This is a genomic window from Streptomyces sp. NPDC048415 (assembly GCF_040651675.1).
Lineage (GTDB): Bacteria > Actinomycetota > Actinomycetes > Streptomycetales > Streptomycetaceae > Streptomyces.
In genome coordinates, this window is the sequence record NZ_JBEZKJ010000018.1 from 56,674 (window position 1) to 111,334 (window position 54,661).

General features: G+C 69.9%; 53 protein-coding genes, 11 pseudogenes and 1 riboswitch (2 of these 65 running past the window's edge). Of the genes and pseudogenes, 26 read left to right on the plus strand and 38 right to left on the minus strand.

What is annotated here, in order from left to right; translation table 11 throughout:
- Both AB0D27_RS15070 and AB0D27_RS15075 read left to right on the plus strand, forming a co-directional pair.
- Positions 1–1,431, plus strand: the 3' portion of a protein-coding gene (locus AB0D27_RS15070) for an AAA family ATPase (protein WP_362507506.1). The gene continues 1,380 nt to the left of window position 1, outside the view; the window shows 1,431 of its 2,811 coding nt (coding positions 1,381–2,811); its start codon lies beyond the left edge, outside the window; the stop codon is at positions 1,429–1,431.
- A gap of 307 nt (positions 1,432–1,738) precedes the next feature.
- Positions 1,739–2,530, plus strand: a complete 792-nt coding sequence (locus tag AB0D27_RS15075) for a serine protease (RefSeq protein WP_362507509.1) — start codon at positions 1,739–1,741, stop codon at positions 2,528–2,530.
- Positions 2,531–2,625: 95 nt separating this feature from the next.
- Here AB0D27_RS15075 and dmpI read toward each other — a convergent pair whose 3' ends face one another.
- Together dmpI and AB0D27_RS15085 are read right to left on the minus strand one after the other, a co-directional pair.
- Positions 2,626–2,808, minus strand: a complete 183-nt coding sequence (gene dmpI, locus AB0D27_RS15080; protein WP_362507512.1) for a 4-oxalocrotonate tautomerase DmpI — start codon at positions 2,806–2,808, stop codon at positions 2,626–2,628.
- Positions 2,809–2,912: 104 nt separating this feature from the next.
- Positions 2,913–3,788 (minus strand): LysR family transcriptional regulator, encoded by an 876-nt coding sequence (locus tag AB0D27_RS15085; RefSeq protein ID WP_362507515.1) that lies wholly within the window; start codon positions 3,786–3,788, stop codon positions 2,913–2,915.
- Positions 3,789–3,853: 65 nt separating this feature from the next.
- Between AB0D27_RS15085 and AB0D27_RS15090 the strand changes: the two genes are divergently transcribed.
- A complete protein-coding gene (locus AB0D27_RS15090) occupies positions 3,854–4,501 on the plus strand; it encodes a LysE family translocator (RefSeq protein ID WP_362507518.1) in 648 nt (215 codons plus the stop codon).
- Between the two features lie 30 nt (positions 4,502–4,531).
- Here the strand turns inward: AB0D27_RS15090 and AB0D27_RS15095 are convergent, their stop codons facing one another.
- Positions 4,532–5,653, minus strand: a complete 1,122-nt coding sequence (locus AB0D27_RS15095) for a winged helix DNA-binding domain-containing protein (protein ID WP_362507521.1) — start codon at positions 5,651–5,653, stop codon at positions 4,532–4,534.
- 146 nt (positions 5,654–5,799) lie between these two features.
- On the opposite strand from AB0D27_RS15095, the gene AB0D27_RS15100 reads away from it, so the two are divergent.
- The gene (locus AB0D27_RS15100; protein WP_362507524.1) at positions 5,800–7,041 is read left to right on the plus strand and encodes a magnesium and cobalt transport protein CorA; all 1,242 of its coding nucleotides are present in this window, start codon (positions 5,800–5,802) and stop codon (positions 7,039–7,041) included.
- A gap of 280 nt (positions 7,042–7,321) precedes the next feature.
- On the opposite strand, the gene AB0D27_RS15105 is transcribed toward AB0D27_RS15100, so the two are convergent.
- Positions 7,322–7,549, minus strand: coding sequence for an integrase (locus tag AB0D27_RS15105; RefSeq protein ID WP_362507527.1), 228 nt, complete (start codon positions 7,547–7,549; stop codon positions 7,322–7,324).
- Positions 7,550–7,839: 290 nt separating this feature from the next.
- Between AB0D27_RS15105 and AB0D27_RS15110 the strand changes: the two genes are divergently transcribed.
- From AB0D27_RS15110 to AB0D27_RS15130, 5 genes and pseudogenes are all read left to right on the plus strand, one after another.
- Positions 7,840–8,418 carry a hypothetical protein gene (locus tag AB0D27_RS15110; protein WP_362507530.1) on the plus strand — a complete coding sequence of 193 codons (579 nt, stop codon included), beginning with the start codon at positions 7,840–7,842 and terminating at the stop codon, positions 8,416–8,418.
- An 11-nt stretch (positions 8,419–8,429) separates the two neighbouring features.
- Positions 8,430–8,579 carry a hypothetical protein gene (locus AB0D27_RS15115; protein WP_362507533.1) on the plus strand — a complete coding sequence of 50 codons (150 nt, stop codon included), beginning with the start codon at positions 8,430–8,432 and terminating at the stop codon, positions 8,577–8,579.
- Positions 8,580–8,628: 49 nt separating this feature from the next.
- Positions 8,629–9,294 carry an rRNA adenine N-6-methyltransferase family protein gene (locus AB0D27_RS15120; protein ID WP_362507536.1) on the plus strand — a complete coding sequence of 222 codons (666 nt, stop codon included), beginning with the start codon at positions 8,629–8,631 and terminating at the stop codon, positions 9,292–9,294.
- Between the two features lie 25 nt (positions 9,295–9,319).
- The gene (locus AB0D27_RS15125) at positions 9,320–11,173 is read left to right on the plus strand and encodes an ABC transporter ATP-binding protein (protein WP_362507672.1); all 1,854 of its coding nucleotides are present in this window, start codon (positions 9,320–9,322) and stop codon (positions 11,171–11,173) included.
- A 240-nt stretch (positions 11,174–11,413) separates the two neighbouring features.
- Positions 11,414–11,666 (plus strand): annotated as a pseudogene (locus AB0D27_RS15130) (transposase); the annotation flags it as partial.
- Between the two features lie 15 nt (positions 11,667–11,681).
- Here the strand turns inward: AB0D27_RS15130 and AB0D27_RS15135 are convergent.
- Positions 11,682–11,954 carry a histidine phosphatase family protein gene (locus tag AB0D27_RS15135; protein ID WP_362507539.1) on the minus strand — a complete coding sequence of 91 codons (273 nt, stop codon included), beginning with the start codon at positions 11,952–11,954 and terminating at the stop codon, positions 11,682–11,684.
- Positions 11,955–11,964: 10 nt separating this feature from the next.
- Positions 11,965–12,864: a sterol desaturase family protein gene (locus AB0D27_RS15140; protein WP_362507542.1), complete on the minus strand. Its 900-nt coding sequence runs from the start codon at positions 12,862–12,864 to the stop codon at positions 11,965–11,967.
- Positions 12,865–12,976: 112 nt separating this feature from the next.
- Between AB0D27_RS15140 and AB0D27_RS15145 the strand changes: the two genes are divergently transcribed.
- A complete protein-coding gene (locus AB0D27_RS15145; RefSeq protein ID WP_362507545.1) occupies positions 12,977–13,996 on the plus strand; it encodes a helix-turn-helix domain-containing protein in 1,020 nt (339 codons plus the stop codon).
- 567 nt (positions 13,997–14,563) lie between these two features.
- On the opposite strand, the pseudogene AB0D27_RS15150 reads toward AB0D27_RS15145, so the two are convergent.
- Both AB0D27_RS15150 and AB0D27_RS15155 read right to left on the minus strand, forming a co-directional pair.
- Positions 14,564–14,999, minus strand: a pseudogene (locus AB0D27_RS15150) (MFS transporter); the annotation flags it as partial.
- Positions 15,000–15,014: 15 nt separating this feature from the next.
- Positions 15,015–16,388, minus strand: a complete 1,374-nt coding sequence (locus AB0D27_RS15155; protein ID WP_362507548.1) for an NAD(P)-binding domain-containing protein — start codon at positions 16,386–16,388, stop codon at positions 15,015–15,017.
- A 341-nt stretch (positions 16,389–16,729) separates the two neighbouring features.
- On the opposite strand from AB0D27_RS15155, the pseudogene AB0D27_RS15160 reads away from it, so the two are divergent.
- A pseudogene (locus AB0D27_RS15160) lies at positions 16,730–17,038 on the plus strand (FAD-dependent oxidoreductase); the annotation flags it as partial.
- A gap of 540 nt (positions 17,039–17,578) precedes the next feature.
- Positions 17,579–17,938, plus strand: a complete 360-nt coding sequence (locus AB0D27_RS15165) for a metalloregulator ArsR/SmtB family transcription factor (protein ID WP_362507674.1) — start codon at positions 17,579–17,581, stop codon at positions 17,936–17,938.
- Positions 17,939–18,002: 64 nt separating this feature from the next.
- Here AB0D27_RS15165 and AB0D27_RS15170 read toward each other — a convergent pair.
- From AB0D27_RS15170 to AB0D27_RS15180, 3 genes and pseudogenes are all read right to left on the minus strand, one after another.
- Positions 18,003–18,583: pseudogene (locus AB0D27_RS15170) on the minus strand (FAD-dependent oxidoreductase); the annotation flags it as partial.
- Entirely contained in the window at positions 18,580–19,359 is a 780-nt protein-coding gene (locus AB0D27_RS15175) for an MIP/aquaporin family protein (RefSeq protein WP_362507551.1), read from the minus strand. The gene AB0D27_RS15175 and the pseudogene AB0D27_RS15170, both read right to left, overlap by 4 nt.
- Before the next feature lie 37 nt (positions 19,360–19,396).
- Positions 19,397–19,711: a metalloregulator ArsR/SmtB family transcription factor gene (locus AB0D27_RS15180; protein ID WP_362507554.1), complete on the minus strand. Its 315-nt coding sequence runs from the start codon at positions 19,709–19,711 to the stop codon at positions 19,397–19,399.
- Between the two features lie 82 nt (positions 19,712–19,793).
- Here AB0D27_RS15180 and AB0D27_RS15185 point away from each other — a divergent pair, with 82 nt between their 5' ends.
- Both AB0D27_RS15185 and AB0D27_RS15190 read left to right on the plus strand, forming a co-directional pair.
- Positions 19,794–19,925, plus strand: a complete 132-nt coding sequence (locus AB0D27_RS15185; protein ID WP_362507557.1) for a hypothetical protein — start codon at positions 19,794–19,796, stop codon at positions 19,923–19,925.
- 58 nt (positions 19,926–19,983) lie between these two features.
- The gene (locus tag AB0D27_RS15190) at positions 19,984–20,400 is read left to right on the plus strand and encodes an arsenate reductase ArsC (protein WP_362507560.1); all 417 of its coding nucleotides are present in this window, start codon (positions 19,984–19,986) and stop codon (positions 20,398–20,400) included.
- Positions 20,401–20,563: 163 nt separating this feature from the next.
- Here AB0D27_RS15190 and AB0D27_RS15195 read toward each other — a convergent pair.
- The 4 genes and pseudogenes from AB0D27_RS15195 to AB0D27_RS15210 all read right to left on the minus strand — a co-directional run.
- Positions 20,564–20,931, minus strand: a pseudogene (locus AB0D27_RS15195) (arsenite S-adenosylmethyltransferase); the annotation flags it as partial.
- Positions 20,932–20,974: 43 nt separating this feature from the next.
- Positions 20,975–22,492: an FAD-dependent monooxygenase gene (locus AB0D27_RS15200; protein ID WP_362507563.1), complete on the minus strand. Its 1,518-nt coding sequence runs from the start codon at positions 22,490–22,492 to the stop codon at positions 20,975–20,977.
- A 129-nt stretch (positions 22,493–22,621) separates the two neighbouring features.
- Positions 22,622–23,521, minus strand: coding sequence for a Clp protease N-terminal domain-containing protein (locus AB0D27_RS15205; RefSeq protein ID WP_362507566.1), 900 nt, complete (start codon positions 23,519–23,521; stop codon positions 22,622–22,624).
- Positions 23,522–23,567: 46 nt separating this feature from the next.
- On the minus strand, positions 23,568–23,693 hold the full coding sequence (locus tag AB0D27_RS15210; protein ID WP_362507569.1) for a hypothetical protein: 126 nt from the start codon (positions 23,691–23,693) through the stop codon (positions 23,568–23,570).
- Positions 23,694–23,899: 206 nt separating this feature from the next.
- On the opposite strand from AB0D27_RS15210, the gene AB0D27_RS15215 reads away from it, so the two are divergent.
- Complete coding sequence (locus AB0D27_RS15215; protein ID WP_362507676.1) at positions 23,900–24,442, plus strand: ankyrin repeat domain-containing protein; 543 nt, start codon at positions 23,900–23,902, stop codon at positions 24,440–24,442.
- 129 nt (positions 24,443–24,571) lie between these two features.
- On the opposite strand, the gene AB0D27_RS15220 is transcribed toward AB0D27_RS15215, so the two are convergent.
- Entirely contained in the window at positions 24,572–24,700 is a 129-nt protein-coding gene (locus tag AB0D27_RS15220) for a hypothetical protein (RefSeq protein WP_362507572.1), read from the minus strand.
- A gap of 264 nt (positions 24,701–24,964) precedes the next feature.
- Positions 24,965–25,555, minus strand: coding sequence for a histidine phosphatase family protein (locus AB0D27_RS15225; protein WP_362507574.1), 591 nt, complete (start codon positions 25,553–25,555; stop codon positions 24,965–24,967).
- A 120-nt stretch (positions 25,556–25,675) separates the two neighbouring features.
- A riboswitch (cobalamin riboswitch) is annotated at positions 25,676–25,819 on the plus strand.
- A gap of 36 nt (positions 25,820–25,855) precedes the next feature.
- Here AB0D27_RS15225 and AB0D27_RS15230 point away from each other — a divergent pair.
- From AB0D27_RS15230 to AB0D27_RS15250, 5 genes and pseudogenes are all read left to right on the plus strand, one after another.
- Positions 25,856–26,077 (plus strand): CbtB-domain containing protein, encoded by a 222-nt coding sequence (locus tag AB0D27_RS15230; RefSeq protein WP_362507577.1) that lies wholly within the window; start codon positions 25,856–25,858, stop codon positions 26,075–26,077.
- A 17-nt stretch (positions 26,078–26,094) separates the two neighbouring features.
- On the plus strand, positions 26,095–26,859 hold the full coding sequence (locus AB0D27_RS15235) for a CbtA family protein (RefSeq protein WP_362507580.1): 765 nt from the start codon (positions 26,095–26,097) through the stop codon (positions 26,857–26,859).
- An 82-nt stretch (positions 26,860–26,941) separates the two neighbouring features.
- Positions 26,942–27,133 (plus strand): annotated as a pseudogene (locus AB0D27_RS15240) (hypothetical protein); the annotation flags it as partial.
- A 107-nt stretch (positions 27,134–27,240) separates the two neighbouring features.
- Positions 27,241–27,594 carry a MerR family DNA-binding protein gene (locus AB0D27_RS15245; protein ID WP_362507679.1) on the plus strand — a complete coding sequence of 118 codons (354 nt, stop codon included), beginning with the start codon at positions 27,241–27,243 and terminating at the stop codon, positions 27,592–27,594.
- Positions 27,595–27,602: 8 nt separating this feature from the next.
- Positions 27,603–27,764, plus strand: a pseudogene (locus AB0D27_RS15250) (multicopper oxidase domain-containing protein); the annotation flags it as partial.
- A 268-nt stretch (positions 27,765–28,032) separates the two neighbouring features.
- Here AB0D27_RS15250 and AB0D27_RS15255 read toward each other — a convergent pair.
- From AB0D27_RS15255 to AB0D27_RS15265, 3 genes are all read right to left on the minus strand, one after another.
- Entirely contained in the window at positions 28,033–29,283 is a 1,251-nt protein-coding gene (locus tag AB0D27_RS15255; protein WP_362507582.1) for an MFS transporter, read from the minus strand.
- Positions 29,280–30,434 (minus strand): PLP-dependent cysteine synthase family protein, encoded by a 1,155-nt coding sequence (locus tag AB0D27_RS15260; RefSeq protein WP_362507585.1) that lies wholly within the window; start codon positions 30,432–30,434, stop codon positions 29,280–29,282. The genes AB0D27_RS15255 and AB0D27_RS15260 overlap by 4 nt, the downstream gene beginning before the upstream one ends.
- A gap of 708 nt (positions 30,435–31,142) precedes the next feature.
- Positions 31,143–31,346 carry a hypothetical protein gene (locus AB0D27_RS15265; RefSeq protein WP_362507685.1) on the minus strand — a complete coding sequence of 68 codons (204 nt, stop codon included), beginning with the start codon at positions 31,344–31,346 and terminating at the stop codon, positions 31,143–31,145.
- Between AB0D27_RS15265 and AB0D27_RS15270 the strand changes: the two are divergent.
- Positions 31,278–31,447, plus strand: a pseudogene (locus AB0D27_RS15270) (SMI1/KNR4 family protein); the annotation flags it as partial. The gene AB0D27_RS15265 and the pseudogene AB0D27_RS15270 overlap by 69 nt on opposite strands.
- Positions 31,448–31,796: 349 nt before the next feature.
- Positions 31,797–32,630: a PIG-L family deacetylase gene (locus AB0D27_RS15275; RefSeq protein WP_362507588.1), complete on the plus strand. Its 834-nt coding sequence runs from the start codon at positions 31,797–31,799 to the stop codon at positions 32,628–32,630.
- Positions 32,631–32,889: 259 nt separating this feature from the next.
- On the opposite strand, the gene AB0D27_RS15280 is transcribed toward AB0D27_RS15275, so the two are convergent.
- Together AB0D27_RS15280 and AB0D27_RS15285 are read right to left on the minus strand one after the other, a co-directional pair.
- Positions 32,890–33,192 carry a hypothetical protein gene (locus AB0D27_RS15280; RefSeq protein ID WP_362507591.1) on the minus strand — a complete coding sequence of 101 codons (303 nt, stop codon included), beginning with the start codon at positions 33,190–33,192 and terminating at the stop codon, positions 32,890–32,892.
- Between the two features lie 280 nt (positions 33,193–33,472).
- On the minus strand, positions 33,473–33,838 hold the full coding sequence (locus tag AB0D27_RS15285; RefSeq protein ID WP_362507594.1) for a hypothetical protein: 366 nt from the start codon (positions 33,836–33,838) through the stop codon (positions 33,473–33,475).
- Between the two features lie 315 nt (positions 33,839–34,153).
- Between AB0D27_RS15285 and AB0D27_RS15290 the strand changes: the two genes are divergently transcribed.
- Complete coding sequence (locus AB0D27_RS15290) at positions 34,154–35,074, plus strand: XRE family transcriptional regulator (RefSeq protein ID WP_362507597.1); 921 nt, start codon at positions 34,154–34,156, stop codon at positions 35,072–35,074.
- 1,678 nt (positions 35,075–36,752) lie between these two features.
- Here AB0D27_RS15290 and AB0D27_RS15295 read toward each other — a convergent pair.
- The 11 genes and pseudogenes from AB0D27_RS15295 to AB0D27_RS15345 form a co-directional block, all read right to left on the minus strand.
- Positions 36,753–37,430: a response regulator transcription factor gene (locus AB0D27_RS15295; protein WP_362507600.1), complete on the minus strand. Its 678-nt coding sequence runs from the start codon at positions 37,428–37,430 to the stop codon at positions 36,753–36,755.
- Entirely contained in the window at positions 37,427–38,755 is a 1,329-nt protein-coding gene (locus AB0D27_RS15300; protein WP_362507603.1) for a sensor histidine kinase, read from the minus strand. Before AB0D27_RS15300 ends, AB0D27_RS15295 begins: the two co-directional genes overlap by 4 nt.
- A gap of 145 nt (positions 38,756–38,900) precedes the next feature.
- Positions 38,901–39,749, minus strand: coding sequence for an ABC transporter permease (locus AB0D27_RS15305; protein ID WP_362507606.1), 849 nt, complete (start codon positions 39,747–39,749; stop codon positions 38,901–38,903).
- The gene (locus AB0D27_RS15310; RefSeq protein WP_362507609.1) at positions 39,746–40,675 is read right to left on the minus strand and encodes an ATP-binding cassette domain-containing protein; all 930 of its coding nucleotides are present in this window, start codon (positions 40,673–40,675) and stop codon (positions 39,746–39,748) included. The genes AB0D27_RS15305 and AB0D27_RS15310 overlap by 4 nt, the downstream gene beginning before the upstream one ends.
- 172 nt (positions 40,676–40,847) lie before the next feature.
- The gene (locus AB0D27_RS15315) at positions 40,848–41,009 is read right to left on the minus strand and encodes a hypothetical protein (RefSeq protein WP_362507682.1); all 162 of its coding nucleotides are present in this window, start codon (positions 41,007–41,009) and stop codon (positions 40,848–40,850) included.
- A 56-nt stretch (positions 41,010–41,065) separates the two neighbouring features.
- Positions 41,066–41,269, minus strand: a pseudogene (locus tag AB0D27_RS15320) (sensor histidine kinase); the annotation flags it as partial.
- Positions 41,266–41,388 (minus strand): annotated as a pseudogene (locus tag AB0D27_RS15325) (winged helix-turn-helix domain-containing protein); the annotation flags it as partial. The pseudogenes AB0D27_RS15325 and AB0D27_RS15320, both read right to left, overlap by 4 nt.
- A 134-nt stretch (positions 41,389–41,522) precedes the next feature.
- Entirely contained in the window at positions 41,523–42,479 is a 957-nt protein-coding gene (locus tag AB0D27_RS15330) for an AEC family transporter (protein WP_362507612.1), read from the minus strand.
- A complete protein-coding gene (locus AB0D27_RS15335; RefSeq protein WP_362507615.1) occupies positions 42,467–42,805 on the minus strand; it encodes a hypothetical protein in 339 nt (112 codons plus the stop codon). The genes AB0D27_RS15330 and AB0D27_RS15335 overlap by 13 nt, the downstream gene beginning before the upstream one ends.
- A 128-nt stretch (positions 42,806–42,933) precedes the next feature.
- Positions 42,934–44,610, minus strand: a complete 1,677-nt coding sequence (locus tag AB0D27_RS15340) for a tryptophan 7-halogenase (protein WP_362507618.1) — start codon at positions 44,608–44,610, stop codon at positions 42,934–42,936.
- Positions 44,611–44,763: 153 nt separating this feature from the next.
- Positions 44,764–46,437 carry a tryptophan 7-halogenase gene (locus AB0D27_RS15345; protein ID WP_362507621.1) on the minus strand — a complete coding sequence of 558 codons (1,674 nt, stop codon included), beginning with the start codon at positions 46,435–46,437 and terminating at the stop codon, positions 44,764–44,766.
- Between the two features lie 143 nt (positions 46,438–46,580).
- On the opposite strand from AB0D27_RS15345, the pseudogene AB0D27_RS15350 reads away from it, so the two are divergent.
- Positions 46,581–46,682, plus strand: a pseudogene (locus AB0D27_RS15350) (polysaccharide deacetylase family protein); the annotation flags it as partial.
- A gap of 150 nt (positions 46,683–46,832) precedes the next feature.
- Positions 46,833–47,273: an SRPBCC family protein gene (locus AB0D27_RS15355; RefSeq protein ID WP_362507624.1), complete on the plus strand. Its 441-nt coding sequence runs from the start codon at positions 46,833–46,835 to the stop codon at positions 47,271–47,273.
- Positions 47,274–47,367: 94 nt separating this feature from the next.
- On the opposite strand, the gene AB0D27_RS15360 is transcribed toward AB0D27_RS15355, so the two are convergent.
- The 5 genes from AB0D27_RS15360 to AB0D27_RS15380 all read right to left on the minus strand — a co-directional run bounded on the left by AB0D27_RS15360 (position 47,368) and on the right by AB0D27_RS15380 (position 54,167).
- Positions 47,368–48,519, minus strand: coding sequence for an XdhC/CoxI family protein (locus tag AB0D27_RS15360; RefSeq protein ID WP_362507627.1), 1,152 nt, complete (start codon positions 48,517–48,519; stop codon positions 47,368–47,370).
- Positions 48,520–48,584: 65 nt separating this feature from the next.
- Positions 48,585–50,042 (minus strand): NCS2 family permease, encoded by a 1,458-nt coding sequence (locus AB0D27_RS15365; RefSeq protein WP_362507630.1) that lies wholly within the window; start codon positions 50,040–50,042, stop codon positions 48,585–48,587.
- 242 nt (positions 50,043–50,284) lie between these two features.
- Positions 50,285–52,672, minus strand: coding sequence for a molybdopterin cofactor-binding domain-containing protein (locus AB0D27_RS15370; RefSeq protein ID WP_362507633.1), 2,388 nt, complete (start codon positions 52,670–52,672; stop codon positions 50,285–50,287).
- A 2-nt stretch (positions 52,673–52,674) separates the two neighbouring features.
- On the minus strand, positions 52,675–53,277 hold the full coding sequence (locus AB0D27_RS15375; RefSeq protein ID WP_362507636.1) for a (2Fe-2S)-binding protein: 603 nt from the start codon (positions 53,275–53,277) through the stop codon (positions 52,675–52,677).
- Positions 53,277–54,167 (minus strand): xanthine dehydrogenase family protein subunit M, encoded by an 891-nt coding sequence (locus tag AB0D27_RS15380; RefSeq protein ID WP_362507639.1) that lies wholly within the window; start codon positions 54,165–54,167, stop codon positions 53,277–53,279. The genes AB0D27_RS15375 and AB0D27_RS15380 overlap by 1 nt, the downstream gene beginning before the upstream one ends.
- Positions 54,168–54,546: 379 nt before the next feature.
- Here AB0D27_RS15380 and AB0D27_RS15385 point away from each other — a divergent pair, with 379 nt between their 5' ends.
- Positions 54,547–54,661, plus strand: the beginning of a protein-coding gene (locus AB0D27_RS15385) for a PucR family transcriptional regulator ligand-binding domain-containing protein (protein WP_362507642.1). Its footprint extends 1,559 nt past the window's final position; only the first 115 of its 1,674 coding nucleotides appear in the window; its start codon is at positions 54,547–54,549; the stop codon falls past the right edge of the window.

The following is a 54,661-nucleotide window of genomic DNA, read 5'->3' on the forward strand; positions in this document are numbered from 1 at the left end:
CGGGTGCGGGCCTGGATGGTCGTCGTCGACGCCGCCGGGCAGGCCATGGCCGAGATCGACGCGGTCTTCCCGCAGGCGCTCGAGGACGCCGGCGACGACCCCGGGCTGCTCGCCCTCGTCCGTTACCAACTCGCCTGGCGGGCCCTGCTCATGGAGGGCGAGATGGCCAAGGCCCGCGAGGAGGCGGCCAGTGCCGCGCGGCTCGCGGCCCGCGCCGGGGACCGGCCCACCGAACTCCTCGCGCTGGGCTTCCAGGCACAGATGGAGACCCTGATGGGGCACCCGGACGCGCCGGCGACCATCCAGCGGGCGATGCGCGAGCCGCAGGATCCCCGGGTGGCCTGCGACCACAACGGCGCCGGCGCCGCCCGTTTCCGCTGGCTCATCATGGGCGACCAGCTCACCGAGGCCCGCACCACCATCACCGCGCTGCTGCGCGAGGTGCAGCGGCGCGGAATGGTGGAGAGCGAGATGCACTTCCTGCGCGGGCTCGCCGAGACGGAGCTGCGATCCGGGCACTGCGGGCGGGCTCTGGACCTGGCCCGGGAGAGCCTGCGGCTGGCGCGCGACACGGGGATCGGCGAGGCGGCCACCGCCATGTTCACCTCGCTCGCCGAGGCGGCGGGCGGCGACGTGGACCGCGCGCTCGCGCTCGCCCGCGAGGCCGTCGACCGCGCCGAGGAGGACGGCGACCTGGTCTACCTCTCCCGCGCCCTGGGCGCCCTCGGCCACGCCCAGCTGGTCGCCGGGGACGCGGCGGCGGCCGTCCGCTCGCTGCGGCAGGTACGGGAACTGGAGGAGGGGCTCGGCGTCGTCGATCCCGCCCGCGGCCGCTGGCACGGCGACCTAGCCGAGGCGCTGGTGCGGATCGGCGAGCCGGTGGAGGCGCAGGACGTCATCGACGTCACCCGGGCGCGGGCGCTGCGACTCGAACGCGAGAGCGTGCTCGCCGTCCTTGACCGCGCCGAGGCCCTGGTACGCGCCGCACGCGGCGAACAGGGCCCCGCCGAAAGGCAATTGGCCTCCGCGCAGGATCGCCTCGGCAAGCTGGGCTACGGCCTCGAGGAAGCCCGCGCCGCGTACGCCCTCGCCGGTCTGCGCACCCACCGCCCCGGCCCCACCTCGTACGACGAGGCGGCCCGCCTCTTCCGCCGCTGCCGCGCCCTGCCCTGGCTCCGCCAGGTCGAGACCGCCGCCACCGCCCACGCGGCCGCCCCGCCCCTTGCCTCCACCGCCCTGGACACCCTCGCCGCGACCGAACGCCAGGTCGCCGCCCTCGTCATGGAGGGCGCCACCAACCGAGAGATCGCCGCGCGCCTCTTCATCAGCGTGAAGACGGTGGAGGCGACACTCACACGGGTGTACCGCAAGCTGGGCATTCGCTCGCGGGTGGACATCGTGCGGTTGGCGGCGGACCGCAGGACGAGTTGAGCCCGAACGAGGGAAAACAGCCCGTCCGGCGTTTGAGGACGAGCGCGGAGCGCGATACGGGGGTCCGGAGGCGGAGCCCCCAGGACGGGACCAACCGGGCGGCACGATAAGCCAAACCACGTCCCCCGCAGCCAAGGGTTTTCCCTCCCCGTCACCCGGTAGGGGGTTCCCTCATTGGGAAGAGAGGCCACACGCCATAACGTGTGGATGTGCCGCTCGCTCGGGCACACGGCGCCTCATCCACAGGCGTCGTGCCTCACCCCCCACACCCGCGCGTCCCCCCACCGGCAAACCTCTGAGGAGACCCATGTTCGGGCTCAACCGCGCCAAGAAGTCCGCCGCCGTCTGTATGGCGACCGCTGCCGCCGCCGCGACCGCACTGCTCGGCGCCCCCTCCGCCGTAGCCGCGCCGGAGCCGATCGTCGGCGGTACGACGACCACGACGACCGCGTACCCGTTCATGATGCAGATCACGGACGCCTCCCAGAACCAGTTCTGCGGTGGCACGCTGGTCGCCGCCAACAAGGTCGTCACCGCCGCCCACTGCATGGCCGGCGAGACCACCAGCAGCGTCCGAGTGGTCGGCGGCAGAACGTACCTGAACGGCACGAACGGCACCGTCAGCAAGGTCAGCAAGATCTGGGTCAACCCCGACTACACGGACGCCAGCAAAGGCGACGACGTGGCCGTACTGACGCTGTCGACGTCGATGCCGTACACCACGGCGAAGTACGTCTCCTCCTCGGACACCAGCGTGTACGCGACCGGCACCACCGCCCGCATCGTCGGCTGGGGCACCACCTCCGAGAGCGGCAGCTCCTCCAACCAGCTGCGTACCGCGACCGTCCCGATCGTCTCCGACTCCAGCTGCAAGAGCTCCTACGGCCCCGACTACGTGGCCAGCGACATGGTGTGCGCCGGCTACACCTCCGGCGGCGTCGACACCTGCCAGGGCGACAGCGGCGGCCCGCTGCTCATCGGCGGCGTCCTGGCGGGCATCACCTCCTGGGGCGAGGGCTGCGCGGAAGCCGGCTACCCGGGCGTCTACTCCCGTCTGACGACCTTCTCCAGCCTGGTGACCGCGCAGGTCAACTCGTAGGCCTCCATGAACTCCTGAGTATCCCTCAGGTGAATACCAGGGGGCGTTGCGGGCCACCACGAGCGGCCCGCAGCGCCCCCTATCCACCCCCACCCCTACTTGTCGGCGGTCAGCTTCCCCGCGCTGCCCCAACTGTCCGCCGGCACCTCGTGGATCCACACCTGGACGCTCTCGGCCGGGATCTGGTACGCGTCGACGAAGGCGTCGGTGACGCGCTTGACGAGGTCCCGCTTGAGCTCGACATCGCGCGGACCCTGCTGGACGGTGACGATGGGCATGACTGAACTCCCTTGTCCGTAGCGGCTCTTGCCGCTCCTCGAGTACGGGAACAGTTCATCGTGCGGGGCGTCACCGACCAAGAAGCATCCCGCGATCGCGGCGATCAGCCTTCGTGATCGCCGCAAGCCGTACGCAGGGCGTCCAGGTGAGCCGTCGGCGACAGGTCATGCACGGCGAGGCCCGTGGTGAGCGCGAGGCCGGGCGCCCGGAACGGCACGAAGGCGACCAGGGGTGTACGCAGGATGCGCGCGTGGGAGGCGTAGACGACCGTCCACAGTGGCCGGGCGCCGATGGTCGCCAGAGTGTCCTGCAGGGAGCCGCTCACCGGCCCGGGCAGCGGCTCGAACCCCGCCTCGTGGCACGCCCCGATGACCAGGTCGACCAGCGCGGGGTTGGTACGGCGGGCGGTGATGCTCAGCGGCAGCCCGGCCAGCTCGTCGAGGGCGACCTCGTCCCGCGCGGCCAGCGGGTGCCCGGCTGGCAGGGCGGCCACCAGGGGGTCGGGCCACAGCGGCAGCACACGTACACCCCGTACCCGCTCTTCGGCCGTCGCGCCGCGCACGAACGCCGCGTCGAGCCGCCCGTCCGCGACGCGGGCGAGCCTCTCTTTTGCCGGCAGCGAGACCAGCTCGACCTGGACGCCCGGTTCGCGCTCGGCGAAGGCGGCGAGCACCCGGTCGAGATGTTCTCCGAGACCGGTACTGGTGCCGAGCCGCAGCACCGGGGCGGGCGCGACGGCCGCGCGTGCCCGGTCCGCCGCCGCCAGCACCGCCCGCGCCTCGGGCAGCAGCCGCTCCCCCGCGCCGGTGAGCCTCACATGACGCGGCGAACGGTCGAACAGCTCGGCACCCAACTCCCGCTCCAGACGCTGGATTTGCTGACTGACCGCGGATTGCACGATGTGCAGCCGCTCCGCCGCCCGCCCGAAGTGCAGCTCCTCGGCGACCGTGACGAAATAGCTGAGCTGCCGCAGTTCCATGTCGTGGACCCTAGAGCGCCCTGAGGGCCGCCTGTTTGAATGGGCCCTCGTGGGAGGTGATGGGCATGGTGTCCACGGACCGCTTCCTGGCCTTCGCCGCGATGTCGGTGCTGGTGATCGTGATCCCGGGGCCCAGCGTGCTGTTCGTCATCGGGCGGGCGCTTGCGCACGGCCGGCGCACCGCGGTGGCCACGGCTTTGGGCAATGTCGTCGGCTCGTACGTGCTGGTCGTGGCGGTCGCCTTCGGGATCGGTTCCCTGGTCGAGCGTTCGGTGACGGTCTACCTGGCGGTGAAGCTGGCGGGGGCGGCGTACCTCGTCCACCTGGGTATACGGGCGTTCCGGCACCGCAAGGAGCTGAAGGCGTCGGCGATCGGGGCGGCGCCTGCGGGGCCGGCCCGCGACGATCTCCGCACGGTCCTGGACGGCGCCCTCGTCGGCGTCACCAACCCGAAGGGGGTCGTGTTCTTCGCGGCCGTGCTGCCCCAGTTCGTGGATCACTCGGCGGGGCGACTCCCCCTGCAGATGCTCCTGTTGGGCTTGGTCCCGATCTCCATCGGCCTGGTCACGGACACCCTGTGGGGTCTGACCGCGTCCGCGGCGCGCACCTGGTTCGCCCGCTCGGACCGCCGCCTTTCGCTGATCGGCGGCGCGGGCGGGTTCACGATGATCGGACTGGGACTGACGGTGGCCGTGACGGGAAGCGCGGACTAGCTTTCTCTGCCTCCTACGCTCTTGCGCCTCCTACGCCTCCTGTGCCTCCTGTGTGACGACAGTCCCGAAGCGAATGTCGTACGACGAGGAGCCCGCCATCACCGTGAGCATCCGTTCGGCCTCGCGCACCACCTCGTCCCGTCGGCCCTTCGTGAGCTTGCCGAAGAGCTCGATGGTCAGGACCTCGCCCTGCTGCCGCCAGACGCCCGCGAGGAAACCGTCGACGAGCAGCGTGCGGTAGGGCTGGTTGCCCTGCCAGCTTCGTCCCTTGAGTTCGGCGGGCACCACCCGGGAGCGGTCGGCGTGGGACAGCAGCAGGTTGTCGAACTCGGGCAGGAAACGCGGCGGGGCCGGGGTGTCCGCGTCCGGGCGGGGCGCGTCGGGGAGGTCGAAGAGCTCGACACCGCTCTCGTCGCGGAACGTGACCAGCTGGGGCCGCAGCCGTTCGAAGGCAACGCGCAGCCGGGTCAGGCCCGCCCAGATCTGCATGTCCTTGACGGAGGCGGGCCCGAAGGCGGCGAGGTAGCGCAGCACGGTCGCGTCCGGTGACGGCGTGTGCCCCGAGGGGCGGCCCAGCCAGTGCTCGGCGGTGGTCAGGGCGACCTGGCCGCTGCGGCCCCACAGCCCGCGCGGGGTGACCTGGACGAGCGGCAGCTTGCAGCGGGCGGCGACCGAGAGCGCGGACGGGTCGGCGTCCGGCCACTCGGCGAGCAGCGCCTCGCCCAGCTGCTTCATGGTGCGCGGCTCGGCCTCCACCAGCTCACGGCTGATCGCGGCGAGCCGGTCCAGGTCGACGCCTGTGAGCCCCTTGCGGAAGATGCCCAACTCGCGGTCGCGCGCGGCCTGGACGAGCGGACGCAGCGTGAGGGCGTCGTCGGCGGTGTGGGTGTGGATGGTGGACCGCATGGTGACGATGCGGACGACGTCGCGCGCCTGCATGGCTGCCGACAGCTCCTCGGGCCGGAACCCTTCCAGCCGGGCGGCGAGGGCGTAGTACGGCGGCTTCACGTTCTGCGCCTGCAGACCGAGGAGGTGCTCGACGGCGGCCGTCGCGGACAGCGGCGAGCGGCGCAGCAGGAGCTGACGGTCGAGGGTCGCGCGGTTGAGGGCGCGGGTGCCGAGCAGGGGGGCCGTCGTGGTCGTCTTCGTCATGGTTCGCACGCTAGCGCCGCTTGCGGACATCTTCTGTCCGCAACTCTCACCGAATCCCGAGGCCACCGGTCGCTCTCATGTCGTTTGCCCCGTATATCCTGCTCCGTGATCACACAGACGTACGTTCGACACTGGAGGCAGCCGCGATGTCCGAGCGACGCGCCCGCTCAGCCTCGAAGGACACGAGGGCCACGAGGGCCACGAGGGCCACGAGGGCCACGAGGAACCAGGAAGACGGGAAGGACGCGAAGGAGGCGAAGGAGGCCAGGAAGTCGGTATGGCGGCGCGCCCTGGCCCCGCAGGCCACGCCGTCCGCGCGGCCCCCCGCGCCCCGCCCGGACCCGCCCGCGCCGGAACCCGCCGATGTCGGCAGTGTCGTACAGGCCGCGCTGTACCGCGACGGCGTACGCGTCTCGACCCCCGCATCGCTGGCCGACACCTTCCGTGAGCTGCGTGAGCAGCCGGACGGTATGGCATGGATCGGTCTGGCCCGTCCGACCGAGGCCGAACTCCATTCGCTGGCCGCGGAGTTCGACCTGCACCCGCTGGCCGTCGAGGACGCGATGGAGGCACATCAGCGGCCCAAGCTGGAACGGTACGGCGACACCCTCTTCGTCGTCCTGCGCGCCGCGCGCTACCTGGACGCGCCCGAGGAGGTCGACTTCGGCGAGCTGCATGTGTTCGTGGGACCCGACTTCGTGATCACGGTCCGGCACGGCGCGGCACCGGACCTCTCCGCGGTGCGCCGCCGCATGGAGGACACCCCGGAGCTGCTGAAGCTCGGCGCGGAGGCGGTCCTGTACGCGATCCTCGACTCCGTCGTCGACGGTTACGTCCCCGTCGTCTCCGGCGTCCAGAACGACATCGACGAGATCGAGACCGAGGTGTTCCGCGGCGACCCCGAGGTCTCCCGCCGTATCTACGAACTCTCCCGCGAAATGGTCGAGTTCCAGCGCGCCACCCGTCCGCTGGTCGGCATGCTGCACGGCCTGATGGCCGGCTTCGCCAAGTACGGCACGGACGAGGAACTCCAGCGCTACCTCCGCGACGTCGCCGACCACGTCACCCACACCAGCGAACGCGTCGACGGCTTCCGCCAGGCCCTCACCGACATCCTCACCGTCAACGCGACCCTGGTCACCCAACAACAGAACGCCGAGATGCGCGCGCTGGCGGAGGCGGGCTTCGAACAGAACGAGGAGATCAAGAAGATCTCGTCGTGGGCGGCTATTTTGTTCGCGCCGACGTTGGTCGGGACGATCTACGGGATGAACTTCGACCGCATGCCGGAGTTGCACTGGGTGCTCGGGTATCCCTTCGCGATCCTCCTGATGGCGGTTGTATGCACCAGTTTGTACGTCATCTTCAAGCGGAAAGACTGGCTCTGAGTAATCGCCGCGAGAGGCGTCGCCATGAGGAGTTGCAGCCTCGATCGCACGCTCCGACGGAGCGTCTGAGGCCGCTGGGGAGAATCTGGGGAGAATCAGCCGCGGTCCGATGGGGCGGACCCTTGCGGTCGCGGCCGGTGGCCTGCGAGAGCCTTGCCGCTGTGGCGCCATCTGCGAGCTCTGATCAGCACGGAGAGTAGCGGGCTTCCGAGACACCAAAACGGATGGACACAGCAGGTTGCTGTGCCCATCCGTTTCGTGGGTTGTGGAGAGTCGCCGGTTACGCAGCCGTGGCGACGGCGGCAGGTTGGGCGAGCAAGGCATCGATGGCCCCGCGTCCCTTGCCGCCGGCCTCAGGCATGAAGTGGGCGTAGTAGTCCAAGGTGATGGTCGGGCTTGAGTGCCCGAGCCAGCGGGCCAAGGTGACGACGGACTCGCCCGCTTCGAGGATGACCGAGGCGTACGTGTGCGGAGCACGTGGAAGCCGTCCTTGCGAGACGCCTTCCATCGCTCGTCCTTCTTCCGCATGGGGATGACGCCGGCGGCGGCCAGGGCCGGCTTCCAGACCTCGACATCGAAGATGTTCGCGCGAAGGGCGTTGTCGTACGTCGTGGTGATGACGAGCGGGAATTTCTTCGCCTCCAGATCGGGTTCCGGACCGCCCCACGGCAGTTCCACCTCGACCGCGGGGTACTCCATGAAGTACTGGGCCAGGGCCGCTGCGACCGACGGAGGCATGCCAACGACGCGGGTCGTGCCGCCCTTCGGCAGGGTGAAGTACAGCCGCCCGCCCAGTAGTTGTACCTGCCGACGGATGCGCAGAACTCCACGGGCGAAGTCGACGTCCTCCGGCGACAGCCCGAAGACCTCACCCTGCCGCAGCCCGCAGCCCAGCGCGAGCACGACTGCGATGCGGTACCGCGCCTTGATGGCGTCCCGTACGCGCTGCGCGGTCTCCAGCGGCCAGGCTTCCCTCTGGTCCTCCGGCACCTTGGGCCAGCGCACGGACTTGGCCCGCATCGGGTTGCGCGCAGGGCGCTTGTCGTCGATGGCGGTCTCGAAGATGTTCGAGAGCGAGGTGAGGATCTGGCGGGCGTATCGCGGCGAACATTCGTGCATCCGGGATGCACGGTCTGCCACGGCTGGGCTGGGCTGCTGCTGGCGGCCGAGCGGATCGCGGCCGACGCCTCCAACGACGCCATCAAGCTGAAGCTCCCCCGCCTGTACAGCCGCCTTTCCGACTGCATGGTGCGGCAGGAGATACCCGTCGGCACCGGGCTTCTCACCGGTGCCGACGGTGTCCTTCTCGCGCTGCACACGCTCAACCCTTCCCATCCGGTGGACGTGGTGTGGGAGACCTGCCTCCTCCTCAACTGAGGGAGATCGTTGTGACCGACATCCGCACATCTGACGAACTGCGTAATCACCTCGTGGACGAGATCATCGCCGAAAGGCCCCTTCCGCAGAAGGTGGAACGCGTCATGCGGTCCGTCCGCCGCGAGGCATATCTCCCCGGATTCGACCTGCCGGCCGCGTAACAGCGACCAAGCCGTCAGCATCAAGGACAATCCCAGCGGCCCACTCCCGTTGTCCTGCGCGTCGGTTCCCTCGGTCGTGGCGATGATGCTCCACCAACTCGAGGTCCAGCCTGGCGACCACATCCTGGAGATCGGCTCCGGCACCGGCTACAACGCCGCGCTGCTCGCCGAACTCACAGGCTGCGACGGCCAGGTCACCAGCATCGACATCGACGCTGACGTTGCCCTGCACACGCGCACCACCCTGAACCGAGCCGGGTACGAGCGCGTCCGCGTGTACCAGCGGGACGGCCTCCAGGGAGCCCCCGAGCACGCTCCGTACACACGGATGATCGCCACCGTCGGCGTCTGGGACATCCCCGGCACCTGCGGCACGGGTCTGTCCACGCCAGCGCAGCGGCAGGACGAGGCGGCCGCCGTCGGCGAGCTGCTCCCACCAAACCGGCGAGGCGGCTTGGGGCCTCACCCTGATCCACCCCGGCAGGGGCAATCCTCAGCCGTCACACCTGTATCGAGCTCGGCGTTTCAGCCAGTTCGAGTCGTAGCGCCAGGCCCGTACCGACTGCGCTCGTGCGTTCGGAGCCCGGCAGTTCCGGGGGCGACGGACGTCTGGAATCGAGCGCGTTCGAGTCCTGCGGCACGTCGTTATGCCGTGCACTGCCGAGCCACCCGGGTGCGGCATCGACCCCAAGGAGCGATGCAGGTTGACTGTTAGTGACGCCTCGACTGCAAACGCGGAGATGCCGCCCCCTCCGCCCCCTGCCCACCTCAGCTTCGAGGGGAAGCACGCCAAGAACCCGCTGGCAGAGGCAAGTTTCTCGAAGCTGTGCGGGTGCCTCCCCTCAGTGCTGCGGCACACCGCACGCATGGCCTGGGGAGTGGACCGGACCGCCGTCGTGCTGCTGCTCGCCTGCCAGATCCTCACCGGAGCCGCGGCCGCCCTCGGCCTCGCGTTCACCGCGAAGGCCATGACGCACATCCTGGGAGCCGGCGAAGTCTCCGAACGACTGCACGCCGCGTTGCCCGCACTCATCGTCGTCACGGCAGCCGCCGCGGTTGGCCGCATCAGCAGCGCCCTGTCCTCCTACGCCAACGGGCGGATCACACCACTCCTGATGACCGAAGCTGACGTTGCCCTCGTGTCCGCAGTGTGCCGCGTTGAAGCCTCCGCGTACGGCGAAGACGGATTCTCCGACCGCCAGGAGGCCGCCGCGGTCGGCGTCACGCGGACACAAATGATGGTCCAGGACGCCCAGCGGTTCATGGCCGCCCTCGTGCGCATGACCGCTGCGAGTGGCGTCATTACAGCGCTGCACTGGATGATGTTGCCCTTGCTGCTGCTCGCCGTGCTCCCGGCCGGCATGGGGGCCGTGCTGTCCGCGCGCGTCGACTACGAAACTCACTACGCCAACGTCGGTGACCGCAACGTCCGCCACCAGGTGCGCTGGTGGGCCACCTACTCCCGCTACGGTGACGAGGTCCGCGCCAACGGCATGACCGGCTACCTCATCTACTGGTACCGCGCCCTGTCCGAGCGCATCGACGAGCGCACCCTGACTGCCGCACCTCGCATGCTGCGCATCGTCCTGGCGACCAGCTCCCTCGGCGGGGTCTTCCTCCTCGGCACCTGGGCCACCCTTGCGTGGCTGGCCACCACCGGCCGCGTCGCCCTCCCGATCGCGGCCACCGCGGTGGTCGCCGTCCAGACCACCCTGGCCGCGCTGTCGCAATTCGTCGTCTACGGTGCCGCACTGTTCCACACCTCGCTGTACCTCGCCGACATGCGTTCCTTCCTCGACACGGCCGTCGAACGGGCGCCCAGGCGCGGAGAGTTGACCATTCCCGAGCAGGTGGAGGAGATCCGTCTCGACGAAGTCGTGTACAAGTACCCCGGCAAGGACGAACCCGCCGTCGCCGGTGTCTCGCTCACCCTGCGCCGCGGCGAGATCCTGGCCATCGTGGGAGAAAACGGATCAGGCAAGTCCACCCTGGCAAAACTCATCACGGGAATCCTGCTCGCCGACAAGGGCCACGTCCTGTGGGACGGAACCGACCTGGCGAACACCCGGCCCGACTCCCTGTGGTCGCGGACCTCGCTCGTCCCGCAGAACTTCGCCTGTTGGCCGCTGCGTGCCCGCGAGAACATCACTCTCGGGCAGCCCAAGACCTTCGATGACCAACTGGTGTGGGAAGCCGTCGACGCGGTCGGGATGCGGGAAGCAGTCGAGAAGCTGCCCAAGGAGCTCGACACCCTGCTCGCCCGTGAGCTTTACGGCGGCGCCGAGTTGTCCGGAGGACAGTGGCAACGCCTCGCGTGCGCCAGGGCCCTGTACCGCAAGACCCCGCTGCTGATCTTGGATGAGCCGACGTCACAAATGGACCCTCGGGGTGAGCACCAGATTTTCCTGGAGATCAAACGGATCGCCGCCGAGCGCATGACGATCGTGGTGACGCATCAACTCGAGAACACCCGTCTCGCCGACAGAATCCTTGTGATGCACGAAGGGCGCATCATCGAACAGGGCGGATACGCCGAGCTGACCCACGCCGGCGGCTTGTTTGCGGAGCTCGTCGCCCTCGCCAAGGACCGGTGACGCCCCATCCGCGCCAGCCAACCCAACAACACGGTATCGGGAGGCCAGAGTTGAACGAGCAAGCAGCAGTCAAGGAGAGCTGGGGCCGTTATGGGCAAGTGCAGCTGGAGCGGGGATACATGCCACCCGTCCCGGACCAGATCCGATGGTGTTTCTGGGAGGGAGTCGGCCCCGGTGAAGAAGTCCTCGGGCCGCTTGAAGGACAGCGGGTTCTCGACGTCGGGTCTGGACCGGGTCACCAAGGGCTACGACTATGACCACCTGCGCCGATGGCTCCGGTCCCGGGACATCACCCCGCGCATCGCCCGCAAGGGCATCGAGTCCTCCCAGCGGCTGGGCCGCCACCGTTGGACCGTGGAGGGGACGGTGGCATGGCTGGCGGGGATGCCGACGCCTGCACCGTCGATACGAGCGCAAGGCGGAACACTTCCTGGCCTTCGCCGGCATCGCCGCGGCGCTCATTTGCTTCCGGCGCCTCACGCGGCAGGCGTGACGCAGCGGGCGGCCGCTACGGGACGTTCCAGGCGGCGATGAAAGGCTGCTCGTCCTCGGTGGCCAGGAAGCTGAGAGTGCCTGGATGTGGGTGGCCGAGCAGACGGCTGGCGGACGCGTCGAGGCCGAGCCAGCGCACGGTGAGCACGCGCGCCGGATGACCGTGCGCGACGACGGCGACGTCGCCATCGACCAACAGCGGCCGGATCCGGTCCAGCACCGCGTGCGTGCGCGGCGCGGCGGCGAGTGGCCAGCGGCCCGCCTGGCGCGTGCCAGGGCGGGACGTCAAAGCAGTGAGGTCATTCCACGGGTGCCGGGATTGTGGTGCGGGCTCGGCGGAATGGCCAGGCGAGGGTGGCGTGGAATCGGCGGGGGTCAGGGTAGGCAGCCGGGTCATCGAGGCCGAGTCGCCCGGGCACGCGGGTGGGCTGATACACGAAGGTACGGAAGACGATGTCCCAGATCGCCAGCGCTGAACTGTAGTTGACCCGCTCGCCCGCGCCGTGGTGCCAGCGGTGTGTCTCGGCGCCGATCAGGAGGTAGTTCAGCGGCCCGGTGCGGATGTCGGAGTTGACGTGGCTGATCGTCTGCTGGAGGTTCAGCACCACCAGAGCCAGGAATGCGGCGTCGGGGCCGGCGCCGCTGAAGCGGAACACCAGCAGAGAGATCACGAACCGGGAGACCAGCAGGTCGATCGGGTGGAAGACCGGGTGCATGAGAACGTACAACTGGGATGGCGCGTGGTGGACGCCGTGGGCCCGCCACAGTCGGGGGAGGGTGTGCGCGGCCCGGTGGTAGACGTACCAGAGCAGGTCGAGGGCGAGCAGCACGACCAGGGCCTGGACGAGGAGCGGAAGGCGGGCGACTGGTCCGAAGCCGCCGTCTGGGACGAAGCGGGCCGCGACGAGCGAAACACCCATCGTCGCGACCTGCTCGACCACGAAGGCCAGTCCGATGAACGGCAGGTCGCGGCCGACAAGACTGTCCCGGGTCATCCGCCAGCGGTCCAGCAGCGGATTGACCCGCTCCACGGTGAAGGCGACAGCGACGGTGGCGATGGTCAGCAGAGCGAGGACGGCTTCCCGCGAGATAGCGAGGCGGTGGGTGACGGCCGCCCAGGCCACGGCGGCCGTGACAGTCGCGAGCAGTGGGTAGGTACCGTAGGTCAGGCCCGGTCGTGCCGGGGTGTCGAGTTCCATGCGGCCAACTTCGCAGCCGGACCGAGAGGCGGGCTTTCCCGTGGGCGTACCCCTTTTGCCTTCTCGCGCATCCGCGACGGGCGGCACCGGCGGCCCGGTCGGCATCGCTCTGATGGAGGCGCAACTGCGGGCATACGCACTCACCAGGGGAGTCGATACGGACTTTCCACCGGCGGGCGACGAAGGGCGAGTGGACTGGCTCGCACCGTGGTGGGACGCTCTGGGGCAGAAAGGTGTGGAGCACCCAGGTCTGGCGTTCGGCGCGTCGTCCGATACAACTGCGCTCGGCGGAGTGTTGGCGCCGATCCTCGCCAACAGCCCCGATGTCGGCGCGATGCTGGACAGCCTTGGGCGCTTCCATCCCCTCATCGGCCGCAATGAGCTGGTCGTGCGACAGCGCCCGGTCGGCGATGGGGCGACTACCGTTTCGGTGAGTCTGCGGGGCCTCGATGGTGGTACGGCGCACCCGGATACCGTGGATGCCTGTTTCGCGATGCTGTGCGCCATCGCTCGCCGGCTCGCCGGAGAAGGCGTGTGGCCGGACCGGGTGCTGCTGAAGCGGTCCAAGCCCGAGCGGCTCGAGGCATACCACCGTGCACTGGGCCCGGTGGCGTTCGGACAGCCGGCGGATGCCTGCGTGTTCGGCGTGGGCGCACTGCGCGCGCAGGTGCGGCATGCCGATCCAGTGGTGCTGGCGATGCTCGCTCCCTATGCACAGCGGCAGCTCGGGTCGAACCGCACACCGTGGTCGACGAAGGTGCGGGCGGTTCTGCATGAGAGCTCGGGGGCAGCCGGTCCGCCTCGGCTGGCGGACGTGGCGCGGGCGATGGCGGTCGGCAGCCGCACACTCCAACTGCGGCTGCAGGAGGAGGGGTGCTCCTTCTCTGCCCTGGTCGAGGCCGGGCAGCGGGAACGCGCGCTGGCCCTGCTGGCGGAACCGGAACCAGCCGGGCTCCCGGTGACCGCCATCGCAGCACACGTGGGTTTCGCCACCCCGGCCGCGCTCACCCGCGCCGTACGACGGTGGACGGGCATGCCCCCCTCGGCGTACCGGCGAGCCACGAACGAGAGTGACGAGCGCACCATGACCGAGATCTCTCCGAAGGAAACGACCGCGCACACACCCGTTTGACCTGGAACTCATGCAACTCCGGTCGGAGCCACTCTCCCAGAACCCCCCGCGAAGTCCCAGCCGCACCACTTCCGCATCTGCCAGGGCCGTATCCCGGGGGCCACAGGGGGCAGCAGCCCGCACATGTGACGTACCAACTCGCCGACCGGCCGGTGCCACCAACACGGCTCTCGTCAACCTCGGCGCGTCGAGCCCACGCAGGAGGTCCCACAGATCCATGGTGACCCCACCGTCGCCGAACGAGTCGCTCGAGTACACGGACGATGCCCTCCGCGCGGGGCGTCGCGCTCGCGCTCGATGACCGGGGCGCCGAAGCGCTCCAAGGGTGTCCGCGCGCCGAGCTCGTAGGCGATCGATGAGATGTAGACCCGGGGCGTGGCGCCATCCCGCTGTTGACTGGTCACACGTCTTCCTCGGCACGTCGGGCCGGGCCACCTCCTAGGCTGCCCGGACGGTCCTGCAGGCGGTGCGCCGGCCGACCGGCGCACCGGTTCACGCCTTGACCGCCTTCACCACAAAGTTGCTGTGGATGTGTGGGTGGGGGCGGAACTCGCCCGTGCGGCGGGTCGCGAGGGTGACGATGGTGAGGGCGCGGACGCGGTCCTCCCCGCCACCAGCGGGTCAGGGCGGCGAAGGCCGGCTGGTAGAACGTGGCCGCCGTGGCCACGCCGGCGAGCAGCCAGGCGGTGGTGAACACGGCGAGGTTGGGCGCGTACGCGATGGCCAGTACGGCGGCGACGCCGGGGAGGGAGCCGGCGGTCATCACGGCGCGCGGGCCGCGGTGGTCGAGGACGCGGCCGACGGGTATGCCCGCGAGAGCGGAGACGACCAGGGCGGCGGAGAAGGCGCCTGTCGTGGCGGCCGCCGCGCCGCCCGCGGCCGAGGGGGTGCAGGCGTAGTAGACGATTCCCCAGCTGGTGATCTGGGTGGCGCACAGCGCGGGCAGAACGGCGCGAGGCCGCGACCGGTCCCCTGTTCCGGTCGCGGCCTCGCGGGCGTCGATGGTCGGGCACGGCGATCAGCAGCCGCCGGACGAAGCTGGGGCGCCGATGCCGATCTGAAGGGTGGCGGGGGCCGCGCAGCATCCGCCGCCGCTCTGTGCGGATGCGGGCTCGTCGAACAGGCCCGCTCCGCCGCAGACTCCGGTCTCCGGCAGGGTCAACTCCACGCGCCCGGCAGCCTCCTGGTCACCGGCGAGGGCGGCGGCGATGGAACGGACCTGCTCGTAGCCGGTCATCGCCAGGAACGTCGGAGCGCGGCCGTAGGACTTCATGCCGACCAGGTAGACGTCCTTCTCCGGGTGGGAGAGCTCATTGACGCCGTGGGGGTAGACGGTGCCGCAGGAGTGCACGTTGGGGTCGATCAGCGGGGCCAGCTCCACCGGCGCCTGCAAACGCTCGTCCAGGCCGAGACGGAGCTCGGAGAGGAAGGACAGGTCCGGGCGGAAGCCGGTCAGGACGATGACCTCGTCGACCGGGTCGAGGCGGCGGCCGTCATCGGCCGCGAGCACCAGCTGGTCGCCGCTACGGTCTACGGCAGCCGTGCGGAATCCGGTGACCGCGTCGGCGTGACCGCCGTCCACGGCGGCCTTGGCAGCGAGGCCCAGCGCGCCTCGGGCCGGAAGCTGATCGGCGTCACCGCCGCCGAAGGTGGAGCCGCTGATGCCGCGCCGCAGGATCCACACCGCGTGAGTGCCAGGAGCCTCCTTCGCGAGGTCGGCCAGCGAGGCGAGGGCCGTGAAGGCAGAGGCTCCGGAACCGACCACGGCGGTGCGCTTGCCTGCATAACGGGCGCGTACGGCCGGGTCCTTGAGGTCCGGGACGCGGTAGGAGATGTGCGGGGCCGCCGTCTTCTCGCCGCGGGCGGGCAGGCCGTCCGCGCTGATCGGGCTGGGTACGGACCAGGTGCCGGAGGCGTCGATGACGGCGCGGGCGGTGATCCGGCCCTCGGTTCCGTCCGCATCCAGGACGTGGAGGGTGAAGGGCTGCTGCTCGCGTTCTGCGTCCACGATCCTGTCGCGGCCGAGGCGGGAGACGCCGGTGACGCGGGCGCCGTAGCGGACCTTGTTGCCGAGTGCGTCGGCGAGCGGCTGGAGGTACTGCTCGGCCCAGTCGCCGCCGGTCGGGTAGGTCGCGCCGTCGGGGCGGACCCAGCCGGTGGGAGCCAGCAGCTTCTCGGCCGCGGGGGCGACGACCTCGGCCCACGTGGAGAACAACCGCACATGCGACCAGTCACGCACGGCGGTGCCCGCCGACGGTCCGGCTTCCAGCACCAGGGGTTCGATGCCGCGCTCGACGAGATGGGCGGCGGCGGCCAGGCCGATCGGACCGGCTCCGATGACCACGACGGGCAGCTGGTCGTTAGTGGGCACGTCGTTAACAAGCACAGCCACAGGGTTCCCCTTTGCTTCGACATTCGTCGATCTCTTGCGCGGCCAGCATGGCACCTGATTTGATGAGAGTCAATATAGGCAGTTGTCAAAGTAGATGGGATGAGTGATAGAGCAGCTCGACATTGCGATGATCGGCGGCGGTCAGTCCGGCCTGGCCGCCGCGCGTTCTCTGCGGATACAGGGTCTGGAGCCAGTGGCCCCGGAGGCTTCTACACAGGCCGCCGGCTCCTGGCCGCACTACTACGACAGGCTCACCCCCATTCTCTCCGGCGAGGTACAGCTTCCTGCCCGGTCTGCCGTTCGGGGGCGATCCGGAGCGATACCCGCATCGGGACGAGGTGGTGGCTTACCCGCTGCGGTACGCCGACCGGCTGGACGCGGAGATCCGCACCGGCCATCGCGTGCGCGACGTCCGCACCCGCGCGGACGGGTTCCTGCTGACGACGGAGGATGGCACGGAGCAGGCGGCGCGTGCCGTGGTTGCCGCCACCGGGGGCTACAGCAATCCCCACCGTCCCGCTCTGCCCGGCCTGGATTCCTTCACCAGAACCCTCCATGTCACGGACTACCAGGCGCCCGAGCCCTTCGCCGGGCAGCGCGTCGTGGTGGTCGGCGCCGGGAACTCGGCCGTGCAGGTCGCGGCCGAACTCGCCGCCCATGCCCGGGTCACCCTCGCCAGCCGGGCTCCGGTGAAGTGGTTAAAACAGCGCCCGGTGAGCGGCAAGGACCTGCACTTCTGGCTGACGGTCGCTGGGCTGGACGTGGCCCCGCTTGGTCGTTTCCAGCGCGTTCCGGCCACCATGGCCGTCATCGACGACGGCCGCTACAAAGCTGCGCTGGCCGCCGGTGCGCCCGATCGCCGCCCGATGTTTACCGGCGTAGCTGGGTCCCAGGACGGCGCGATCGAGGACGTCGACACGAACGTGCTGGGCACCGGCTACCGGTCCGATCTCGGTTACCTCGCACCGCTTGGCGCGATCGATGACCGTGGCCGGCCGCATCACCGCGATGGGATCTCGCCCGCGCACCCTGGCCTCGCCTACGTCGGAGTGGAGTGGCAGCGCAGCCTGTCCGCGGCCTCGCTATGCGGTGTGGGCCGGGACGGCCGCCGCGTCGCGCGCCGGTCGCGCATATGGGTCGGCGATTGGCGGTCCCTGGGCGCTTGGTTCGACATGTGTCAACATAGACGTATGTCGAATACGAAGGTGCTGCCACTGCTCGAACCCGAAGCCGTGGCGCCGTGCTGCCCGCCGCTGACCGAGCGCCCGCTGACGGCCGACGAAGCCGAGCGGACCGCAGCGATGTTCAAGGCGCTGGGCGACCCGGTGCGCCTGAGGCTCTTCTCGCTGGTCGCCTCGCACGAGGGCGGCGAGGCATGCGTGTGCGACATCTCCGACGTCGGCGTCTCCCAGCCGACCGTCTCGCACCACCTCAAGAAGCTCAAGGAGGCCGGGCTGCTCAGTTCCGAGCGGCGCGGCACCTGGGTCTACTACCGGGTCGAGCCGAGCGTGTTGGCGGCGATGGGACAGATGTTGAAGACGTTCGGCTGAGCGCTCCCCGATTTTCCCGCATGTGCCAGGAGTGTCAGTGGGGCGCGGCACGATTACCTCATGACCGAGTGACCCAGGTCAGATCGGTGTCGTAGGCGAGATCGGCGGCGATCTGCGCGCCGGAGTCGCCGCCGCCGACCACGATCACGCGGCGGCCCGCGAACTCCTCGGGCGTGCGATATCCGACGGTGTGCAGCTGCGCGCCGCCGAAGTCCCCGCGGCCGGGTACCGTGGGCAGGAAGGGCCGCCACCAGGTGCCGGTCGCGCTGATGACCGCCCGCGCGTGCCAGGACCCGGAGTCAGTTTCCACGCGCAGGAGTTCACCATCCCGGTGTACGCCCGTGACGCGCACCGGCCGCTGGAGGGGCAGGTCGTAGCGCTGCTCGTAGTCCGGCAGATAGACACCACGCGCGCCGCGTCCGGATACTCCTCGCCCGCCTGTGCCGGTATGAGCCGGCCCGGCAGCGAGGAGAACGCGGCCGGGGAGAACCGGTGGAGCGAGTCCCAGGCGTTCTGCCAGGCGCCACCCGGCACCGCTTGGGCGTCGATGATGACGAACTCGATGCCCCGGCGGCGGAGGTGGTACCCGGCGGCGAGTCCGGCCTGACCGCCGCCGATCACCACGACCTGCGTCGCTGGTGTCATGCGGCGGGCTGCTCGGCGGCGCCCCGCCCGGGCATGAAGATGAGCGACACCAGCGCCAGCCCCACCACGGCACCAACGAACTGCATGCCGATGAAGCCCGCGACCGAGCCCGGCGCGATGCCCGCGAAGGTGTCGGTGAAGGCGCGGCCGATCGTCACCGCCGGATTGGCGAAGGACGTGGACGAGGTAAACCAGTACGCGGCGCCGATGTATGAGGCGACGGCCACGGGCGCGAAGCGCAGGCGGTCGGTGCGAGCAAGGCCGAAGATCAGCAGGATCAGTCCGGCGGTGGCCACGACCTCGCCCAGCAACAGGTGCCCGGCGGAGCGGTCGTGCGTGGACCACTTGACCAGCGGCTCGCCGAACATCGCGTCCGCGAGGACGGCGCCCGCGATCGCGCCGACGATCTGCGCGGGGACGTACACGGCCGCTTCCCGAAGAGTGACTCCGGCGCCGCCCCGCCGGGCTGTCCACCATTCGGCCAGCGTGACGGCGGGGTTGAAGTGCGCGCCGGAGACGGGGCCGAGCAAGGTGATCAGGACGCCGAGTCCGAAGACGGTGGCCAGGGAGTTGGCGAGCAGCTGGAGGCCGACGTCGTGGGTCAGTTCAGTCGCCTGGATGCCGGAGCCGACCACAACCGCCACCAGGGCCGCCGTGCCGACCAGTTCGGCGGCGGCCTTGGCGACCAGCGGGGTACGGGGCGGGGTGGCACCCGGCGCAGGCTGCGGCTCGGCGGCTATGGCGGACCCCGTGACGGACTCGTGGGTGGCGGTCAACAAAAACTCCTCGGTGCTGTCGCCTCGGCGACGGGGATCAGGGGCAGGACCGCTTGACGTTGTTCTCGGCGGTGGCGCGCGCGGTCTCCGCGAGATCGGCGAACTGGCCGGCGAGGGAGGCGATGACGTCGGGCTTGAGCCGGTAGTAGGTGAACCGGCCGCACGGCTCCGTCTCGACCACGCCCGCCTCCCGCAGCACCTTCAGATGGTTGGAGAGGTTGGTCTGCTTGGCACCCGTCTCCTCGATCAGGTGCGTGCTGCAGAGCGTCTCCCGGGCGAGAAGGGTGACGATCCGAAGCCTGAGCGGGTCGGCCAGAACCCGGATCAGATCAGTGTCGACTGACGTCATCATGGGCTGATACTCTCACATCACTCCCAGCTGATACCAGCCTGGCCTGAACCCTGGAGCCCGCACCCCATCAGCCTGCCCGGTGGTGCCCGGCCGCCGCTACCCGGACTGGCCCGTCGCCGACCCCGACGGCTCCCCGATCGCCGTCGTCCGCAGCATCCGCGACGAGATCGACGCCCACATCACCGAACTGCTCGACTCTCTGCAGAGCCACTGAACCCCCTGTCCCGCACCACCGGTCGCACCACCCGATCCACACCGTGAAGGAAGAACCGATGTCCTCCAGCCCGCTCGCCTCCGTGCTGTTCGTCTGCGTCCACAACGCCGGGCGTTCACAGATGGCCGCAGGATTCCTCAACCACCTCGCGGGCGACCGGATCGAGGTCCGCTCCGCCGGCTCCATCCCGGGCGACCAGGTCAACCCGGCCGCCGTCGAGGCCATGAAGGAAGTCGGCGTCGACATCGCCGACGCCAAGCCGAAGATCCTCACCACCGAGGCCGTCCAGGCGTCCGACTACGTCATCACCATGGGCTGCGGCGACGCCTGCCCGATCTTCCCGGGCAAGAAGTACCTCGACTGGGCGCTGGAGGACCCGGCGGGCAAGGGCGTCGAGTCTGTCCGCCCTATCCGCGACGAGATCAAGACCCGCATCGAGTCCCTGATCGCGGAGATCGACACCAAGCAGGCGTGACCCCCTGACCGACCGGGCGAGCCCGCACGACCGGTCAGCAGCAGGAAGAGCGACCGCCCGCGGCACCCGCGCCGACGGCCGGCGACAACCCCACGGTCACCGGCTTCACGGCGCGCACGATCGCCGAGTGCATCCCGTCGGCGACCTGGTGCGTCGCAGTGACCTCGGTCATGTCCAGGCCGTACGCCTTCCCGCCCGGCCCGACCCGGCGCGCGGGCAGCAGGAGGTCGATACCGCCGGCGGAGCCCAGGTCCCACACCCGCTCGCCCTCGCGGAGTTCGGCGACCGCCAGGGGTTGCCGCAGCCGAGCGAGGCCGCGACCGCCTCGGCGGGCACCGACTCGTGCTCGCTCGCCGCGTAGAGCCCGGAGCCGAAGCTCCCGTCGGCCTCGACAGCGCCGTCGCCACAGCAAGCGGCATCGCCCTGGGCGGAACAACAGGCTGCTTCGCCACCACGGGCCACCTTCACGGCGGCAGCGGCATAGCCGGCACGCACAGCCTCACGCACGTCCCCAGGTGTCTGCTCGGTCATGCCCACGCTGATTCGAAGGACGTCAACATAGAGACGTGTCGAATCAGCTGGGTAGCCAGCGGTCGAGGTAAGCGCCCAGACCCTCCAACTGAGCACCGCGCGCGACGTAGCCGAGGTAGCCGTCAGGACGTACGAGGCCCTGTGTCACGCCTGGCCAAGGGCTCTCCGCGCCGAGCCGGTGGATGCTGATGAGATCACCCCTGCCGCCTATGGCCGGCGCGAGCCGCTGGTCCGGCCAGAGGTGGGGCGGCCCGGTCAGCAGCAGGTGATAGCCCACCCCAGCAGTCCGCGCTTGAAGCCCGCGCGGCAGATCGGGCAGCCGGTCACCCGCCCGAGGCCCGCTCCCGAGCGCGCGCGAACCCACACTGACGGAGCTACTGCGGTAGTGAATGTCGAGCTCGGAGACCATACGGAAAACGCGCCTGCGCAGGCCAGTCGCACGCAGAGCCAACGGGGCGATCCGCGGCGCGAGTTGAGTGCGGGCCAGGCGGATGGCCGGGTTGCGGCTGGTGGCGATGGTGAAGGCGCGGTCGGTGAAGCGCAGGACGCTACGGCCAACGGGGACGCGCTCGGTCTCGTACGTCTCCAGAAGTTCCTCGGGCGCGGTGCCCCGGCAGACGAGGGCGAGCTTCCAGCCGAGGTTGAGTGCGTCCTGGATACCGGTGTTCATGCCCTGCGCACCGGCTGGGCTGTGGATGTGGGCCGCGTCCCCGGCCAGGAAGAAGGGTCCGGCCCGGTAGTGGGCGGCGCCACGGTTGTGGAGCCGGAAGTCGGTCATCCAGACCGGGTCCCGCAGGCGCAGGCCCTCGCCGGTGTACCGGTCAACGATCTCCTGCATCAGCCCCAAGGTCACCTCGGCGTCCGGCGCGCCTCGTGGCCGCATCGCGAGCATCCGCCAGGTGGCAGGCGCGCCGAGCGGGAAGAAGAACAGCATCCCGGCGGCGGTCATGAAGGTGTGCGCGGTGCCCGGTTCCAGCCCGTCGACCTCCAGGTCGGCGAGGAGGAAGGTCTGCGGATAGGCGTAGCCCTGGAAGCCGATACCCGCCTCGCTTCGTACGGTGCTGTGGGCGCCGTCGCAGCCGACGACGTACCGGGCACTCACGGTCTCTTCCGTGCCGCGCTGCCGCCGCAGTCGGCAGCTGACGTACGCGCCCTGCGCCTCCAGCCGCACCAGCTCCGTGCCGCGCTCCACCGTCACACCGCCCACGCCGAGCCGCTCCGAGAGGACGCTCTCGGTCTCGGCCTGCGAGAGGAACAGGAGGAAGGGGTACGGGGTGTCCATGAGCTCGCCGGAGAAGAGCGGCATCTGCACGACGCGCCCTGGCAGATGCATCCGCAGCTGCACCGCGGGATTGCCACGCTTGACCAGCTCGTCGGTTACTCCGAACCCGGCCAGTGCCTCCAGCGTGCGCGGCTGGATGGCCAGCGCCCGCGACTCGCGCACCCGGTCGAGGGAGCGGTCGACGATACGGAAGTCGACTCCGTAGGCGCGGAGTTGTGCGGCGAGAGCGAGCCCCGTCGGCCCCGCACCGGCCACCAGCACGTCCAGCTGTGCCGTCATCTCTCCCACGGTAGTACCGGGAGGTCTCAGCCGTCAGGATCATCGCCACCACGAACGCATTGGCGATCGCCACGGCCGACGGCGCGACGTCGTCCTCGTCGAGCGCCGCAGCCCGTACGTCACCAGGCCCTACTTGCTGCGCGCACCTGAAGGTTGGGCGAGGATCTCGCCGCACAGCGCGACGCAGTCCGCGCAGATCCACACGTCGGGGCCAGCCACGAGTCGGCGTTCCTCGGTGCGCGAGTGGCCGCAGAAGGAGCAGCGCGCGGACCGTTCGTCGGGGCGGCGGCTGCGTCGGCGTGAGCGGGGGCCGAAGGGGGTGCGAGGGATGTTGATGTAGCAGTGGAGTTGGCGCTTGATGTCCGCCGGGTCGATGCCGATGTCGTTGAGGACGCGGCGGGCGCGTGAACCCGGGTTGGTGGCGATGACAGCGAGCAGCTGCGGCGTATTGACGACGACAGGCGCGCAGGTGGGGGTGCGCTCGGTGGCCAACTGCTCGGCGACCGCGAGGGCGCCCTTAGCCTGGGCGGAGAACACGGTGTGCTGCGGTGGTGTCGAACCGGCCGGAGGGGCGAAGAGGCGGTGGCTCGCGTCGCGGATCTTGTCGCGGGTGGCGCCGAGCCGTTCCAGGGTCGCGGCGGCCACGCCGTCGGTGAGCAGGCCGAGCAGGAGGTGTTCGGTGCCCGCCTCGGCCAGGCCGTCGGCGGCTGCGGCGGCGAGTGCCGCGGACAGGCTGCTTTCCAGGTCGCGGCCGCGGATGAGGTCGACCGGCGGAGGGGCTTCCTCGACGCGATTGGTGTAGCGCTGGCGGGCGCCCTGGCGGGAGATTCCAAGGTGTTCGCCGATTACGGTCCAGGAGTGTCCGGCGTCGCGTACCTGTCGTACGACGTGGTCGACGGCCGCGTCCGTGTGGATGGACACGTCGTGGGCGAGCGCGATGACGGCGTCCAGCAGGGCGAGTTCGTCGTCGTTTCCGGCACGGGCGTGGGCCGCTTGGATGAGCTGCTCCACGGTGGGTTCTTCGCTCATGCTGACAACCGTAGATTGTCACTCACCGAGTGACAATCCCTCATTGTCACTTCTCTGTCGGACCGCCGATGATGCTGCAGATGTCCGCCTCGGCACAGGTACTCGGGTCCGTGGCGGTGGCACGTTCGGCCAGGCCCCGCAGAGCGGTGCGGGCCGTCCGCAGCTCGGCCATGCGGCACTCGATGTCGGCCAGGTGCTGCTGGATCAGGTCACCGACATGACTGCACGGGGCCTGGGGACCTCCCCGGACTGCAGCTGCTCCTCGCCGAGAACCCCGGCCTGGCCACCACGCGCATCACCGAAGACTGCGGCAAGGGAGCCCGCAGCCTGCTGCACATCGCCACCGACTGGCCCGGCCACTTCCCGCACGGCCCACAGATCGTCGCCGCCCTGGTCACCGCCGGCGCCGACCCCAACGCCCGCTTCACCGGCCCGCACACCGAAACACCTCTGCACTGGGCCGCCAGCAGCAACGACGTCCCCGTACTCGACGCACTCATCGCGGCCGGAGCCGACATCGAGGCACACGGCGCGGTGATCGGCGGCGGCACCCCGCTGGCCGACGCCCGCGGCTTCGGGCAGTGGCACGCGGCCCGCTGGCTCATCGAGCACGGTGCCCACATCAGCTTCCAGGATGCCGCCACCCTCGGTCTCCTCGACTGCGTCAAGGATCACGTCACGGCCTCCGAGCCACCCACCCCTGACGAGGTCACCCGTGCTTTCTGGGGCGCCTGCCACGGCGGCCAGTTGCCCAGCGCCCAGTACCTGCGCGGCAACGGCGCGGACATCAACTGGATCGGCTACGACGACAAGACGCCCCTCGACATCGCCCGAGCCCAGGACGCCGACGACGTGGTCGACTGGTTGCGCGGTGAGGGTGCGAAGACCCACGCCGAGCTCTCCGGTCGCGCCTCTCCGTGACGCGCGGGCGGCAGGACGCTCAGCGCACCATTGCGTCTCACGGTCGGACTGTCGCCGCCGCAGGTGCAGCAGGAGTTGTACGCAGATCGGTCACCCCATCGACTGCTGGATCCGGCGCGGAAGCCGGGCTCACTCAGGCAGCGTCTGAGTGACCCGCCACAGGCGGCGCGGCAGTTCGCCCTCCTCAAAGGCGTGCACCTCGTCGAGGCGCCATCCCTCGGCGAGGGAGTCCACGAGGCCACGGTCGAAGAAGTGCACGGCGAAGTCCGAGGTAACCCATGGGCGTCGATGAACTGTTCGGCCGTGTGGTTGAGGCTCTGGAAGCGTTCCCTCAGCCGCGCAGGCGGACGTGCGCATCAAGGACTGCGGTATGGGAGTGGCTGAACCCAGGGCCTCCACAGTCCCGTTGCAAGCGAGTTGGTGTGGTGCATGACGCTGACAACCAGAGCCGGGAGGACATCTGAGACGCCCACCCGTGGGCACTGCCGTCGTCGGCCCCCTTGGCGTGTGCAATGGTCCGGATCAGCGAACGGTCCCGGAATCCGCCTGGCCGAGCGGCTGCCCGAGCCGCAGGTTCCAGCGTCCGGACCGTCCGCTCAACTCCGTGACGGTGAGCGGCGGTACGTCGATGCGCCAGAAGCCCGGCTCGGGCGCGCCCAACGCCCGTAGCACCACAGCCCGGACAATCTCCGGCTCCACGACGACGATCGTCCGGCCAGGGCTCTGCGCAGCCACCTCCAGCCAGAGTGCGACACGAGCACAGAGCCGGCTCACCGACTCGCCACCGTGCGGGGCGGAGGCTGGGTCCGCCAGCCAGACGGCGACAGCATCCGGCTCCTGGGCGCCCACCTCGGCGAGGGTCCGGCCGCGCCAGCGCCCCATGGCCAGCCCGGCCAGTTCGGGCACGGGCAGGGCATCGAGGCCGAGTGTGTCTGCGGTCTCCCGGCAGCGCACAGTGGGCGATGTCAGCGCCCGGTCGGCCGGCGGAAGCGTGCCCGCGGCCGACCGGGCACGCGCGGACCCCGTGGCATCGAGCGGGCATCCGTCGTCGAAGCGGGCCTCCCGCAGCGCCGCACTGATCGCGGCTGAGATCAACATCACTCGGCTCGTCATACGCCCACTCTCGCGATCAACGCCCTTGCCAGGCCCAGGAACTGACGGTGTAGCGAGCTCCCCGGCGCGCGACCCGCCACATCGTGCGCCCTTGGCTGCATCCCCGCTTCGCGGTACCTTCTCGTCGATATCGACGACGGTTCGGCGGAAGTCCGGTGGGAATCCGGCACGGTCGCGCCACTGTAAGCCCAGCAAGAACCATCCCCGCCAGGGATGGTGAAGGTCGAGCAAGTCAGACCCGCAGCCGTCGTCCTGTGCACCACCGAGATGGGACGCGAGTTCCCCAGGAGGTACTGCCTTATGGCGCAGTCCGTCGCTCAGCCGACCGCTTCCCCCACCGCCGTTCCCGCCAAGCTGCCGATCGGCGCGATCGCCCCCTGGGCGGTCTTCTTCGGCGTCCTGATGCTGGTCCTGCTCTACTTCGTCGGCGCCGAACAGGGCGCCACCTCCGTGATGTCCGGCGAGAACGTCCACGAGTGGGTCCACGACGCCCGCCACCTGCTCGGCTTCCCGTGCCACTGAGACGGGAATCGGACACCATGAACGCCGCAACCGTCAGAAGCCTCCTGGTCCGCGGCATGCTCGCCGGCCTCGCCGCCGGCTTGCTCGCCCTCGCCGTCGCCTACTTCCTGGGCGAACCGCGCGTAGACTCGGCGATCGCCTACGAGGACGCCCACTCCCACGAGCACGGCATGGAGATCGTCTCCCGCTCGATGCAGTCCACGGGCGGCCTGGCCACCGGTGTCCTCGTCTACGGGGTCGCGTTCGGCGGCATCGCCGCCCTCGCGTACTGCTTCGCGCTCGGCAGGATCGGCCGCTTCGGACCGCGCGCGAGCGCGCTGCTCCTGTCAGCCGCGGGCCTGCTCGCGGTCTACCTCGTGCCGTTCCTGAAGTACCCGGCCAATCCACCGTCCGTCGGCGACCCTGAGACGATCGGCAAGCGCACCACGCTGTACTTCCTGATGATGGTGCTCAGCGTGCTGCTCGCCATCGCCACGGTCATCCTGGGCAAGCGCCTCGCGCCGCGCCTGGGCAACTGGAACGCGACCCTGGCGGCGGGCGCATTCTTCGTCCTCACCATCGGCCTCGCGTACGCGTTCCTCCCCGCCATCAATGAGGTCCCCAAGGACTTCTCTGCCACGCTGCTGTGGCAGTTCCGCCTCGCGGCACTGGCCATTCAGCTGACCCTGTGGACCGCCTTCGGGCTCGTCTTCGGGCTGCTCTCGGAGCGGGTGCTGTCGCCCAGGGCGGCCACCGCCGAGAAGCAAGAAGCGGGTAGGCGGGCAACTCCCGTACCGCACTGAGGACACCACTGCGAAAACGACGATGGCCACGACCGGAACGGAAATCCGGTCGTGGCCATCGCTTCGCCTGCTTCAGAGGGCCATGAACGCCCCAGCACGCCGGGGCTGGCGGGCGCTGCGGGGCCGACAGGGTGAGCGGCCCGGCAGCCGGCGCATCCGCTGCCGCAGCTCGCGGGGCGTGCGCGGAGGACCCCAGGAGCACCTAGCGTTAATCGGCGAAGCGACCAAGCTCATAGGCGTCAGCACCAAGACCATCCGCTTCTATGAGGAAGCGGGCCTGCTTCCGCCGCCGGAACGCACGCCGACAGGGCATCGCGTGTACGGCTGGAGACAGCAGACCGGCTGCGGTTCATCCGCCGCTGCCAGGCCGCCGATCTGTCCCTGCAGGAGGTACGGCAGATCCTCTCCGTCCACGGCCAGGTCGAGGCGCCCTGCGGCCATGTGCGTCAGGTCCTGGACGACCGGCTGGAGCAAGTGCGGGCCCAGATCGCCGAACCGTTCGCCCTTGAAGGGCACTTGGAGACACTGATCAAACACGCTCGGCAGCGCGAGCCGGCCGACCACGCCAACGTCTGCTGGATCATAGAGACCAAACTCATCGACATCAAAGGGCCGGAGGCGCAGTCGGCGGCGCACGAAGCCGACAACGCACCCGTCTGCCGCCGGGCTCCGTTCGGCGAGGCTGCTCGCTGCGGAAGCCCCTCACAAAGACCCTGGTGCGCCCGGCGCGCATGAGCGGCTGGCTCGGCACCTCCGGACCGCGCAAGGACACCGCGATCGTGCTGCCCAAGAAGAAGCTGTCCGTCTTCTTCGATGCCGACAACCCGGGCCAGTGGATGCTGCACTGCGACAACGCCTACCACGGCGAGGCCGGGATGATGGCGAACGTGGCCTATCGGGCCTGATCCCTCGCCCGTGCCGCCGGGACGGGCTCATGCAACACGGCAAGTACGGTCCCGCCGTCAAGCTCGCGCACAACGTGATCACGGCCCAGACGGCCGAGATCGAGCAGATGGACACAAGATGCTCGGCCAGAGCTGACACATCGCCGGCAAGAGGTGTGGCCGTTGGCGTACGGCGTCGGCCGCACCTCTTTGCCTACGCCGCAGGACCGCGAAGACGACTGGCATGGAGTAGGGAGGGCGAGACCGGTCGGCCTCCTCTCCCCATCCGTCAGATGGGAGCGAGTCGCGGTTCCTCCCGTGCGACCAGCCGTCCGCTGCGCGCGAGCCCGGCGACGGAGGCCGCGCAGGCGAGCCCCGTCACGGTCAGGGCCCACCAGGTCAGCCAGAGGGCGTCGTGTTGTTCGGCGAAGTCCCACAGGGCGCCGGTGGCGAGGTTGCCGAGGGTGATTCCGACGCCGGAGACGGTGTTGTAGAGGCCGTAGTGCGTGGCGACGAGGCGGTTGCCGGAGAGCGTGACGACGGTGTCCATCTCCAACGGGTAGACGACCGCGCCGGCGGCTGAGAGCAGCGCCACCGCCACTACCAGGGCGGTGAGTACGGCGGCGGTGTCGGGCGGGGTGAGGGCGAGCGGCAGGAAGGCGAGGCCCATCGCGGCCAGTCCGCGCACCAGTGCCTGGGCGGGGCTCCAGCGTAGCTGCGCCCAGCCCGTCAACCGCAGTTGCCCGAGCACGGCGACTGCGGCGGAGACCACGAACAGCCCACTCGTCGCCCATGTTCCCCTGGGCCCCAGAACGTCCGTGGCGGCCAGGGGCAGGGCCAGGTAGACCTGGAACGTCAGCACGTACGAGCCGATCATCGCTGTGGCGAAGAGCAGGAAGGGCCGGTTGGCCACGACGGAGCGCCACTGGGTCAGCACGTTGTCGGACCCGGAGTCGGCCGTCGCACCCCGGCGGGCGGGCAGCGCACGCCCCTGCAGCACGGTCAGGACCGCGAAAATCGCGGCGGCGACCGTGCAGACGAGGCGGAAGTCAGCGGCCAGCAGGGCGAGTCCGACCAGCGGGCCCAGCAGCATGCCGGCCTGGTAGTAGACGTTGAAGGTGGCGAAGGCGTCCACGCGGCGCTCGCCTGCCTCGGCGGCCAGGTAGGCGCGGACGGCCGGGTTGAACAGGGCGCCTGCGAAACCGGTGGCCGCCGAGGCGACGATCAGGGCGGGCAGGTTGTCGACCCAGCCGAGCAGACCGAAGCCGACGGTCCGCAGCAGGCAGCCGGCCATGATCGGGGCCTTGTAGCCGAAGCGGTCGGCGATGGTGCCGCCGATGAGGAACATGCCCTGCTGGGAGAAGTTGCGCACGCCCAGGACGAGTCCGACCACCCAGGCCGCCAGGCCGAGCCCCCCGGACAAGTGGGCAGCGAGGTAGGGCATGAGCATGTAGAAGGCGAGGTTGATGGCGAACTGGTTGGCCATCAACAGCCGTGCGGCGGGCGGGAAGGAGCGGGTCTGCCGCCACAGGGTGTTCATCGGGCGGCTCCTGTGAGGGCGTGGGTGGCGCTGTCAGGTCGGCCGGTCGTGGCGAGCGGGTCGGTGATGCAGGTGCAGCGCGTCCAGCGGGTCACGATCCGGTCGGCGGGGTGGGCGATCTCGTCCGGGTCGTCGGCGGGCAGGTGGTCGAGCAGACCGTGTCCCCGGCAGTAGGTGTCGTCGAAGACGGTGCCGACGTAGCGTTGCGGCCCGTCGGGGAAGACGGCGACGATGCGGTTCTCGGCGGGCAGGGTGCGGGCCAGCCAGCGGGCGACGAGGGCGACGGCGCCGACGCTCCAGCCACCGGAGGCGTAGTGATCGCGGGCCAGACTCCGTGCCGCCCACACCGCTTCGGGGGCGGCGACCCAGTGGACCTCGTCGAACAGGTCGTAGGCGACATTGCGAGGGTAGAGGCTGCTGCCGAGGCCGCGCATCACACGGTTCGCCGCGGGCTGGCCGAAGATGGTGGAGCCGGTCGTATCCACGCCGACGACCCGCAGCCGGGGGAAGTAACAGCGCAGGACGGAGGCGATGCCGGCGGAGTGGCCGCCCGTGCCGACGGAAACGACGAGGGTGTCGATCCGGCCCAGCTGGGCGACGAGTTCGTGGGCGAGGGTGGCGTAGGCGGCCACGTTGTCGGGGTTGTTGTACTGGTCGGGGCACCAGGTGTCCGGCTGGACGGCGAGGAGTTCCTCGACGCGTCGGCGGCGGGCCTCCTGCCAGCCGCCGGTGGCGTGCGCGGTGTCGACGAGGTCGACTTCGGCGCCGTACGCGGCTAGCAGGCCGGTCATCAGGGGTTCCATGCCGGGGTCGGTGACGACGGTGACCTGGTGGCCGTAGGCGGCTCCGGCGAGCGCCAGGCCGAGGCCGAGGGTGCCTGAGGTGGACTCGATGATGCGGGCGCCTGGCAGCAGCTGCCCGCGCTCGCGTGCGGCGCGGACCATGTGCAGGGCGGCGCGGTCCTTGATGCCGCCGGGGTTGTGGCCTTCGAGTTTGGCCCAGAAGCCGCGTCCGGTGGCGGTGAAGGGGGCGCCGATCCACAGGACGGGGGTGTCGCCGACCAGGCCGGCCGGGGTGTTCGTCGGGCGCTTGGCGTCGGCGAGGAACTGGGCTGGGGAGGTGGGCGTGGAGGTGTGGGTGGGGTGGTTCATGGCGTGCTTCTCCTGCGGCCGGCGCAGTGATCGGCGACCGGTCGTGCGTAGGGGAAAGAGACGGAGGTGATCGGGAGCCGTCGCCGGGGCATGCGGGTGGTGCCGTCCGGGGCTGCGGCTCAGAGGCCGATCAGGTCCGCCAAACGCCCAGTCGGGCCCGCTCTTGGTGGATGGGGGACGCTGCGGGATCCGGGCGCCGTGGCGGCCGTTCCCCTGCAGTACCGGGCGGTGCGCCGATGTATTCGGCGGGCAGCGCGTGGTGGGCTGCTTCGGCGAGAGTGATGTCGCGCGGTAGTTGAACCGTCGGCTCGTCCAGGTTGCAGCAGTGCGTCCCGCCGCCGTCGGCGGGATCCAGTCCGTCGGCGGTCCAATCGTCGGCTGACGCTGTCGTCTGACCGCAGGAGGCCGTGGGAACGACGTGGATGGCGCCGACATGGCCCGCACCCGCCGGGACGGGGCCATGAGCACACCCAAGCAGGTGCACCAGCGCGGCCAGCAGCACCGCGAGGGCCGCCCCGGTCCAAGGCACGGGGCGGTGGCTGCGGCGTACTGACCAAACCCTCATCAGCACAGAAGGTAATCGATCGAGCGCATAGAGTGCGCGATGACGGCCTCGACGTGCGGCCAGACAGCTGCCAGTGCCCGCCGGACTCCCGCCGTCCAGCCCTCCGCCGGTGTCGGCAACACCGGACCACCACCCGCGGCCGATCACCGGAACGGGCGGGTCCGGTCGTGGATGTGCTCCTCGACGCCTTGGGTCAATCGCCCACCGACCGGCCGATCGAGCTGAACCTCGCCGGGCTGCGGCATCTCGACCACACTTGCATGGGCACCCTGCTGACCGGTGACGACTTCCGGGTGTTCGGGCAGAACGGCGCTGGAGGTTACGCAGCGTTCTGGCTCGTCCGCCATGATGAGGATCTTGCCGATCAGCCATCGTCTTCCTCGGCTCCGAGGGCGAGACCGCCGTCGTCGCACGAGACTTGCCCGACGTCCTGCGGCTGCTTGCGGGCCTTCCGGTTCGCTAGGCTCCGACGACGCTCCGGTGAACAGAGCGCGGGGAGGCACAGGTTGAGGAGCGCCAGTGCCGGATGGAAGTCGGATCCGACGTGGCGCTGAGACATGCAGGGCGCGCCCGTACCTCGTTCGCGTGGAAACGCCGACGTCTGGAAGGACAGGCGGCCGTGCCGGGAACAGCCGGCCCAGCCGGCACGGTTGCATCGACCGGGGGACCGGCGCCGTACGGGCGGGGAACGCGGAGACCACAAGGTCGTCCGCCCCACCAGGATCCGGGCCCCCAGGATCGCGGTACGCCCGCCGCGCTACTTGGACCAAGACCTATTTCTGCAGGAGGACTGTTTCATGACTGACCGGCCCTTGACCCTCATGGCAGTACACGCCCACCCCGACGACGAGGCCACCGGAACCGGAGGGGTCCTCGCGCGGTACGCGGCGGAAGGCATCCGCACGGTTCTCGTGACGTGTACCGACGGCGGTTGCGGTGACGGACCGGGGGGTGTCAAGCCGGGCGATCCCGGGCACGATCCGGCGGCGGTCGCCTTGATGCGCCGTCAAGAACTTGAGGCGAGCTGTGACGTCCTGAAGGTCAGCGATCTGGAGATGCTGGACTATGCCGACTCCGGGATGACCGGCTGGCCGGGCAACGACGCCCCCGGATCCTTCTGGCAGACCCCCGTGCAGGAAGGCGCGGCCCGACTCGCGGAACTCATGCGGCACTACCGACCTGATGTGGTCGTCACCTACGACGAGAACGGCTTCTACGGCCACCCCGACCACATCCAGGCCCACCGCATCACGATGGCGGCGCTGGAGATGACCGCGCTGACACCGAAGGTGTACTGGACCACGATGCCCCGCTCGATGATGCAGCGGTTCGGCGAGATCATGCGCGAGTTTCATGAGGACATGCCCGAGCCGGATCCTGCCGAGGCCGCCGCGATGGCCGAGATCGGCCTCCCCGACGATGAGATCACCACCTGGGTGGACACCACCGCGTTCAGCGGTCAGAAGTTCGACGCGCTGGCCGCGCACGCCAGCCAGGGCGAGAACATCTTCTTCCTCAAGATGGGCAAGGAGAGGTTCGGCGAGCTGATGGGCATGGAGACCTTCGTACGCGTCAAGGACACCACCGGCGCGGCCGTACCCGAGAACGATCTCTTCGCCGGACTGCGCTGATCCGCCCGTACGACCGGCCCGGGAAAGCGCATCGACCGCACGGCGCAATCGAGCGGGCCACACACCCGGAGGCTTGTCCACGCGAGTTCCGCTCCGGCAGCCCGCATCCACGCTCTCGCCGACGGCGTCGACGCGTGCCCGCACTACCGACCCGACACCGCGCTCGTCCCAAGCGTCGCGGATACGGCGCGCGGACGGGAGATCGGCCTGCGATGGTGCACGGTCCGCCGGCCGATCTTCCGGATTGTGCGGGTGCGTGTCAGCAGACGGCCGTGCGCGCGTATGTGCCCTCGTAGAAGAACGGCGCTGCGGTGTAGCCCTTCCCCAGGCTGAAACACCGGCCGGCGGGACCGTCGTTCACGATGACCTGAATGGACATGGCTCGGGGACAGGTGTTCTCGAGGTACACCCAGAAACCTTGGCCGGTGTAGGTCACATCGCGTGTGATGCACGCGGGTGCGGTCCCGCTGGCCGCGGGGGCCGCTTGGGCTGGGACAGCCATGGAACCGAGCGCGAGAGAGGTCCCGGCGAGGGCGCCGACAAGTGCGTGACGAATGCGCATATTTCACTCCGCCTTCTGTGCACACGCCTGGAGCGTCCAGCGTGTGGTCGTTGATACGCCTGGCCTTCTGAGTTGGCCGGGGTGGTCGCGGTCCGGCGGGGTGCCAGCAGGCACCGAACACCTCCGCCGTACGAAGGTCGTAGTCGCGGCGTGGGCCAGACTGGGTCTAGCGCCCGGCCGGCCACGCGGCGGCGGCGAACGGGCCGGAACGCTTCTCGAGCATCGCGAGGGCCTGTCGCCACCGGGGTGTACGACTCGCACACCCCGGTGGGAGGAGAGGTCACCGGACGCGGCTGCAACCGGAGGGGGCCCTCTCCGGGTAGTAGTTGCACACGTTGATCTGTACACCGTCCACGTTGGACAACGGGGTGCTGTACGTTCCGTTGACCTTGACCCGTTGCTGAGAGATCCAGCTCCACTGGCCGTTCTGGTACTTCCAGTAGCTCAGGTAGAGGCCGCCTGCCCAGCCGTCGCCCGGGCACTTGTCGCGGACAGCGATGCTGAAGTAGGCGTTGTAGGTGTCACGCCCCTGGGCATTGCCGGTCCAGGTGTAGCTGTAGGTGCCCCCGGCGTCCGCGCAGCCGTTGGTGCTCTCGCCGTAGACACTGGCCGCCTGCGCCGTGCCCGAAAAGGCCACGGTAGCCACGGCGGCCAGGGTCACGCCGATACCCGCTTTTCCAATCCACGACGCCAAACCCGTCTTCTCCACTGATGCTCCCTTGTGTGAGCCGTGCGCTGTGGTGTGAGCGCTTGGACGGGGAACAGGCTTGCGGGCGCCGGAGCAGCAGCACAGTGAAATCGCGTGTCCCGGACAGGCGCGGGCTGTCCGGGCTGGTCGGAGCCTTGTCCGAACCTCGGCCCGGACAGCCGGACATGACGGAATGCTCCGTTGTCTCTTTGGCAGGGACGCCGCAAGATGACACTCATGGGAAACCTGGGGGAGTTACCACCGTACGAAGACGTGTCTCCGCACGAAGTCCGGGACGACGCCGGCTTCATCGCGTCGATGCAGCGGCTCAAGGAGCGTTCGGGGCTGACGTATCGCGAGCTGGAGGAGCGAGCCGCTCGCAGCGGTGACGTCCTGGCGCGCAGCACGCTCGCCGACGTACTGCGCCGGACGAGCCTGCCGCGTCCCGAGGTCCTGGTCGCGTTCGTCCGCGCCTGCGGGGACGGTGAGCGGGTCGACGCCTGGCTGGCCACCAGAGACCGGGTCGCCGCCGCACGCACAATTGCGGCGCCCGTCCCGGCGCGCGACTTTGAAACCGATGCTCAACCGCAGACCGAAGCGGCTGCGATCGCGCGGCCCCGCCGGCCCAGGGCCACCACAGTCGCCGGCGCGACCATGCTCGCGGTCCCGCTGCTGGCCCTGGTCGCCTGGGGGCTGCTCTCTGGCGACCCCGACGAGCCAGGGACACAGGCTTCTCCCGCCCCCTCATCCCGCGCCCCCGCCGACGGCTGGGTCACCATCCGCCCCGCCCGCACGCCCGATCTCTGCCTGACCGACGGACGCGACCGCGACGGCACCTACAACAGCGCCGTAGCCGTCCAACTCCCCTGTGCCCAGGCCCCCGTGCCGCGCACCTACCTCGAACCGATGGGTGAGGGGCTCTACCGCATCCAGTGGCACCATCCCCAGATGGGCAAGGGATGCCTGACGGTCATGGGCGAGGACCAGATCAAGGGCATGCTCGAACCCCGCCTGAATTGCGCGCAGGGCACCCTCTTCCGCCTGGAACCCACTGCCGGGACATTCCGGCTGCGTCCGGCCACCAGCAGCGGGTGCATCGGTATCGTCGACAACGACACCACCGTGGGCGCTGAGGCGATCGAGGAACGCTGCTCCGGCGCGGCAGATCAGCGGTTCCTCGTCCGGGTGGGCTGACGGCCCTTTGCACCTGAGCCTTCGCAGGCGGTGCCCCGCCAGGTGGCGGCGGTCCAGATCATGGCTTCGTGGGTGGCTGGGAGGGTCTCGAAGTCGCGTACGAGGCGGCGGAACTTGGCCAGCAAGAGACAGGTCCCCCAGGCCGGGCACTACCGTCGGTGAATCCTGGCTCCGCCGCTCCCTGCCCGCAGGGCGGTCCGATCTCGTCGACCACCGGATAGGCCGGGAGCGGAGCGACAACGGACACCTCGGCAACTGCATCGGTCTTCGAAACAGCCCCGAGCATGCCCCCTGATCATGCTGGCACAGCGGCAAACTCCAAGATCCCCACCAGAGTCAAGCTCAGCCTGAGCAGGGGCACAGGCGGGATCGCTGCCCCGCCACTTGCCGGACTCGCCCATGCCGAGGATGAGGTCCGCGCGGGTCGGCGGAAGCCGCAGGGCGAAACGGTCGCATGTAGCCGCCGCGGGCCACGCGGCCAGCTTCCCTAGACGGGGAGAACCTGACTGAAGAGGTCGCCTGTACGCCCAGGGGCGCCTGGCGGGCGATGGTCTGAGCGATTGGTCCGAGCGATGGCGATGGCCCAGTCGACGAGGGAACCTTCCGGGACCACTTCTTGGACGATGCCGATGCGGTACGCCTCGGCCGCGCCGAGGGCTTCGGCCGTGAGCAGCCGGCGCATGGCCTTCCCCCCAGCCTGCGGCCTTGGGGAAGGCGCCGGCCGGAGCAAAGCAACACGCCCCAACGTGCCTCGCCCCTGCTCCGCGATGTGTAGCCGGACTCTGTTCCGCTCGACGAAGCGATGGGTGAGCTCGCCTGCCGTGCGGCCTCCTTGAAAGACACGTGCCCTTCATTCGCCAGCCGCGGGTACGGCGCCGCCAGGTCTGCGGACAGCTCTGGCCTGACGCGCCGGGAGACCTCGTCGGCCGGCACCTCGTTAACCCCCGACTCGAGGCCGTGTCGGTGTCGACGGGCGGCGCCGTGAAGTCGACGCCCTCGACGACCGCACCGATGCGGGCCGTGAGCTTGCGGATGGACGGAGACATGAGGCGGTCCCTCTCCGGGAATGGGGCGCGGTGCCGCGTGCTGAGAGTGGGAGTGAAGGGGTGAGGGGCGGGGACGACCGGGGGCGACCGAGAACTGCGCGAGGAGTGCCCCGACGCATGTGAAGCCACGACGTATGTGAAGCCACAGGGACGTGCGACCGCCCCGGTCAGCAGGTGATGCCCAGCCGCAGCTGAGGGAACGTCGCTTCTTCGGCCTCAAGCCGGCCGACAACGCGACGTGCCTACGACGACCGCGTCAGCCCGCTCCGAGAAAGGAGACGGACAGCGGAGCCGGAGAAGGCGGCGGTCAGGGGGTGGGTACGGCGGTCCCGCGGGGAGGCACCGATGTGCGGGCGGCTTCGCACCGCTCTTTGCGGACGTACGTCTTCGACGCAGACCGGTCGCTGCCGGGGACCGCTTTCCGGATCAGCGACAACAGGACGTGCTGGACACGTGCGCCAGATCGATGTGGCGCCGCCGGGTCAGGCCCACGCGCGCGTTCGTGGACGGGAGTTCAGCAGACGCCCACCTCTTCGGTCAAGAAGTACGGGACTGATCCCGCATTGCGGACATCGCACTTGTACATGGCCGGCACCAGATCGGCCTGCTTGACGAGGAACTCCTCAGACCATCTATTCGGGTGCGTTCGGGCGGGCGAGGCCGAGGTCGTAGGCGAGGATGACGGCCTGGATGCGGTCGCGGGCTCCCAGCTTCGCCAGGACGCGGCCGACGTGCGTCTTCACGGTGGATTCCGCGACGACCAGGCGCTCGGCGATCTCACGGTTGCTCCACCCCTGGCCGATGGAGACCAGGATCTCGTACTCGCGTTCGGTCAGGGCGCGCACCCTGGGGTCGTCCGCCGCCTTTCGGCTCGACGACTCTTGGGGCAGGTGCCGCGCGTAGGCGTCAAGGAGGCGGCGGGTCAGAGCCGGGGCGATCACCGCGTCGCCCGCGGCGACCGCGCGGATGCCGGCCAGGAGTTCCTCCGGGTGGGCGTCCTTGAGGAGGAATCCGCTGGCTCCCGCGCGCAGCGCCGCGTGAGCGTATTCGTCCAGATCGAAGGTGGTGAGGATGAGGACGCGGGAGCGGTCACCGGAGGCGGCGATGCGGCGGGTGGCCTCGATGCCGTCCATGCCGGGCATCCGTACGTCCATGAGGATCACGTCCGGGCGGAGTTCGGCGGCCTTGCGGACGGCCTCGCCGCCGTGGGCCGCCTCCCCCACGACAGCGGTGTCGGGAGTGCTCTCCAGCAGCATGCGGAAGCCGAGGCGTTGCAGTGGCTGGTCGTCCACGATGAGCACGGTGGTCACGCGGCATCGCCCGTGCCGGTCAGCGGGGTGAGGTCGAGAGTGGCCCGCACCGCCCATCCCCCGCCGGGGGCGGGTCCCGCGGTGACGGTCCCGTTGTAGAGGGCTGCGCGTTCTCTCATACCGGCGAGTCCGTGTCCTTCGTCGTGGGGCGCTTCGGGCCGGGCGGTCGCTCGAGCCGGGCCGGTGTCGCGGACGTCGATGTGCGTCTCCGCGTCGTCGACGGTCACTGTCAGGTCGACACGCGTGTCGTGGCCCGCGTGCTTGAGGGCGTTGGTGAGGGCTTCCTGGACGATACGGTAGACGGTCAGCTGGACACCGCGGTCCAGCGTGTCCAGCTCGCCCACGGTGCGGTAGACGACCTGCGGACCGGCCGCGCGAATCCTGCCGCACAGGGCGTCGATGTCGGCGATGCCCGGCTGGGGGCTGAGTTCCGGGGTGTGCGGAGCCTGGGTCTGTTCGCGCAGGACACCGAGCATGCGGCGCAGTTCACCCAGCGCCTGGCGTCCGGTGTCACCGATGAGGAGCAACGCCTGCTTGCCCCGTTCGGGCGCGAGGTCGGTCGCGTACGCGCCACCGTCGGCGAGGGTGATGATGACGGAGAGGTTGTGGCCGATGATGTCGTGCATCTCGCGGGCCACACGGGTGCGTTCGGCGGCGGCGGCGAGTTTGCTGCGCTGGTCGCGTTCGATCTCCAGGCGGGTCGCGCGATCGCGCAGACCGGCGAGCTGGGCACGCCTGATCCGTACGGCGAGACCCAGCGCGACCGCTGCCGTTATGGTGCTGAGCAGGAAGAACAGCGCGTCCAGGACCGACACTTCGGACGGCAGCCGCACCGCGACCAGACCCAGCGCGCCGGCGGTGACCGCGCAGGCCACGGGCAGCCGCCGAAGCGGCCCGTGCAGCACCAGGCTGTAGAGGGCGATCATCAGGGCGACGTCGGCGCGCAGCCAGACTCCCAGGAACCACTGGAGGTAGAACACCGCGGCGATCACGGCGAATGCCAGTGACGGCCTTCTGCGCCGCCACAGCAGGGGCAGCACCAGCCCGGCCTGCAGCGCGAGGACCCCCGGCCAGGGCAGGCGAGTGAAGGAGGCGTCGAAGCGGTGCCGTTCACCGCCGTGCACCAGGTCCGGCACGCAGAACATCAAAACCACGGCAGCGATCACAGCCGCGTCCAGGATCCATGGGCGGTTCCGGTCGCCCTGCTTGAGTCGCCGGCCGAAGCGGGACAGCCAGTCGGCCACGGGGTGACTCCACAGGAGGTCCGCCTCATCGGACGGCGGGGCTGAGGACGCCCCCGCCCGGGCGGTGTCGTCGATGCTCATGGGGGTCCCTGGTCCGTGCTCATAGGGGTCACCTGTCCATTGTGTGTCCGCCCGCGTGTCCGTCGTGGCTCGCAACGGCTGACCGGCGCGGCATCCGACCTGGTGACCCGGTCGGGTGCCGCGCCGGTGGCGAAGCGGGACGACGTCAGGCGTCGGTCCGTACGAGGCGATAGGCGGCGCCTGCCAGCGCGAGCACCGTCCAGGCGAGGAAGACCACAAGCCCCGCCGTCGGTGACAAGTTCGTCGCGTCGTGGTGCAGCGCGAACATCGACTCGCCCGCGTTGCTGGGCAGGTACGGACCGATGTTGTCCTGCCACGAGGTCGGCAGCAGCGAAATCAGACCGGGAACCAGCATCAGCGCGCCGACCAGGACCGCGATACCGCCGGCGACCGAACGGAGCAGGGCGCCCAGAGCGGTGCCGATCACACCGACCAGCCCGAGGTAGAGACCGGCGCCGAGCAGGCTGCGTACGACACCGGCGTCCGAGAGGGTGAGGGCCGCCCGCGTCCCGGAGAGGATGCCGCCCGCGATCGGGAACGCGATGAAGACGCCGATGGTGGCCACGGCGAGGGCGACCAGGCCGAACACCGCCGACTTGGACCACAGCACCGGCAGGCGGCGCGGAACCGCGGCCAGCGTGGAGCGGATCATGCCGGTGGAGTACTCACCGGCGGTGACCAGCACACCCAGCACACCAAGGGCCAGTTGCGCGAAGTTCGTACCGAACAGGGAGAGACTGAGCGCGGTGGCCCCGACGTCGTCCGGGCGCAGGGGGCGACCGGAGTTGAGCTCGGACTTGAAATGAGCCGCGGCGATCACGCCGAACGCGACCAGGAAGACCAGGCCCAGGCCGAGAGTGATCCAGGTGGAGCGGAGCGACCACAGCTTGGCCCACTCGGAGCGCAGGACCCGACGTCCGGTGACCTTGTAGTGCGGACGGGGCGTCTGTACGGGCGCGGGCGCGGAGCTGTCGTTCACGGTCAGGGTGCTCATGCCGCCCTCCCAGGGGTCTCGACGACGGCGTGGTATTCGACGGCGTCACGGGTCAGGTCCATGAAGGCCTGCTCCAGGGAGACGCTTCTGGAGCTGAGCTCGAACAGGGGAATGCCGTGGTCGGCGGCCTTGCGGCCGATGGCGCGCGCGGACAGGCCGGTCACGTGCAGCTCCTCGGAGCCGACCTCGCCGATGATCTCGACGCCGGCGCCGGCCAGGACCTCGCGCAAGCGGGCCGGCTGGTCGGTCCCCACGGTCACGGTGTCACCGCCGGCCTGCCGGACCAGCTCCTGGACGGTGGTGTCGGCCAGCAGACGTCCGCGTCCCACGATGATCAGGTGCTCGGCGACCAGCGCCATCTCGCTCATCAGGTGGGAGGAGACGAAGACGGTACGACCGTCCGCCGCGAGCCCGGTCAGCAGATTGCGGATCCACAGCACACCTTCGGGGTCCAGCCCGTTGACCGGCTCGTCGAGCATGATGGTGGCCGGGTCGCCAAGGAGGGCCGCGGCAATACCCAGCCGCTGGCCCATCCCGAGGGAGAAGGCGCCCGCGCGCTTCTTGGCCACGGACTGCAGCCCGGTCAGCTCGATGACCTCGTCCACCCTGCGGCGCGGGATGCCGTGGGTGTGGGCCTGCGCCATCAGGTGGTCGAACGCGGAGCGTCCCGGGTGGATCGACTTGGCCTCCAGCAGCGCGCCGACCTCCTGCAGCGGCGCGGTGTGCTGGGCGTAGTGCTTGCCGTTGACGGTCACGCTGCCGCCGGTCGGCGCGTCCAGTCCCACGATCATGCGCATGGTGGTGGACTTGCCGGCGCCGTTCGGGCCCAGGAAGCCGGTGACGGTCCCGGGCTTGACGACGAAGTCCAGCTGGTCGACCGCCGTCTTCTCCCCGTACCGCTTCGTCAGCTGATGCGCCTCGATCATCGTTCTCCCTCACGTTCGGGGGCAGGAACCCCGACTGCCCTTGCTCACCCACCACGCTAGGAGCCCGCCGCCCGGAAACCGTGGTACCCGAGGGGTCATCGCGGCGAGCCGTGTAGTACCCCGGTACGACTGAGGCCTCGCCTGCGCCGCCGGTCTCGTACCCCGTTCGGGGTCATCCCTGCGTGGAGACATGACGACGTGCCCCCGCGGGGAGGGGGTCGGCGCCTGCGGCCAGGGGGAGCCTGAGGGTGAAGGCCGTCGAGCCGGGGCTGCTGGTCAGGTCGACGGTGCCGCCGTGGGCCAGGACCAGGGAGCGCGCGACCGCGAGGCCCAGGCCACTGCCGCCGCGGTCGCGGCTGCGGGCCTTGTCGACGCGGTAGAAGCGGTCGAGCCGTGGGCCGCGGCGTCCTTGGACTGGGTGACCTGGACGAGTTTCATCTGCTCGCCCAGCTGGCGTTCCAGATAGTCCCGCATGTACGTCGTCAGCGCCGTGCCGACGATCGCGAAGACGACGAGGGACAGCGCACCCATCCCGACGGCCAGCCGGGTGCCCAGGCGCGTCCGGCGGTAGGCGTTCCGGAGCCGGCTGATCACTCGGCGACCTGCCGCACCACGTATCCGACGCCCCGCACCGTCTGAATGAGCGGTTCGCCACTGTCGTCGAGTTTGCGGCGCAGGCGGCTCACGAGGTCCTTGCCGAGGTCGACTCCGGATATCTCGGCGCCGATGTGTCCGGCGCCCCCCGGACGCCGATGCCGGTCGTTCGCGTGCTCGCTGCCATGGGCGTGGTCGTGGTTCCGCCTTTCGTACGAGGTATGAGCTACGAAGTACGAGGGCTGAGGGCCGCTCAGCCGACGTGCACCGCCCACTGCATCCACAGCGGGAGCAGGAACAGGGCCGCGACCGAGCTCTTGATCACGAGTGACGCCGACATGTCGACGCCGATGTCGTAGCGCTGGGCGAAAATAAAGAGGTTCTGCGGGGCCGGCATCGCGGCGATGAGCACGAGGTACTTCAGCCAGTCGCCGCCGACGCCGAAGACGGTGGCGCAGACCGCCCAGGTCATCAGGGGAAAGACCAGGCACTTGAACGCGATGAGCCCGATCTCCTCGCGGCTGGTGCCCCGGACGGTGAGTCCGCTGCCGCCCAGATGCAGCCCCAGGGCGAACAGCGCCACGGGGGACGCGCTGTCGCCGACGAACGAGAACCCGTCCAGGACCGCCTTCGGGACGTGCAGCGACAGCAGATTGAGCAGGATGCCCGCGTTGCAGGCGAGGACGAGCGGGGTGGCGAGGGAGGCTCCGACGGCGCGCAGCAGCAGCGGGCCCGGCCCCACCGTGGCGTCACGCTCGGGCCGTCCCAGCTCCATGATCGAGATGATCACGAGGGTCAGGACGCAGACCTGGAAAAGGAGGACCGGGAAGATCGGGGCGGCGTTCCCGAAGAGCGTGATGAACACGGGAACGGCGAAGTAGGCGGTGTTCACCTGCACCCCGGCCATGATGCGCAGCGCCACGGCCCGGGGATCGCGTACGCCGCGCAGGCCCGCCAGGACCCCGACGGCGAGCACGGCGAGGGCGGCCGTGGTCGCGTAGGCCAGGATGGCGCGCCAGTTGAAGAGGACGCCCAGGTCACTGGTGTAGATGTTGCCGAAGAGATAGCAGGGGACCGCGAAGAGGAACGCGTAGTCGGCGAACGCCCGCGAGCTGTCCGCGGGCACGGTCTTGCGGCGCGCGAGCAGGACTCCGCAACCGAAGGCCAGCACCACCGGTACGAGTTTCTCCAGCGCGGTCAGTGCCCCCATGGCCGTACGGCCTCCCCCTCGTCGGTGAGGGCACGGTAGCCGGTGATCAGTCGCTGGATCACGGAATTCCCGCGCGGCTCGTACGTGTGGTCGTCGATCCGGGACACCGGCAGCACCTCGCACGCCGTACCGCAGACGAACGCGCTGTCCGCCTCCGGACGGACCCGGGGCTCAGGTCCTCCACCGGCGAGGTGCCCGCTGGGGGTGCTCGGCGCCGGGGGCACCGCGGCGGCGGCCCCGGCGCCGATCCCGAACCGGCCGGGAGACAGCCCGAGTACGGCTGTCGTGGAGAGGGCGTTGAGCGCCATCCACAGGCCCTGGCCCATGGTGTGCACCAGGGCCCATGGACTGCACCAGGGTGATTCCTATGAGGGTGCGGGCGGGGCCGCGCGGCGGAAGACACACGTTGACTTCGGCGGTAGACCCGCGCGGTGCGGCGCCGCCCGGGAGGCCGTCAGAACAGTTTGCTGCCCTTCAGCCTCGCTTTGATCGCCTCACGCCCGTTGCCGAGGACCAGTCGGCGCACCACGGGGTCCGCCTCGGTGGCGGCCCAACGGAGCATCCCCAGCAGGGCTTTGGGACGCGGGTTCAAAAAGCGCACCTCGCGCTCGGCGTATCCGAAGTGCTTGGGCACGAAATCGGCCGCCAGCAGCCGTTCGTACAGCAGGTCCGCCGCGTCCGGGGCGCGCACGGCGCCGGCTTCCACCGCCTCGCACTGCTTCACCATCGTCTCGTACAGCTCGGCGAAGCCGTCGTGGTCGGGCCAGTACAGACCGGGGTACGGCACGTCCTCCAGGTCGACGAAGTGCCGGTCGCGGCCGTCCTTGCGGAACTTGGTGAGCGCGCTCTGCATCCGGTACACGCCCGCGTTGGCCCCCCAGGCCCAGATCCTGAAGACCGCGCTCCACAGGTCGTAGTCGCTCCAGGAGATGAAGGCCGAGTTGACCAGCGAGTCGTTGTAGTCGAACAGCGACTGCTGCAGGCGGTCGACGGGGGCGAAGCGCTCGCCGGAGAAGTCGTCGTCCTTGACCGCGCGCAGCAGCCGCCACGCCAGCACGTTCAGGGCCTCGGTCGTGTTGGACAGGCCGCGAGAGAAGAGCGGGTCGAGGAAGCCGGCCGCGTGGGAGAGCAGGAACCAGCGGTCACCTGCGGTCTGTTTCGAGGAGTACTGAAGGCGCCCGGTCGAGGTCCATTCCCGCACCGCCTTCATGCCCTCGAACTGCCGGACGATGTCCGGGAAGGGCGCGGCGAGCCGGGCGAAGTCCTCCTCGGGGCTCAGCCCCTCCGGCTTGGGGAAGCGTCGCGGGTCGACGGTCATACCGACGCTGCACAGCGGATTCTTGGACCACTTGTTGTTGTTGAAGCCGATCACCCAGGCCCAGCCGCGGTCGAACATGTGGTGGACGGTGCCCTCGTACCAGGGGACGGGGGGCCGCTGGCTGTCCGGGAGGTGGTCGAAGAGCCGGTCGGTCGGGGTGAGGTCGACGACGTGGTTCCAGATCGAACGGGAGTGGTGCTTGAACCGGCAGGGGTCCTCGCGCAGCCCGAACTTGTCCGCGACCGGGGAACGGAATCCGCTGGCGTCCACCAGATAGCGGGCCCGGTACTCGCCGTCCTTCCCGGCCAGGGTGACGCCCGAGCCGTCGAAGTCGATGTCGGTGACGAAGAAGTTCTGCCGGGCCTTGCAGCCGTACTTGACCGCCACCTGGAAGAGGTAGGAGTCGGTGTCCTGGCGGAACAAGTGGGCGGCCTCGTGCAGGAGTTGGGGTGGAGTGTTGAACTCGTTGACCTCACGGGGATTCTGCGGGGCGCCTTCGTGGTGGAGCAGGAATCCGAAGTGACGTTTGACGCCGAAGCGCGGTCCGATGGTGCGGGTGGTGTCGGTGAACGAGGCGAGCGCGGCGATCTCCGGAACGTCGTAGCGCTCCGCGAGGGTGCGCAAGGACACCAGGGTGAACGGAATCGTCGACTCGCCGATCGCGAACCGGGGATGCGAACCGGCGTCCAGCAGCAGGACCTTGGTCCCCTGCCGTGCCAGGATCGCTCCGAGAAGCGATCCCGCGATGCCCGATCCGAGGATCGCGACGTCGTAGGTCGTCTTCTCCGGCTCAGCGTTGCCCGTTGGTTTCACGTGCTGTCTCCTTCTCGTCGGGGCGGACAGGACTGCGGCCCGCACACCTCGGCCGCGCGGTCGTTCGACCGCGCGCCCACCGTGCGCCCGTACGACCTGGCGACCGGCCCACGGGGCCGCGGCCGGGTCCTCCGCCGGACGGACCCGGCTGGGTCAGCCGGGACGGCGCACGCCGCGCAGACGCTCCCTGATCAGCCCGCCCATGGCGCCCTTGAGCAGCGCGCCGACCTCGTCGGGAGCGTCGGTGCGGACCCAGCGGGCGGCCCGCGCGATGCGCGCGGGGGTGTTGTGGAAGAACCGGTCGGCCGGGTCTGCCAGACCAAGCGACGGAGGAAGGTAGTCCGCCTCCCGGATCGCGTCGAAGATGCGCTCGGCCGCCGACCCGGGCGTGCGCGTACCGGCCTCCACCTCCTCGCACAGCGTGCGGGTCAGCGGCCCGAGGGCGTTGAAGTGCGCGCTCCCGGGGAACGGCGATCCGGGGTGCCGGGTGTCCTCCAGGTCGCGGAAGACGGAGTCGTCGCCGCTCCTGCCGTAGGCGGCACACGCGTTCTCCACGGCGAGGGCGCCCAGCACGGTGCTCACCGTCCAGGTCCGTACGACGGCGTTGAAGAGCTCGAAGTCGCGGAAGGAGACGAAGGAGGCGTACGTCAGATCGTCGTGCGCGTCGAAGAGGGACTGCTGGAGATCCTCGACGTACTGGAACCGCGTGGTCGACCAGTCACCGTCATGTGCCGCGTCGATCAGGCGCCGGCCGAGCGCGTTGACGACCTCGAGGCTGTGCGCCAGCCCGCGCGAGTAGAGCGGGTCGACGAAGCCGGCGGCGTGGGACGCCAGGCAGTAGCGGTCGCCCACGACGCGCTTGGAGGAGTACTGGAGCCGCCCGGTCGACGTCCAGGGCCGGGCCGGCTCGGCGTGCGTGAACTGCCGTGCCACATCGGGGAACCGGGCCAGAAAGCCGTCGAACTCCTCCTGCGGCGACAGGTCGGAGGCGGGGTGCTTGCGCGGATCGAGGGTGAGGCCGACGCTGCATCGGCTGTTGGCGGAGCGCGGCTGGTTGTCGAAGGGGATGACCCACAGCCAGCCGCCGTCGAAGACATGGTGCAGGGTGCCCTGGTGCCATGGGCTCGGCTGGTCGTGCAGCCGCCCGGCCGGAGTCTCGTCGTACGGGGTCACACCTGTCATGTGGGTGAAGAGGGTGCGGGAGTGGTGCCGCGCCCGGGTCGGCTCCTCCCTCAGCTGCAACTCCCTCGACACCGGCGCCTGCGGTCCGCCCGCGTCGACCACGTACCGTGCGGACTCCTCCCCCTTCCCTGTGCGCAGGGTCACCCCGGTGTCGGCGTCGATCCGCAGCCCGTCCAGGCGTGCGTCGGGTCCGGTGCGCACCGTCGCCCCGTACCGGCGGGCGACACCCAGGAGATGGGCGTCGATGTCCTGCCGGTAGAGATGGGGCACGGGCGGGACGATCGAGGGGTTGACGACCTGATAGATCTCCCCCGGGTGCTGGGGCAGGTGCGCGCGGTGATGGACGAAGCCCATGTTGCGCAGCACGCCGCAGTTCGGCGAGATCTCGCGCTGAACCGCCCTGAGACTGCTGAGGTGTTCGACCTCGGGCACCCGGTAGCGTCGGGCGACCAGGCGGGCGAGCGCCGCGGTGTACGGCACCATCGACTCCCCCACCGCGAAGCGCGGCGCCGGCTCCCGCTCGAGCAGGAGCGTCCGCACCCCGCCCCGCGCGAGCACCGCCGCGAGCAGCGCCCCCGCGAACCCGCCGCCGATCACCGCCACGTCGTACACCGTGCGCGAATTCTCCTCGCCGGTCACGCCCACGTGCCCCACCACCACTCGGTGCCGAATTCTGGACGTGTTGAATTCTATAGGCGTTGAGTTACCGGGTAAAGACCCGTCGGCCGGTCAAGTGCCGGGCACCAATGGGTCGTTCAGCGGCGCCGACGGGATTCCGCGCAGCGGGACGGGAGGAGCTGCAACGCCCGAACGAGGAGACAGAGCGGCTCACCGGCCACAAGCCGAGGCTGATGCGGCCCCCGCAGGGGCGGACGAACGACACGCAGTACGCCTTCAGCGGCATGGCGCCCAACTCCCCCTGGGGGCGGCGTGCATTGCTCGCCCCATGAGGGAATGGCAGGCCGGTGGCACCCGACATCAGCCGGTTGCGTGAGAGTTCACCTCCCGTTCCACCGCCTTCGTATGCCTACGATCACCTCGTGGTCCGATTCCTGCTGGAACGCGTATCCCCGCATCCCGTCGCACAGAGCTGGCGGTGCCTCACCGACTGGCCCCGGCATGCGGACGTCGTACCGCTGACCCGGGTCACCGTGCGCACGCCGCCGCCGACCCGGGAGGGCACGGTGTTCGTGGCACGTTCGGGGCTGGGGCCCCTGGCGTTCGAGGATCCGATGGAGGTCGCCATCTGGCAGCCGCCGCGGGACGGGAGTCCGGGACTGTGCCGGCTGGTCAAGCACGGCACCTTCGTCACCGGTTGGGCCGAGATCGAGGCGCACCCGGCGGCCGACGGCGGCTCTCGGGTGGTCTGGCGGGAGGATCTGAGCGTGCGCTGGTTGCCCCGGGTCGCCGATCGGCCGCTGGAGTGGGCGGCGCGGTGGATGTTCGGGCGGGCGGTGGAGAGGCTGCTTCGGCGGGGGTGAGGGCACGCGGTCCGGCGCCTCGCCGGGGTCACTGCATGCGGCACGCGAAAGGGCCCGCCGTTGTGTGCGGCGGGCCCTTTTCGTCGTACAGCGCTCAGGCCACCGATCCGATCCGCCCGGCGGGTACCGACGTCGCGTCGTGGTGGATCGATGTGTGAGCACCGGTCAGTGAGACCCCGCTCCCTCCACGCCGGTTGGCCACGATCTCCGCGGCGATCGACAGCGCCGTCTCCTCGGGGGTACGGGCACCCAGGTCCAGGCCGATGGGAGAGCGCAGCCGGGCCAGCTCCAGCTCACTCACGCCGACTTCGCGCAGGCGCTCGTTGCGGTCCAGGTGGGTGCGGCGGGAGCCCATCGCGCCCACGTACGCCACCGGAAGCCGCAGCGCGAGCTGGAGGAGCGGAACGTCGAACTTGGCGTCGTGGGTCAGCACGCACAGGACCGTTCGGGCATCGACCTCCGTCGATTCCAGGTACGTGTGCGGCCACTGCACGACGATCTCGTCCGCGTCCGGGAAGCGGGCCTCCGTCGCGAAGACCGGGCGGGCGTCGCACACCGTGACGCGGTATCCCAGGAACTTGCCAATGCGGACCAGCGCCGACGCGAAGTCGATGGCGCCGAAGACGATCATGCGCGGGGGCGGGACCGAGGACTCGACCAGGACGGTGAGCGGTGCTCCGCAACGAGAGCCCTGCTCTCCTATCTCCAGGGTGCCGGTGCGGCCCGCGTCCAGGAAGGCGGTCGCCTCGCCGACGACCGTGCGGTCCAGTTCGGGGTGGGCGCCGAAGCCGCCCTCGTACGAGCCGTCGGGGCGTACGACGACGGCGCGGCCCATCAGCTCGGCGGGACCGCTCACGATGCGTGCGACCGCGGCCGCCTCCCCGCCCGCCGCGGCGGCCAGCGCGGTCGCGAGCACCGGCCGGGCGGGGTCGCCGCGGCGGACCGGTGTGACCAGGATGTCGATGACGCCGCCGCACGTCAGGCCGACGGCGAAGGCGTCCTCGTCGCTGTAGCCGAAGCGCTCCAGGGCCGTTTCGCCGTCCTCCAGAGCCTGTCTGCACAGTTCGTAGACCGCGCCCTCCACGCAACCGCCGGAGACCGAGCCGATCGCCGTGCCGTCGGAGTCGACGGCGAGTGCGGCGCCCGGCTGGCGGGGTGCGCTGCCACCGACGGCCACCACGGTGGCGACGGCGAAATCGCGTCCCTGCTCGACCCACCGGTGCAGCTCTTCGGCGATGTCCAGCATCTCTCGGTCTCCTTAACAGCGGTTGCGTGGAAGGCGGGCCCGGTTCGACCACCGGGCCCAAGGCGTCAGTGGACGCCCATCCAACTCTCGATCGGATTCAGGGCGAAGTAGACGAAGAAGATCGCCGTCAGGCCCCACATGAACGCCCCGATCTCCCGGGCCTTGCTCTGAGCGACCTTGATGGCGACGTAGCTGATGACTCCGGCCGCCACACCCGCGGTGATCGAGTATGTGAACGGCATGATCACGACCGTCAGGAAGACCGGGATCGCGGTGGCGCGGTCGGCCCAGTCCACATGGCGAGCGTTCATCATCATCATGGCGCCGATGACCACCAGCGCCGCCGCCGCGACCTCGCCGGGGACGATCGCCGTCAGCGGGGTGAAGAAGAGGCACGCCGCGAAGAACAGGCCGGTGACGACCGAGGAGAGGCCCGTGCGGGCACCCTCGCCGACACCGGTCGCCGATTCGACGAAGACGGTCTGACCGGACGCGCCGGCGACACCGCCGACCGCTCCGCCCGCACCGTCGATGAACAGCGCCTTCGACAGGCCCGGCATCCGGCCCTGCGCGTCGGCCAGCTTGGCCTCCGTGCCGACGCCGATGATGGTGGCCATCGCGTCGAAGAACCCGGCGAGCACGAGGGTGAAGACGATCATGCCGACCGTCATCGCGCCGACCTTGCCCCAGCCGCCGAACTCGACGTTTCCGAAGAGCGAGAAGTCCGGCATCGAGACGGCGCTGCCGTGCAGTTCGGGAGCGCCGCTGGCCCACTGCTTGGGGTCGATGACGCCGAGGCCGTTGAGGGTGACGGCCACGATCGTGCCGGAGATGATGCCGATCAGGATGGCGCCGGGGATGTTGCGCGCCTGGAGCATGAAGATCAGGAGCAGGGTCGCCGCGAAGAGCAGCACCGGCCAGCCGGCGAGTTCACCGGCCGGGCCGAGGGTGACCGGGGTCGCCTTGCCCGGGTGGACGAAGCCCGCCTTGACCAGGCCGATCAGCGCGATGAACAGGCCGATGCCCATGGTGATGGCGTGCTTCAGCGCCAGCGGGATCGCGTTCATGATCATCTCGCGGAGGCCGGTGACGACCAGGAGCATGATGACCGCGCCGTACATCACGCACATGCCCATGGCCTGCGGCCAGGTCATCTGCGGGGCGACCTGCGAGGAGAGCACACCGGAGACGGAGAGTCCCGCGGCGAGGGCGAGCGGCACCTTGCCGACGAAGCCCATGAGGAGCGTGGTGAAGGCCGCCGCGAACGCGGTCGCGGTGATCAGACCCTTCTGGCCGAGCGTGTCCCCCGCCGCGTCCTGGCCGGACAGGATCAGGGGGTTGAGCAGCAGGATGTACGCCATCGCCATGAAGGTGGTGACGCCGCCGCGCACCTCACGCGCGAGCGATGATCCTCTCTGGGATATGTGAAAGTACTGGTCGAGCCAAGACCGTCCGGCCGGGACACGGGTACCCGTGCCCGCGTCCTCCGCGGTGGTCTTCGGCTCCATTGACTGCTGGGTCATGTGGGCCTACTCCCAAGGTTCAAAGGGGCACCCGCCTCAACCGCCCTGACGGTTGAGCAACCACCTGGTGGCTGCGGGATTTGGGAAGGTGCTTCGGCCGCACGACCCGGGGGACGGCCCGAGACGAACGAAAGGGACTGGTGCTGGTGCTTCTGTCGTGCCAAGTTCCGCGAGCGGTGCGGTACTTGAGTACTCCGGGCGGCGCGGGAGTGTGTGACGTTCCGTGCGCCGCCCGGAGAGCCTTACGCGGTGCCCGTGAGGTGCTCGGGGCGTACCGGCGTGCGGTTGAGCTCCAGACCCGTCGCGTTCCGGATCGCCGCGAGGACGGCCGGGGTGGACGACAGGGTCGGGGCCTCGCCGATGCCACGGAGCCCGTACGGGGCGTGGTCGTCGGCGAGTTCGAGCACGTCGACGGGGATGGTCGGCGTGTCGAGGATGGTGGGGAGCAGGTAGTCCGTGAAGGACGGGTTCCTGACCTTCGCGGTCTTGGGATCGACGACGATCTCCTCCATCACCGCGATGCCCATGCCCTGGATGGTGCCACCCTGGATCTGGCCGATGACGGAGAGCGGATTGAGCGCCTTGCCGACGTCCTGGGCGCAGGCCAGTTCGATGACCTTGACCAGGCCGAGCTCGGTGTCCACCTCGACGACGGCGCGGTGCGCGGCGAAGGTGTACTGGACGTGACCGAAGCCCTGGCCGGTACGCAGGTCGAAGGCCTCCGTCGGACGGTGCCGCCACTCGGCCTCGACCTCGACGGCCTCGCCTTCGAGGACGTCGACCAGATCGGCGAGGACCTCGCCGCCGTCGGTGACGACCTTGCCGCCCTCCAGGAGGAGTTCGGCGGTGGCCCAAGCCGGGTGGTACGTACCGAACTTGCGGCGGCCGATCTCCAGGACCTTCTCGCGCACCAGCTCGCAGGAGTTCTTGACGGCGCCACCGGTGACGTACGTCTGACGCGACGCGGACGTCGAACCGGCGCTGCCCACCTGCGTGTCGGCCGGGTGGATCGTCACCTGGGTGACGCCCAGCTCGGTGCGGGCGATCTGCGCGTGGACGGTGACACCGCCCTGGCCGACCTCCGCCATCGCGGTGTGCACGGTCGCGACGGGCTCGCCGCCCACCACCTCCATGCGGACCTTGGCCGTCGAGTAGTCGTCGAAGCCCTCGGAGAAGCCGACGTTCTTGATGCCGACCGCGTAGCCCACACCGCGTACGACGCCTTCACCGTGCGTGGTGTTGGACAGGCCGCCCGGCAGCTGGCGTACGTCGGCCTGCTCGCCGGCCGCGAGCCACTGCTGCTCGGGCGGCAGCGGCATCGCCTTGACGCGGCGCAGCAGTTCGGCGACCGGGGCGGGCGAGTCGACGGGCTGGCCCGTCGGCATGACGGTCCCCTGCTCCATCGCGTTGAGCTGACGGAACGCGACCCGGTCCATGCCCACCTTGTCGGCGAGCTTGTCCATCTGCGCCTCGTACGCGAAGCACGCCTGGACCGCGCCGAAGCCGCGCATGGCACCGCAGGGCGGGTTGTTGGTGTAGAGGGCGACGGCCTCGATGTCGACGTCGTCGATCACGTACGGGCCCGCGCCCAGCGAGGAGGCGTTGCCGACGACCGCCGGGGAGGCCGACGCGTAGGCGCCGCCGTCCAGGACGATCCGCGCCTTCATGTGCGTGAGCTTGCCGTCCTTGGTCGCCCCGTGCTCGTAGGAGAGCTTCGCGGGGTGGCGGTGGACGTGTCCGAAGAAGGACTCGAAGCGGTTGTAGACGATCTTGACCGGCTTGCCGGTGCGCAGCGCGAGCAGGCAGGCGTGGATCTGCATCGACAGGTCCTCGCGGCCGCCGAACGCGCCGCCGACGCCGGAGAGCGTCATACGGATCTTGTCCTCGGGCAGGCCGAGGACCGGGGCGATCTGCTTGAGGTCGGAGTGCAGCCACTGGGTGGCGATGTAGAGCTCGACGCCGCCGTCCTCGGACGGCACGGCCAGGCCGGACTCCGGGCCGAGGAAGGCCTGGTCCTGCATGCCGAAGGCGTACTCGCCCTTGACGATGAAGTCGGCCTTCTTGGCGGCCTCTTCGACATTGCCGCGGATGATCGGCTGGCGGTGCACGATGTTCGGGTGCGGGACATGGCCGATGTGGTGGTCGTCGCGACCCTCGTGGATCAGGATCGCGTCGGGCGCGGTCGCGGACGCCTCGTCCGTGATGACCGGCAGCTCCTTGTACTCCACCTTGATCTTGGCGGCGGCGCGGCGCGCGGTCTCCGGGTGGTCGGCGGCGACGATGGCGACCGGCTCACCGTGGTGGCGGACCTTGCCGTGGGCGAGGACCGGGGTGTCCTGGATCTCCAGGCCGTAGTTCTTCACCTCGGTCGGCAGGTCGTCGTACGTCATGACGGCGTAGACACCCGGCTGCGCGAGGGCCTCGGAGGTGTCGATCGACACGATCTCGGCGTGGGCGACGGTGGAGCGCAGGATCTGGCCCCACAGCATGTCCTCGTGCCACATGTCGGACGAGTACGCGAACTCGCCGGTGACCTTGAGGGTGCCGTCCGGGCGGAGCGTCGACTCGCCGATACCGCCCTTGGACTTGGTGCCCTGGGTGATTTTGGTGGGCGTACCCGTGGTTCCCATGGTCAGACCGCCTCAGACTGACGTGCGGCCGCGAGGCGGACCGCGTCCATGATCTTCTCGTAGCCGGTGCAGCGGCAGAGGTTGCCCGAGAGCGCTTCGCGGATGTCCGCGTCGGTCGGGTTCGGGTTGTGCTCCAGCATCTCGTCGGCCGCGACCAGCAGACCCGGGGTGCAGAAGCCGCACTGGACGGCGCCGGCGTCGATGAACGCCTGCTGGATGGAGGAGAGTTCGGTGCCTTCACCGGTCTGCGAGTCCTGCGGCTTGGACTCCCACCGCTTGGCCTCGTCCAGCGTGGTGCCGGACTTCCCGGCCGTACCGCAGGCTCCCGTAGCGCAACCGCCGTGCTCGGCACGCTGCTTGGCGAAGTCCGCGAGGCCCTCGACCGTGACGACCTCGCGGCCCTCGACCTGACCGGCCGCGACCAGACACGAACACACCGGCAGCCCGTCGAGGCGGACCGTGCAGGAACCGCACTCGCCCTGCTCGCAGGCGTTCTTGGAACCAGGAAGGCCGAGGCGCTCGCGCAGGACGTACAGAAGGGACTCGCCCTCCCAGACGTCGTCGGCTTCCTGCTTGCGGCCGTTGACCGTGAAATTGACGCGCATTACGCGACTCCCTCCGTGCTGGCGGCGGTGCCGCGGTAGGACTCCCAGGCCCAGGTCAGGGTGCGGCGGGCCATGATGCCGACCGCGTGGCGGCGGTAGCTCGCCGTGCCCCGGACGTCGTCGATCGGGTTGCAGGCGGCGGAGCAGAGGTCCGCGAACTGCTTGGCGGCCGACGGGGTGATGATCTTTCCGTTGTCCCAGAAGCCGCCCTCTTCGAGCGCCGCGTTCAGGAACTCCTCGGCGGCCTTGGCACGGACGGGCGTGGGCGCGGCGGAACCGATGCCGGTGCGGACCGTCCGCGACGAGGGGTGCAGCGCCAGGCCGAAGGCGCAGACCGCGATGACCATGGCATTGCGGGTGCCGACCTTCGAGTACTGCTGCGGGCCGTCCGCCTTCTTGATGTGTACGGCCCTGATCAGCTCGTCGGGGGCGAGCGCGTTGCGCTTGACGCCGGTGTAGAACGCGTCGATCGGGATCAGCCGCGAGCCGCGTACGGACTCGACCTCGACCTCGGCGCCCGCCGCGAGGAGCGCGGGGTGGGCGTCACCGGCCGGGGAGGCGGTGCCGAGGTTGCCGCCCACGCCGCCGCGGTTGCGGATCTGCGGGGAGGCGACGGTGTGGGAGGCCAGGGCCAGCCCCGGGAGCTCCGCGCGCAGGTTCTCCATGATCTTGGTGTACGGAACGGAGGCGCCCAGGCGCACGCTCTCCTCGCCGGCCTCCCACTCGCTCAGCTCACCGATGCGGTTCAGATCCAGCAGGTACTCGGGCCGGCGGTGGTCGAAGTTGATCTCGACCATCACATCGGTGCCACCCGCAATCGGCACAGCCGTGGGGTGCTCAGCCTTGGCGGCGAGCGCCTCCTCCCAGCTGGCGGGGCGAAGGAAGTCCATGAGTGGCTCTCTTCATTCGTATCGTGGGGTCGTTCTGTTTGAGCCAGATCGTGTGCGGTCGGGCTGGCTCGTTCATGAGTTGTTCACGTGGATTGGGGCCAGTACACAGCGCGGTCCCGCCCCTGGGTCAGTCACTGAAACCATGAAGGAGTTGGCTGGCCAGGGAGCTCATCTTGTAGATTCGTATGAACGGAGGTCATCAGTAACCTCTCTGCTTCCCCCTGGAAACAGTGAGCCCAGCTCTCGAAAGCCCAGGACACAGGCCCAAGCGGGCCCAAGCGGGCCGAGGACGGCGGCCCGAGCGGGCCAAGGACCCTCACGCGGGGGCCTCACCACAGATCCATCGTAGATTTCGAGACAAAGATCGGCGGCGACGAGAATGCGGCTGCGCGCACTGCTGGACACCGACGCGCTGGGCCTGCGGCTGCTCGGCGGCGAGGACGAGCTGGACCGCACCGTGCGCGGTGTGATGACCACGGACCTCAAGGACCCCA

Excerpts from the sequence above, each read along its gene's own strand:
- AB0D27_RS15075 (WP_362507509.1), top strand. The coding sequence starts at position 1,739 with ATGTTCGGGCTCAACCGCGCCAAGAAGTCCGCCGCCGTCTGTATGGCG.
- dmpI (WP_362507512.1), bottom strand. The coding sequence starts at position 2,808 with ATGCCCATCGTCACCGTCCAGCAGGGTCCGCGCGATGTCGAGCTCAAG.
- AB0D27_RS15085 (WP_362507515.1), bottom strand. The coding sequence starts at position 3,788 with ATGGAACTGCGGCAGCTCAGCTATTTCGTCACGGTCGCCGAGGAGCTG.
- AB0D27_RS15090 (WP_362507518.1), top strand. The coding sequence starts at position 3,854 with ATGGTGTCCACGGACCGCTTCCTGGCCTTCGCCGCGATGTCGGTGCTG.
- AB0D27_RS15095 (WP_362507521.1), bottom strand. The coding sequence starts at position 5,653 with ATGACGAAGACGACCACGACGGCCCCCCTGCTCGGCACCCGCGCCCTC.
- AB0D27_RS15100 (WP_362507524.1), top strand. The coding sequence starts at position 5,800 with ATGTCCGAGCGACGCGCCCGCTCAGCCTCGAAGGACACGAGGGCCACG.
- AB0D27_RS15105 (WP_362507527.1), bottom strand. The coding sequence starts at position 7,549 with ATGGAAGGCGTCTCGCAAGGACGGCTTCCACGTGCTCCGCACACGTAC.
- AB0D27_RS15125 (WP_362507672.1), top strand. The coding sequence starts at position 9,320 with ATGCCGCCCCCTCCGCCCCCTGCCCACCTCAGCTTCGAGGGGAAGCAC.
- AB0D27_RS15140 (WP_362507542.1), bottom strand. The coding sequence starts at position 12,864 with ATGGAACTCGACACCCCGGCACGACCGGGCCTGACCTACGGTACCTAC.
- AB0D27_RS15145 (WP_362507545.1), top strand. The coding sequence starts at position 12,977 with ATGGAGGCGCAACTGCGGGCATACGCACTCACCAGGGGAGTCGATACG.
- AB0D27_RS15165 (WP_362507674.1), top strand. The coding sequence starts at position 17,579 with ATGTCGAATACGAAGGTGCTGCCACTGCTCGAACCCGAAGCCGTGGCG.
- AB0D27_RS15180 (WP_362507554.1), bottom strand. The coding sequence starts at position 19,711 with ATGATGACGTCAGTCGACACTGATCTGATCCGGGTTCTGGCCGACCCG.
- AB0D27_RS15190 (WP_362507560.1), top strand. The coding sequence starts at position 19,984 with ATGTCCTCCAGCCCGCTCGCCTCCGTGCTGTTCGTCTGCGTCCACAAC.
- AB0D27_RS15200 (WP_362507563.1), bottom strand. The coding sequence starts at position 22,492 with ATGACGGCACAGCTGGACGTGCTGGTGGCCGGTGCGGGGCCGACGGGG.
- AB0D27_RS15205 (WP_362507566.1), bottom strand. The coding sequence starts at position 23,521 with ATGAGCGAAGAACCCACCGTGGAGCAGCTCATCCAAGCGGCCCACGCC.
- AB0D27_RS15210 (WP_362507569.1), bottom strand. The coding sequence starts at position 23,693 with ATGGCCGAGCTGCGGACGGCCCGCACCGCTCTGCGGGGCCTGGCCGAA.
- AB0D27_RS15225 (WP_362507574.1), bottom strand. The coding sequence starts at position 25,555 with ATGACGAGCCGAGTGATGTTGATCTCAGCCGCGATCAGTGCGGCGCTG.
- AB0D27_RS15230 (WP_362507577.1), top strand. The coding sequence starts at position 25,856 with ATGGCGCAGTCCGTCGCTCAGCCGACCGCTTCCCCCACCGCCGTTCCC.
- AB0D27_RS15235 (WP_362507580.1), top strand. The coding sequence starts at position 26,095 with ATGAACGCCGCAACCGTCAGAAGCCTCCTGGTCCGCGGCATGCTCGCC.
- AB0D27_RS15255 (WP_362507582.1), bottom strand. The coding sequence starts at position 29,283 with ATGAACACCCTGTGGCGGCAGACCCGCTCCTTCCCGCCCGCCGCACGG.
- AB0D27_RS15260 (WP_362507585.1), bottom strand. The coding sequence starts at position 30,434 with ATGAACCACCCCACCCACACCTCCACGCCCACCTCCCCAGCCCAGTTC.
- AB0D27_RS15265 (WP_362507685.1), bottom strand. The coding sequence starts at position 31,346 with ATGGCGGACGAGCCAGAACGCTGCGTAACCTCCAGCGCCGTTCTGCCC.
- AB0D27_RS15275 (WP_362507588.1), top strand. The coding sequence starts at position 31,797 with ATGACTGACCGGCCCTTGACCCTCATGGCAGTACACGCCCACCCCGAC.
- AB0D27_RS15280 (WP_362507591.1), bottom strand. The coding sequence starts at position 33,192 with ATGCGCATTCGTCACGCACTTGTCGGCGCCCTCGCCGGGACCTCTCTC.
- AB0D27_RS15300 (WP_362507603.1), bottom strand. The coding sequence starts at position 38,755 with ATGAGCATCGACGACACCGCCCGGGCGGGGGCGTCCTCAGCCCCGCCG.
- AB0D27_RS15305 (WP_362507606.1), bottom strand. The coding sequence starts at position 39,749 with ATGAGCACCCTGACCGTGAACGACAGCTCCGCGCCCGCGCCCGTACAG.
- AB0D27_RS15310 (WP_362507609.1), bottom strand. The coding sequence starts at position 40,675 with ATGATCGAGGCGCATCAGCTGACGAAGCGGTACGGGGAGAAGACGGCG.
- AB0D27_RS15330 (WP_362507612.1), bottom strand. The coding sequence starts at position 42,479 with ATGGGGGCACTGACCGCGCTGGAGAAACTCGTACCGGTGGTGCTGGCC.
- AB0D27_RS15335 (WP_362507615.1), bottom strand. The coding sequence starts at position 42,805 with ATGGGCCAGGGCCTGTGGATGGCGCTCAACGCCCTCTCCACGACAGCC.
- AB0D27_RS15360 (WP_362507627.1), bottom strand. The coding sequence starts at position 48,519 with ATGCTGGACATCGCCGAAGAGCTGCACCGGTGGGTCGAGCAGGGACGC.
- AB0D27_RS15365 (WP_362507630.1), bottom strand. The coding sequence starts at position 50,042 with ATGACCCAGCAGTCAATGGAGCCGAAGACCACCGCGGAGGACGCGGGC.
- AB0D27_RS15370 (WP_362507633.1), bottom strand. The coding sequence starts at position 52,672 with ATGGGAACCACGGGTACGCCCACCAAAATCACCCAGGGCACCAAGTCC.
- AB0D27_RS15375 (WP_362507636.1), bottom strand. The coding sequence starts at position 53,277 with ATGCGCGTCAATTTCACGGTCAACGGCCGCAAGCAGGAAGCCGACGAC.
- AB0D27_RS15380 (WP_362507639.1), bottom strand. The coding sequence starts at position 54,167 with ATGGACTTCCTTCGCCCCGCCAGCTGGGAGGAGGCGCTCGCCGCCAAG.